The sequence below is a fragment of the Lysobacter sp. Soil_C_15 genome, from assembly GCF_057657315.1.
Genome location: NZ_JBDGIR010000006.1, coordinates 189540 through 245989, shown reverse-complemented (window position 1 = coordinate 245989; position 56450 = coordinate 189540). Strand labels below are relative to the sequence as shown.

45 protein-coding genes (1 of these 45 only partly in view) are annotated in these 56450 nt (G+C 71.3%); 22 read left to right on the top strand and 23 right to left on the bottom strand.

Annotated elements, in window-relative coordinates:
* The 3 genes from AC3A57_RS15885 to AC3A57_RS15875 form a co-directional block, all read left to right on the top strand.
* Positions 1-473, top strand: partial view of a DUF2306 domain-containing protein gene (locus AC3A57_RS15885; protein WP_487579803.1) — the 3' portion only. Its footprint begins 244 nt before the window's first position; 473 of the gene's 717 nt are visible here — the last part of the coding sequence; its start codon lies beyond the left edge, outside the window; the stop codon is at positions 471-473.
* Between the two features lie 136 nt (positions 474-609).
* Positions 610-1986 (top strand): alpha/beta hydrolase family protein, encoded by a 1377-nt coding sequence (locus tag AC3A57_RS15880; RefSeq protein WP_487579802.1) that lies wholly within the window; start codon positions 610-612, stop codon positions 1984-1986.
* Between the two features lie 490 nt (positions 1987-2476).
* A complete protein-coding gene (locus AC3A57_RS15875) occupies positions 2477-3865 on the top strand; it encodes an FAD/NAD(P)-binding protein (RefSeq protein WP_487579801.1) in 1389 nt (462 codons plus the stop codon).
* A gap of 61 nt (positions 3866-3926) precedes the next feature.
* On the opposite strand, the gene phhA is transcribed toward AC3A57_RS15875, so the two are convergent.
* Entirely contained in the window at positions 3927-4826 is a 900-nt protein-coding gene (gene phhA, locus AC3A57_RS15870; RefSeq protein ID WP_221670726.1) for a phenylalanine 4-monooxygenase, read from the bottom strand.
* A gap of 132 nt (positions 4827-4958) precedes the next feature.
* Here phhA and AC3A57_RS15865 point away from each other — a divergent pair, with 132 nt between their 5' ends.
* Positions 4959-5435, top strand: coding sequence for an Lrp/AsnC family transcriptional regulator (locus AC3A57_RS15865; protein ID WP_487579800.1), 477 nt, complete (start codon positions 4959-4961; stop codon positions 5433-5435).
* Between the two features lie 7 nt (positions 5436-5442).
* Here the strand turns inward: AC3A57_RS15865 and AC3A57_RS15860 are convergent, their stop codons facing one another.
* The 3 genes from AC3A57_RS15860 to AC3A57_RS15850 are packed head-to-tail and all read right to left on the bottom strand — an operon-like array spanning position 5443 to position 8517.
* Positions 5443-5961 carry a cytochrome c oxidase assembly factor Coa1 family protein gene (locus tag AC3A57_RS15860; RefSeq protein ID WP_487579799.1) on the bottom strand — a complete coding sequence of 173 codons (519 nt, stop codon included), beginning with the start codon at positions 5959-5961 and terminating at the stop codon, positions 5443-5445.
* Between the two features lie 55 nt (positions 5962-6016).
* Positions 6017-6748, bottom strand: coding sequence for an aspartate/glutamate racemase family protein (locus AC3A57_RS15855; protein ID WP_487579885.1), 732 nt, complete (start codon positions 6746-6748; stop codon positions 6017-6019).
* Between the two features lie 53 nt (positions 6749-6801).
* Entirely contained in the window at positions 6802-8517 is a 1716-nt protein-coding gene (locus AC3A57_RS15850) for a M28 family metallopeptidase (RefSeq protein WP_487579798.1), read from the bottom strand.
* Positions 8518-8914: 397 nt separating this feature from the next.
* Between AC3A57_RS15850 and AC3A57_RS15845 the strand changes: the two genes are divergently transcribed.
* The gene (locus tag AC3A57_RS15845) at positions 8915-9829 is read left to right on the top strand and encodes a hypothetical protein (RefSeq protein ID WP_487579797.1); all 915 of its coding nucleotides are present in this window, start codon (positions 8915-8917) and stop codon (positions 9827-9829) included.
* Here AC3A57_RS15845 and AC3A57_RS15840 read toward each other — a convergent pair.
* The 3 genes from AC3A57_RS15840 to AC3A57_RS15830 form a co-directional block, all read right to left on the bottom strand.
* A complete protein-coding gene (locus AC3A57_RS15840; protein ID WP_487579796.1) occupies positions 9791-10549 on the bottom strand; it encodes a transporter in 759 nt (252 codons plus the stop codon). The two genes, AC3A57_RS15845 and AC3A57_RS15840, sit on opposite strands and share 39 nt — an antisense overlap.
* Positions 10546-10914, bottom strand: coding sequence for a hypothetical protein (locus AC3A57_RS15835; protein ID WP_487579795.1), 369 nt, complete (start codon positions 10912-10914; stop codon positions 10546-10548). Before AC3A57_RS15835 ends, AC3A57_RS15840 begins: the two co-directional genes overlap by 4 nt.
* Before the next feature lie 227 nt (positions 10915-11141).
* A complete protein-coding gene (locus tag AC3A57_RS15830; RefSeq protein ID WP_487579794.1) occupies positions 11142-11924 on the bottom strand; it encodes a rhomboid family intramembrane serine protease in 783 nt (260 codons plus the stop codon).
* Positions 11925-12060: 136 nt separating this feature from the next.
* Here AC3A57_RS15830 and AC3A57_RS15825 point away from each other — a divergent pair, with 136 nt between their 5' ends.
* Positions 12061-13230: a class I SAM-dependent rRNA methyltransferase gene (locus AC3A57_RS15825; RefSeq protein WP_221670735.1), complete on the top strand. Its 1170-nt coding sequence runs from the start codon at positions 12061-12063 to the stop codon at positions 13228-13230.
* A gap of 38 nt (positions 13231-13268) precedes the next feature.
* Here the strand turns inward: AC3A57_RS15825 and AC3A57_RS15820 are convergent, their stop codons facing one another.
* The 3 genes from AC3A57_RS15820 to AC3A57_RS15810 form a co-directional block, all read right to left on the bottom strand.
* Entirely contained in the window at positions 13269-13670 is a 402-nt protein-coding gene (locus AC3A57_RS15820) for a hypothetical protein (RefSeq protein ID WP_487579793.1), read from the bottom strand.
* 95 nt (positions 13671-13765) lie between these two features.
* Complete coding sequence (locus AC3A57_RS15815; protein WP_487579792.1) at positions 13766-14089, bottom strand: hypothetical protein; 324 nt, start codon at positions 14087-14089, stop codon at positions 13766-13768.
* Positions 14090-14321: 232 nt separating this feature from the next.
* A complete protein-coding gene (locus AC3A57_RS15810; RefSeq protein WP_487579791.1) occupies positions 14322-15260 on the bottom strand; it encodes a DMT family transporter in 939 nt (312 codons plus the stop codon).
* Between the two features lie 93 nt (positions 15261-15353).
* Here AC3A57_RS15810 and AC3A57_RS15805 point away from each other — a divergent pair, with 93 nt between their 5' ends.
* Positions 15354-16346 carry a LysR family transcriptional regulator gene (locus tag AC3A57_RS15805; protein WP_487579790.1) on the top strand — a complete coding sequence of 331 codons (993 nt, stop codon included), beginning with the start codon at positions 15354-15356 and terminating at the stop codon, positions 16344-16346.
* Positions 16347-16539: 193 nt separating this feature from the next.
* Complete coding sequence (locus AC3A57_RS15800) at positions 16540-18135, top strand: DNA recombination protein RmuC (protein ID WP_487579789.1); 1596 nt, start codon at positions 16540-16542, stop codon at positions 18133-18135.
* A gap of 240 nt (positions 18136-18375) precedes the next feature.
* Here AC3A57_RS15800 and AC3A57_RS15795 read toward each other — a convergent pair whose 3' ends face one another.
* From AC3A57_RS15795 to AC3A57_RS15770, 6 genes are all read right to left on the bottom strand, one after another.
* The gene (locus AC3A57_RS15795; protein ID WP_487579884.1) at positions 18376-19521 is read right to left on the bottom strand and encodes an MlaA family lipoprotein; all 1146 of its coding nucleotides are present in this window, start codon (positions 19519-19521) and stop codon (positions 18376-18378) included.
* Between the two features lie 137 nt (positions 19522-19658).
* Positions 19659-19946, bottom strand: a complete 288-nt coding sequence (locus tag AC3A57_RS15790; protein ID WP_487579788.1) for an STAS domain-containing protein — start codon at positions 19944-19946, stop codon at positions 19659-19661.
* A gap of 2 nt (positions 19947-19948) precedes the next feature.
* A complete protein-coding gene (locus tag AC3A57_RS15785) occupies positions 19949-20611 on the bottom strand; it encodes an MlaC/ttg2D family ABC transporter substrate-binding protein (RefSeq protein ID WP_487579787.1) in 663 nt (220 codons plus the stop codon).
* Positions 20608-21171, bottom strand: a complete 564-nt coding sequence (gene mlaD, locus AC3A57_RS15780; RefSeq protein WP_221670745.1) for an outer membrane lipid asymmetry maintenance protein MlaD — start codon at positions 21169-21171, stop codon at positions 20608-20610. The genes AC3A57_RS15785 and mlaD overlap by 4 nt, the downstream gene beginning before the upstream one ends.
* An 11-nt stretch (positions 21172-21182) precedes the next feature.
* Complete coding sequence (locus tag AC3A57_RS15775) at positions 21183-21932, bottom strand: MlaE family lipid ABC transporter permease subunit (RefSeq protein WP_487579786.1); 750 nt, start codon at positions 21930-21932, stop codon at positions 21183-21185.
* Positions 21932-22720 (bottom strand): ABC transporter ATP-binding protein, encoded by a 789-nt coding sequence (locus AC3A57_RS15770; protein ID WP_487579785.1) that lies wholly within the window; start codon positions 22718-22720, stop codon positions 21932-21934. The genes AC3A57_RS15775 and AC3A57_RS15770 overlap by 1 nt, the downstream gene beginning before the upstream one ends.
* A 492-nt stretch (positions 22721-23212) precedes the next feature.
* Between AC3A57_RS15770 and recC the strand changes: the two genes are divergently transcribed.
* The 3 genes from recC to recD are packed head-to-tail and all read left to right on the top strand — an operon-like array spanning position 23213 to position 31994.
* The gene (gene recC / locus AC3A57_RS15765; RefSeq protein ID WP_487579784.1) at positions 23213-26593 is read left to right on the top strand and encodes an exodeoxyribonuclease V subunit gamma; all 3381 of its coding nucleotides are present in this window, start codon (positions 23213-23215) and stop codon (positions 26591-26593) included.
* Positions 26590-30165, top strand: a complete 3576-nt coding sequence (locus AC3A57_RS15760; protein WP_487579783.1) for a UvrD-helicase domain-containing protein — start codon at positions 26590-26592, stop codon at positions 30163-30165. The genes recC and AC3A57_RS15760 overlap by 4 nt, the downstream gene beginning before the upstream one ends.
* Entirely contained in the window at positions 30162-31994 is a 1833-nt protein-coding gene (gene recD, locus AC3A57_RS15755) for an exodeoxyribonuclease V subunit alpha (RefSeq protein WP_487579782.1), read from the top strand. Before AC3A57_RS15760 ends, recD begins: the two co-directional genes overlap by 4 nt.
* A gap of 214 nt (positions 31995-32208) precedes the next feature.
* Here recD and AC3A57_RS15750 read toward each other — a convergent pair whose 3' ends face one another.
* Positions 32209-33366 (bottom strand): LysR family transcriptional regulator, encoded by a 1158-nt coding sequence (locus AC3A57_RS15750; protein ID WP_487579781.1) that lies wholly within the window; start codon positions 33364-33366, stop codon positions 32209-32211.
* 198 nt (positions 33367-33564) lie between these two features.
* Here AC3A57_RS15750 and AC3A57_RS15745 point away from each other — a divergent pair, with 198 nt between their 5' ends.
* The 8 genes from AC3A57_RS15745 to folE all read left to right on the top strand — a co-directional run bounded on the left by AC3A57_RS15745 (position 33565) and on the right by folE (position 44474).
* Complete coding sequence (locus tag AC3A57_RS15745; protein WP_487579780.1) at positions 33565-34092, top strand: DUF2798 domain-containing protein; 528 nt, start codon at positions 33565-33567, stop codon at positions 34090-34092.
* The gene (locus AC3A57_RS15740) at positions 34089-35039 is read left to right on the top strand and encodes an SDR family NAD(P)-dependent oxidoreductase (protein WP_221670753.1); all 951 of its coding nucleotides are present in this window, start codon (positions 34089-34091) and stop codon (positions 35037-35039) included. Before AC3A57_RS15745 ends, AC3A57_RS15740 begins: the two co-directional genes overlap by 4 nt.
* Positions 35036-36250 (top strand): efflux RND transporter periplasmic adaptor subunit, encoded by a 1215-nt coding sequence (locus tag AC3A57_RS15735; RefSeq protein ID WP_487579779.1) that lies wholly within the window; start codon positions 35036-35038, stop codon positions 36248-36250. Before AC3A57_RS15740 ends, AC3A57_RS15735 begins: the two co-directional genes overlap by 4 nt.
* Positions 36251-36396: 146 nt before the next feature.
* Entirely contained in the window at positions 36397-39567 is a 3171-nt protein-coding gene (locus tag AC3A57_RS15730; protein WP_487579778.1) for an efflux RND transporter permease subunit, read from the top strand.
* Positions 39560-41011, top strand: a complete 1452-nt coding sequence (locus AC3A57_RS15725; RefSeq protein WP_487579777.1) for an efflux transporter outer membrane subunit — start codon at positions 39560-39562, stop codon at positions 41009-41011. Before AC3A57_RS15730 ends, AC3A57_RS15725 begins: the two co-directional genes overlap by 8 nt.
* Positions 41012-41469: 458 nt before the next feature.
* Positions 41470-43158, top strand: coding sequence for a sensor domain-containing diguanylate cyclase (locus tag AC3A57_RS15720; RefSeq protein ID WP_221670757.1), 1689 nt, complete (start codon positions 41470-41472; stop codon positions 43156-43158).
* 132 nt (positions 43159-43290) lie between these two features.
* Positions 43291-43653 (top strand): hypothetical protein, encoded by a 363-nt coding sequence (locus AC3A57_RS15715; protein WP_487579776.1) that lies wholly within the window; start codon positions 43291-43293, stop codon positions 43651-43653.
* Positions 43654-43880: 227 nt separating this feature from the next.
* The gene (folE, locus tag AC3A57_RS15710) at positions 43881-44474 is read left to right on the top strand and encodes a GTP cyclohydrolase I FolE (RefSeq protein WP_487579775.1); all 594 of its coding nucleotides are present in this window, start codon (positions 43881-43883) and stop codon (positions 44472-44474) included.
* Between the two features lie 195 nt (positions 44475-44669).
* Here the strand turns inward: folE and AC3A57_RS15705 are convergent, their stop codons facing one another.
* Both AC3A57_RS15705 and gltB read right to left on the bottom strand, forming a co-directional pair.
* Positions 44670-46202 carry an FAD-dependent oxidoreductase gene (locus AC3A57_RS15705; RefSeq protein WP_487579774.1) on the bottom strand — a complete coding sequence of 511 codons (1533 nt, stop codon included), beginning with the start codon at positions 46200-46202 and terminating at the stop codon, positions 44670-44672.
* Positions 46203-46509: 307 nt separating this feature from the next.
* Positions 46510-50979 (bottom strand): glutamate synthase large subunit, encoded by a 4470-nt coding sequence (gltB, locus tag AC3A57_RS15700; RefSeq protein WP_487579773.1) that lies wholly within the window; start codon positions 50977-50979, stop codon positions 46510-46512.
* Between the two features lie 484 nt (positions 50980-51463).
* Between gltB and AC3A57_RS15695 the strand changes: the two genes are divergently transcribed.
* The 3 genes from AC3A57_RS15695 to AC3A57_RS15685 all read left to right on the top strand — a co-directional run bounded on the left by AC3A57_RS15695 (position 51464) and on the right by AC3A57_RS15685 (position 54154).
* Positions 51464-52729: a TCR/Tet family MFS transporter gene (locus AC3A57_RS15695; protein ID WP_487579772.1), complete on the top strand. Its 1266-nt coding sequence runs from the start codon at positions 51464-51466 to the stop codon at positions 52727-52729.
* Between the two features lie 83 nt (positions 52730-52812).
* Positions 52813-53046: a hypothetical protein gene (locus AC3A57_RS15690; RefSeq protein WP_487579771.1), complete on the top strand. Its 234-nt coding sequence runs from the start codon at positions 52813-52815 to the stop codon at positions 53044-53046.
* 49 nt (positions 53047-53095) lie between these two features.
* Positions 53096-54154, top strand: a complete 1059-nt coding sequence (locus AC3A57_RS15685; protein ID WP_487579770.1) for a DNA topoisomerase IB — start codon at positions 53096-53098, stop codon at positions 54152-54154.
* A gap of 12 nt (positions 54155-54166) precedes the next feature.
* Here AC3A57_RS15685 and AC3A57_RS15680 read toward each other — a convergent pair whose 3' ends face one another.
* From AC3A57_RS15680 to AC3A57_RS15665, 4 genes are all read right to left on the bottom strand, one after another.
* Positions 54167-54604: a barstar family protein gene (locus AC3A57_RS15680; RefSeq protein WP_487579769.1), complete on the bottom strand. Its 438-nt coding sequence runs from the start codon at positions 54602-54604 to the stop codon at positions 54167-54169.
* Positions 54601-55131 (bottom strand): guanyl-specific ribonuclease, encoded by a 531-nt coding sequence (locus AC3A57_RS15675; protein ID WP_487579768.1) that lies wholly within the window; start codon positions 55129-55131, stop codon positions 54601-54603. Before AC3A57_RS15675 ends, AC3A57_RS15680 begins: the two co-directional genes overlap by 4 nt.
* Before the next feature lie 236 nt (positions 55132-55367).
* Complete coding sequence (locus AC3A57_RS15670) at positions 55368-55787, bottom strand: I78 family peptidase inhibitor (protein WP_487579767.1); 420 nt, start codon at positions 55785-55787, stop codon at positions 55368-55370.
* A gap of 115 nt (positions 55788-55902) precedes the next feature.
* The gene (locus AC3A57_RS15665) at positions 55903-56226 is read right to left on the bottom strand and encodes an I78 family peptidase inhibitor (RefSeq protein ID WP_487579766.1); all 324 of its coding nucleotides are present in this window, start codon (positions 56224-56226) and stop codon (positions 55903-55905) included.
* Between the last annotated feature and the right edge of the window lie 224 nt (positions 56227-56450).

The window sequence follows — 56450 nt, the reverse complement described above, 5'->3', positions numbered from 1 at the left end:
CCGGGGTGTGGACCGGCTGGCGCGCGATCGCCGACAAGCGCGACGTGCGCCGCTACACCGGGCCGGTGTACGTGGCCCTGGCCGGGTTGTCGCTGCTGTCGGGCGCGGCGATCCTGGCGCTGGGCCTGCGCATCGGCGCGCCGCTGCTGACCGGCTTTTCCAGCATCGGCTTGTTCATCGGCGCCGACCTGCTGCTCAAGCGCCTGCGCCGCGAGCGCCTGGCCGCGCGCCCGCGCTGGTGGCTGATCGAGCACTACACCGCGATGATCGGCAACGGCATCGCCACCCATATCGCCTTCCTCGGCATCGGCCTGCCGCGCCTGTTTCCGGCGATCGATGGGGCGGCCCTGCACTACGCGGCCTGGTTCGGCCCGCTGCTGGTCGCGATCGGCGCCAAGCTCTGGTTCGACCGCCGCTGGCGCGCGCCGCAGCCGGCGAGCGTGGGCGCGCCAGCGCCGGCACAGATCGGTTGAACTGCGACGCAGGCGCAAGGATCACAGTCGCGGCGAAAAAGAAAGTGTCGCCGGTTGAGCGTCGGCATGCCTTTCGCATTGCAACCGCGCGCCGCAAGCGCGCATCAGATCGGATAACTCTTAGCGGAATCCGATCATGCCCAACGCCCGCCCCCTGCCCCGTTCCGCCGTCTTCCGCCGCACCGCGTTGGCCCTGGCCCTGATCGCCGGCGTCGGCGCGACCCATGCCGCGGAACCGGCCCCGGCCGCCGATCCGGTGCGTTGCCATGCCGGCGCTTACCGCCTGGACGACGGCCGCGTGGTCGACATCGGCGCGGTCGCCACGCCCGGCACGCTGCGCTGGCGCCTGATGGACGGCCGCACCGGCAAGCTGACCCAGCGCGACGGCGCCTGGACCAGCACCCGCGGCTGGACCGACCAGGCCGACGGCGTCTCGGTGTCGTTCGGCGACTGCGCGCAGGGCCAGATCCGCTATGCCGGCCACGCCGGCCAGAAGCTGCGCTTCGACGTCCGCGAGACCCGTTTCCAGGGCAACGGCGTCGAGCTGCGCGGCCGCCTGGTGCTGCCGGAAGGCCGCGACAAGGTGCCGCTGGTGGTGCTGGTGCACGGCTCGGAGAACTACTCCGGCGTCGACCTGTACCACCTGCAGAACCTGTTCCCGGCCAACGGCGTCGGCGTGTTCGTTTACGACAAGCGCGGCACCGGTGGTTCGACCGGGAAGTACAACCAGAACTTCTACCAGTTGTCCGACGACGCCGCGGCGGCGCTGCGCGAGGCCAAGCGCCTGGCCGGCGCGCGCGCCGGCCGCACCGGTTTCCAGGGCGGCAGCCAGGGCGGCTGGGTCGCGCCGCTGGCGGCGAGCAAGGAGCCGCAGGCCGAGTTCGTCGTGGTCGGCTTCGGCCTGGCCGACGGCGTGCTGGCCGAAGACCGCGACCAGGTCGCGATGGACCTGCGCGCGGCCGGCTTCGGCGACGCCGACACCCTGGCCAAGGCGCGCGAAGTCTCCGACGCCACCGGGCTGATCGCCTCCAGCGACGGCCAGCGCGGCTGGGAGGAACTGGACGCGTTGCGCGCCAAGTACGGCGCGCAGCCGTGGTGGAAGGCGCTGAAGGGCGAATACACCGGCCTGGTGGTCAACAAGACCCGCGCCGAAGTGCTGGCCGAGCTGGCCAAGCAGGACGTCGACGTCAGCTGGGACTACGATCCGATGCCGGTGTTGCGCGGTCTGCGCGCGCCGCAGCTGTGGATCGTCGGCGGCTCCGACCTGGAAGCGCCGTCGGACGAAACCCAGAAGCGCCTGGTCGGCCTGGCCGGCGAGGGCCGGCCGATCACCACCGCGGTGTTTCCGGCCGCCGACCACGGCATGCTGGAGTTCGACGTCGACGCCAAGGGCGAGCGCCAGCACACCCGGGTCGCCGACGGCTACTTCCGCATGCAGTTGGACTGGATCAAGCGCGGCAAGCTGGACCATGTGCCGTACGGATCGGCCAAGCTGTTGGCGCAGCCGAAGTGAGCGCTCAGTCCGTCGCCCGCAGCGCGGCGGACCGCGCGGCGATGCCTGGATGAAGCCCTGGATCCCCGCCTTGGCGGGGATGACGGTAGCAGAGGCGCGGCGACCTTCCGGCCATATCCGAGGTGGCTGCGGGAGGTGCCGCGTAGCCTTCGATCGTCGTCCCCGCCAAAGCGGAGGTTCGCGGACCTCGGTGCGCCGGTCCGCCTTCGATGGCGATGCCAAGCCGCTGTGCCTTCGTCGTCCCCGCCAAAGCGGGGATCCAGAGACTTCAGCGCGATGTGCCGATGCCGCTGTGCGGCGATGCGTTCCCTCGCGCAGGAAAATCCCGCATTGCGACCCCGATTGCAATTCGGCGACATCGCTCATGTCGTATCGATATGACGAGGTTCCGCATCGTCCGCGCCGATTTACGAACCGGTAACCGTCGCTTTACGCAGCCGCGTCGGCGATCCACTAGAACGAAGCCTCCTCAAACACGACCGGGGGCAGCATGCGCATCACCATCGTCGGAGCGGGTTTCAGCGGCAGCGCCTTGGCGCGCGAATTGGTCGGACAGGCCGGGCCGGGCGTGGAGCTGTGCCTGGTCGGCATCGGCGAGAGCTACGGCCGCGGCGTGGCCTATGGCGAGGCGCGGCCGGAGCATCTGCTCAACGTGCGCGCCAGCGAACTGGGCGCGACGCCCGATCAACCCGGCGGCTTCGCCGATTGGCTCAACCTCACCGACCGTGCGCGCAGCAGCTACCTGCCGCGGTTGCTGTACGGCGAGTACCTGCATGCGCAGTTGCAGACCGCGCTGGCCGGCAGCGCGGCGGCGTTCAACCAGATCCGCCAGGAAGCGGTGGCGGTCGAGCGCGCGGCTTCGGGCTTCCGCATCCACCTCGCCGACGGCAGCGACTTCCTCAGCGACAAGCTCGTGCTCGCGGTCGGCGCGCTGCCGCCGCAGCCGCTGGCCGGGGTCGGGCCGCGCCTGGCGATCCATCCCAGCTATCTGGGCTGGCCCTGGCAGGACGGCGCGATCGATGCGATCGACCCGGACGCGCGGCTGTTGATCGTCGGCACCGGCCTGACCATGGCCGACGTGGTCGTCACCCTGCACCGCCGCGGCCACCGAGGCCCGATCGTCGCCCTGTCTCGCCACGGCTTGCTGCCGCGCGCTCACGGCGAGTATCCGCCGCCGCCGATCGCCTTGCCGCCGGCGGTGCTGCAGGCCTTGCAGACGCACGCACCGCGCGAACTGTCGCGCGCCTTGCGCACCCTGGCGCCGGTGGTCGAGGACTGGCGCAGCCTGGTCGACGCCCTGCGCCCGCATCTGCAGGGCTTCTGGCGCGGCATGCCCTTGGCGCAGCGGGCGAGCTTCCTGCGTCACCTGCGCTCGTACTGGGAGGCGGCGCGGCACCGCATTGCGCCGCAACTGGCCGAGGAGCTGCTGCGCCTGCGCGAACACGGCCGCCTGCGGATCCGCGCCGGCCGGCTGGTGCGCGCGCGTCGCGGCGCGGACTCGGTCGAAGTGCTGATCCGCGAGCGCGGCGACAACGCCCTGCTGCAGGAGCGTTACGACGTATTGATCCGCGCCACCGGCCTGGACACCGACATCGAACGCACCACCCACCCCTTGATCGCGCATCTGCGCGAGTCGGGCCTGATCGCGGCCGACCCGCTGGGCCTGGGCCTGCGCACCTCGGATCGTTTCGAAGCCCTGGACGCCAAGGGCAGCGCGGTGCGCGGCCTGTACGCGCTCGGGCCGCTGCTGCGCGCGCAGCGCTGGGAGATCACCGCCGTGCCCGAGCTACGCCAAGCGGCGCGCGAGCTGGCCGGCGAGTTGCTCGCGACCGCCTCGACCGCGCGCGCCGGCGCCAAGCCGCTGGCCGCGACCGGCTGACGCCATGCCGCCACGTCGCGCCGCCGTCGCCTGTAGGAGCGGCGCGGGTCGCTGGGAACCCTCAGACGTCCCCGTCCGTCAGCCAGCCCTCGCCGGTGCCGCGATTGAACACCTGGTCCTCGGCCAGCACCTCGCCGGCCGGGATCGAATCCTGCCGGGCCAGGCGTTGGTAGATCGGGGTGAAGTCCGGAGTCGTCGCCTGCATCAGCTGTTCGAAGCTGTCGATGACGAAGTAAGTCTTCTGGAAGGTGTCGATGCGGTAGCGGGTGCGCATGATCCGCTCCAGGTCGAAGCCGATCCGGTTCGGCGCGTTCGATTCCAGGCAGTGGATCGATTCGCTCTTCGACGAGACGATGCCGCTGCCGTAGATGCGCAGGCCGTCGGCCTGCTTGATCAGGCCGAATTCGACCGTGTACCAGTACAGCCGGGTCAGGTGCACCAGCGCCTCGGGGTTGATCCCGTGCGCCTTCACGCCGCCGCGGCCGTAGGCCTGCATGTAGTCGGCGAACACCGGGTTCATCAGCAGCGGCACGTGGCCGAACAGGTCGTGGAACAGGTCCGGTTCGGACAGGTAGTCGATCTGGTCGGCGCGGCGGATCCACCAGGTCACCGGGAAGCGGCGGTTGGCCAGGTGATCGAAGAAGGTCAGCTCGGGCAGCAGGCCTTCGACGCCGACCAGCTCCCAGCCGGTGTGGGCGCGCAGCACGCGGTTGAGATCGTCGAACTTCGGGATCCGGTCCGGGGTCATGTGCATGGCGCGCTGCGCGGCCAGGAACTCGTCGCTGGCGCGGCCGACCAGCACCTGCTGCTGGCGCTCGAACAACTGCGCCCACACCGCATGGTCCTGGCTCGAATACGAAGCCCACGGCTGCTCGACCACGGCGGTCGTGTAGACCGGCACGTAGCCCTTGTCGGTGAGCTGGTGTTCGACGCGCTGCGGGGTGGGCTGCTGGCTGGCCATGGAACGCTCCGTGCGTCCCGGAGAGGGACGCTACGACTGTAACCGTGGCCCGGCGCAATAGGCTTGCGTTATTGCGCGAATACGCTGGTTTGGCGCAATATCGTTGCGTCAAATCGCCAGGGGGCGCACCGAATGGCCGCGATTGAGCTGGACCGTACCGACATCGTGCTGCTCGCCGAATTGCAGCGCGAAGGCCGCCTGACCAATGCCGAGCTGGCCGAGCGGGTGCACCTGTCGGCCTCGGCCTGCCTGCGCCGGGTGCAGCGGCTGGAGCGCGAGGGGGTGATCTCCGGCTATCGCGCCGAGGTCGACCCCGAACGCCTGGGCCTGGGATTGCAGGCCTTCGTCCGGGTGCGCCTGGGCCGCCACGACCGCGAGGCGGTGGCGGCGTTCGCCGAGTTCGTCGACAGCTGGGACGAGGTGGTGGCCTGCTATGCCCTGACCGGCGACATGGACTACCTGCTGCAGATCGTGGTGCGCGACCTCGACCACCTCTCGCGCTTCCTGCTCGACCGCCTGCTCAACCAGGCCGGCGGCGCCGACATCAATTCCAGCCTGGTGCTGCGCACGGTCAAATCCTTCCGCGGCCTGCCCTTGCCGGGACGCTGAGCGCGGCTCAGGGGCCGCTCGCCGACGCGTCCGGGGCGGGCTCTTCGGTGGCGGTGTCCTGCGGCGCGGCGGCCGGCGCCTGCGGCGGGAATGCGCCCGGTGCGGGCGGCGCGAGCAGGTCGATGCGGCGGCCGTCGTCGAGTTCGACCTCGATCCGCGAATAGGTCCAGCGGCCGTCGCGACGTTCGCCGCGCAGATGCACCTGCGCCTCGCCCTTGGGCCCGCTCAGCGGGAACACCGCATCGACTTCGCCGCCGTCGTCGTTCATGTCGAAGCGGCCGCTGCGCATCCAGCCCGAATCCACCGGGCTGCCGAGCGCGGCGATCACCGCCGGATCGTGGCGCGCCAGGCCGGCGGCATGGCGGAAGGGTTCGCCGGGCTTCATCAGCCCGCCCAGCCCGCCGAGGCCGTACATCACCAGGGCGCCCAGCATCAGCCCGGCCAACAGGATCACGCTCAGGCAGCCGGTCGGGACCGCCCATTTCCAGTGCCGGCTCCACCAGCCGGGGTTGGCGCTGTCGTTCATGCGATGGCTCCTTGCGCTGTCCAGGGTTGAGTGTGGCCGCATCCGCGCGCGGCGATCAGCCGATGCCGCCTCGGTTCCGGGCGAACCCTTCGTTCTGGCCGATCGCCGCCAGCGCCGCGGCGCGCGCGTGCAGGTCGGCGGTGTCGAAGCGCGGGATCGCGACGTCGTCCGGGCCGATCAGCAGGCCGATCTCGGTGCAGCCCAGGATCACGCCTTGCGCGCCCTGCGCGACCAGCCCGGCGATGATGGCCTGGTACTCGCGCCGCGACTCGTCGCGGATCCGGCCCAGGCACAGCTCGTCGTAGATGATCCGGTGCACGCGTTCGCGCGCGGCGGCGTCGGGCACGATCACTTCCAGGCCGTGGCGCTCGATCAGGCGCTGGCGATAGAAATCCTGCTCCATGGTGAAGCGGGTGCCGAGCAGGCCGACGCGCTGCAGCCCGGCGGCGCGGATCGCCGCGCCGGTGGGGTCGGCGATATGCAGCAAGGGCAGGCCGCAGGCGGCTTCGACCGCGTCGGCGACCTTGTGCATGGTGTTGGTGCAGATCACCAGCAACTGCGCGCCGCCGTCGCGCAGGCCGCAGGCGGCGCGTCCGAGCAGGGCGCCGGCCGCGTCCCAGTCGCCGGCGTGTTGCAGGCGTTCGACCTCGGCGAAGTCGACGCTGTACAGCAGCAGCCGCGCCGAATGCAGGCCGCCGAGGCGTTCGCGCACGGTTTCGTTGATCTGGCGGTAGTACGGCAGGGTCGATTCCCAGCTCATGCCGCCGAGCAGGCCGAGGGTTTTCATCGCGGTCGCGGTCATCGCCGCAGTATGTCACGCATGGCCGGCGCGGCGTCCGCTCAGGGCGCGGCCGCGCGGGCGCCGGCGGAAGCCGGCCGGGCGAAGCGCTCGCCGAAGAAATCGCCGCGGTTCCAATGCGGCCTTCGCGGATCGTCGGCGATCAGCTGGCCGATGCGCGCGTTGAGCCGCGCCAGCCGCGCCGCGTCGGCGTACTGGATCGGCTGCGAGGCGTCGTCGCCGGGTTGGTGGTAACGCTCGCGCAGGAATTCGCCCAGCACCGCGCGGCCGTCGGCGCCGGCCTCGCGCGCCTGGATGCCGCCGGTCAGGTACACCGCCGGAATGCCGGCGCGGATGAACGCGTACTGGTCGCTGCGGATGAAGATGCTTTCTTCCGGATTCGGGTCCGGGCTCAGGCGCAGGCCGACTTCGCCGGCGGCGCGCTCGACCGTCGCCTGCAGGCTGGAATGCTCGACCCCGACCGGAATCGCGTCGCGGGTCGGGGTCAGCAGCACCGGCATGTCCATGTTGACGTTGGCGACGATCGAGCCGGCCGCCACGCTGGGATGGCGCGCATACCACTGCGCGCCGAGCAGGCCTTTTTCCTCGCCGGTCACCGCCAGGAACAGCAGCGAGCGCTGCGGCGGCGAGGGCGCGCGCGCCAGCTGCTGCGCCGCTTCGAGCAGGATCGCCACGCCCAGGGCGTTGTCGAGCGCGCCGTTGTAGATCGCGTCGCCGCGCACCGGCGCGCCGATGCCGACGTGGTCGAGATGCGCGCTGAACAGCACGTGCTCGCGCGCCAGCGCCGGATCGGCGCCGGGCCACAACGCGACCACGTTGCGCGACTGCGCCGGCGCGATCCGGGTCAGCGACGACAGCTCCAGCGTACCGGGCAAGTCGTAGCCGCGCAGGCGGCCCTCGCGCGCATCGCGGAACACCTGCTGCGCGTTGCGGCCGCCGGCATCGAGCAGCAGCGGCGCGGCCGCGGCGGACACGTTGGCGATCACCCGCAACTGCGGGAAGGTGTCGATCGCGCGGCCGTCGGCGCCGCGCAGGCGCATGCCTGGCCGCGCCCAGTTCTGCGCGCCGCGCGCCCACGGCTGGCGTTTCTCTTCGTCTTCGGTCGAGACGATCACTGCGCCGACCGCGCCGCGCGCGGCCAGGGCGGCGAACTTTTCCCGCATCGAGCTGTAGAACGCGCGCCGGTCGGTGTCGAAACGCGCCGGCGCGCCGTGCAGCAGCACTGCGATCTTGCCGCGCAGCTCGAGTCCGGCGAAGTCGTCGTAATCGAGTTCCGGCGCGTGCACCGCATGGCCGACGAACACCGCCGGCGCCGCGATCCGCGCCTGGGCGCGGTCGAAGTCGAGTTGCGGCAGGAACTGTTCGCGATAGGTCAGCGCCACCGTCGCCGCGGGTCGGCGCACCACCAGGCTGCCGCCGCCATCGACCCGCTGCGCGCGCAGCAAGGGCACGCGCTGGAAATAGCCGCCGTCGTCGCCGGCCGGGCGCAGGCCGATCGCGCGCAGGCGCTGGGCGACGTACAGCGCGGCGAGATCGTAGCCGCGGGTGCCGGTTTCGCGGCCTTCGAGCAGATCGTCGGCGAGAAAGCGCAGATCGGCCTCGATCCGGCGCGCGTCGGCGCCGGCGGCGGGATCGTAGGCGTCCGCCGGCGGTGGCGGCGCGTCGCGCTGGCAGGCGGCCAACAGGCACAAGGCGACCGCCCAGGCCCAGCGGGACGTACGGCCGGCCAGCCGGCCGGATCGGAACGGATGGCGCATCGGATCCCCCACGGTCGCGAAGCGGCGCGCGCCCGGCGGCGCGCGAATGCCGCCGACGCTAGCACCGCCGCGCGCGCGCCGCCACGGCCGCAGCGGCCACCGCGCTGCGTGCGAACCGGGAACAACCTGTGCCGCGATCGCAATCCGGCGCTGCGATCGCGGTCGCAACGGCGGGCGCGAGCATGAATGCGGCCGGGCCGACGCATTCATGGCGCGCGCCGCGGCCGTCCGCTGCGGCCGTCGCCGTCGCCACGCTCACCGAATCTATAGGCTGGGCGACCGCGCGCCCGGCACGCAGGCGCCGCGCGTCCCAGAACCGGACATCCGTTGCCGTGGCCTGTCCGGCGCGGGAAAACCGCCGCGTTCACCCCTACGCCCCCCCACCGAGGAGTCGCTCATGCCTACGATTACCGCGCCCGTCGTCGCCGCTTACTGCGAAGGCCTGTTTTCCAAGACCGGCGGCAAGAGCTACATCGAAGGACTCAAGAACTCCAAGTTCAACACCGCGATCCTGGCGCTGGCCCATCCGCACTACCAGGACAAGTCGCCGCCGGCGCCGGACGCCTTCAAGGGCGATCTGTACTACAACGAAACCGAAATATTCGCCGACGGCAAGTACGTCGGCCCGGCCGAATGGATACCGCTGGTGAATTCGCTGACCCAGGGCGAGACCGGCATCGAGCGGGTCTGGCTGTCGATCGGCGGCGGCGGCGTGGGCGACTACGGCAACATCCGCAAGCTGATCGCCGAGTACGGCACCGGCGAGAAGAACCCGCTGTACCAGAATCTGGTCGCGCTGAAGAACACCTTCCCGGCGATCGAGGCGATCGACCTGGACGACGAGGAAATGCAGGACACCAAGCTGATCGTCGAGTTCAGCCGCATGCTCGGCAAGATCGGCTTCCACGTCACCTTCTGCCCGTACTACAACCCCGACTTCTGGGTCGGCTGCCTGGCCGAGCTGGAGAAGAGCGATCCCGGCCTGGTCATCGCCTTCAACCTGCAGTGCTATTCCGGCGGCGCGGGCAACGATCCGGACGACTGGATCCAGGCGCTGCGGCAGAAGCTCGGCGCCGGTTTCCCGGCCAGTTTCGTGATTCCCGGCGTGTCGACCGATTCGACCCCGAACCAGGTCCAGCAGCAGTACGCGCAATGGGCCAGCGACGGCATCGGCGGCGGCTTCCTGTGGACCTACGAGTCGGCCGGCGCGCAGGCGCCGGATTACGCTGCGGCGATCGCCACCGGCCTGGGCACGGCCGCGACGTTGCGCGGCTCAGTCGAAGTAGAACGACGCCCCGATACCGCCCGTTAAATCGGGGCTGTCGCGGTCCAGGCCGACGTCGAAGGAGGCGTCGAGCTGCACCCGCGGGGTCGCCATCCAGGTGACCCCGCCGCCTGCGACCGAGGTGGTCGAAGCATGGTCCTGGCGCGACAGGCCGGCTTCGACATAGACCGCGGTGCGGTCGTTCAAGGCCAGGCTGAGGCTCGGCGACCAGGTCCAGGTGTTCAGGCCGTCGCTGCGGTCGAGGTTGAAGTACAGCGCGCCGGACAGATGGGGGGCGAAGTCGTAGCCGAGCGTGGTGCCCAGGGTGTACTGGGTCGCGCCGTTGCTGAACTCGCGCTCGCCGCTGGCGGCGGCGACGCCGGCCAGCAGCGCCCAGGAAAACCGCTCGTGCGCGCTCGGCAGCGCCGCCTTCAACGCCAGGCCGGTGTCGCCGGCGCCGTGACGCGAGCGGCGCCCGTCCGCATCGCGTTCGCGCAGCCGGTTGTAGGGCGAGCCCGACAGCTGCAGTTCGACCCGCTCGCTCAGGCCCAGGCGCAGATTGGTGTTGGCGCTGTACAGCGTGCGTCGCGCGCCGCCGTCGCGGTCGCGCTCGAAATCCGGCAGGCCCTGCTCCCAGGCGAAGGCGCCGCGCGGCAAGGTGTCGGTGGAAAACGAAATGCCGGGACGGTCGAACGACGGCGCCGATTCCTGCGCCAGCGCCGGCGACGACAGCGCGGCCAGGGCGAGCGCGGCGACGCCACGCCTCACGGTGCGGCCCAGCGGCCGCGCTGCATCTCGCAGGCCTGCTTGATCGCCGCGATCTGCTCGGGGCTGCGCTTGTAGTAGTGGATCCGCGCCTGCGCGCCCATCGGCGACTCGCACACGCCGTCAGCGCCGGCCGGGCAGCTTTCGACCCGGCGCGCGGTCACCTGACCGCCCATCTCCGCCAGTCCCGGCACGCTGCCGTTGCACTGCTGCTGCTGCAGTTCCTCCGCTACCGGCTGCTCGGTCTGGGTGCATTCGTTGACCGGCTGGCCCATCACCTGCCCTTCCAGCAGGCAAGCGCTGCCGGCGTGGGCCAGCGGGGCGAGGGCGAACAGGGCAACGGCGGCGAGGATACGGGACTGGCGCATGACGCAACCTTGGTCACAGGAGCGGGCGGCGCCCGCGGTGCGCAGACCTTACTGCAGAACGCCGGGCGGCGCAGCGGGACGATGCCGTCGTAGAAGCGCAGCCGCGACAGCGGCGTCGGTCGGCGCGAGATGGTTCGCAGCTTCGATCGATGACGGCGTCGTTGCAGTTGCGCGCGTCCCTGGTCGCGGCTCGCGCCGCTGCTACGGAGAGATGGGTTCGAGCGCCGCTACTCTTCCGGCTCGCGCCGCGGCGGGAACCGCAGCACGGTGCCGGTCTGCACGTCGCGCGGGTCGGGGCGGTTCCACAGCACCGGCACTTCGCGCGGCTTGGGCGGTTCCAGTTCGTCGTCCAGCGGCACCAGCTCGGCGTCTTCTTCGTCTTCCCAGCTGTAGCGCTTGCGCGGCGGCAGCGGGTCGCGCAGGCGGAAAGCGTAGGCGGCGATCACGCCGGCGACGGCGCCGCCGAGGTGGGCCTGCCAGGACACGCCGATCTCGCGCGGCAGCACGGTCAGCAGCATGCCGCCGTAGAGCAGGAAGGCGATCATCGCCGCGGCGATCGAGGCCCGGTCGCGGCGCAGCAGGCCCAGGGTCATGACCAGGAACATCAGGCCGTGAGTGAGGCCGCTGGCGCCGAGGTGATAGCTGCCCGGCTCGCCGAGCAGCCAGGCGCCCAGGCCGGAGCCGAGCCACAGCAAGGGCAGGGCGCGGGCGGTCGCCTGCGGGTAGACCGCGCCGGCCAGGCTGCCGAGCAGCAGCAGCGAGGTCGCGTTCGCCGCCAGGTGTTCGATCGAACCGTGCAGCAAGGGCGCGGTCAGCAGGCCGAGCAGGCCGGCCGCCGACCAGGGCTGGACGGTGAACGGGCGCGGGTCGAACAGGCTCTGGGCGCTGAACACCGCGACCAGGACCAGGACGAAGCCCAGGCTGAGGTTGAGCGCGCGCAGCAGCCGCGCACGGTCGGCCTTGCGCTGGGCCGGGGTGTCGGGGATCGGGGCGTCGGTGGGCAGGTGCATGGAGACCAGATTGGCACCGGTGGCGGGCAAAACAAGCCGGCCGCGGCGGGCTTCTTCGTCCCGCAGGCGGGATTGCGACGCCGATCGGCCCGCGCCCGCGCCGGGCCGGCGGCGCCGGGCCCGGTAGAATGGGCGGATGACTACCGAAATCCCCACCGTACGCCTCAAGAACGCCTGGAAATCCACCCATCCCTGGATCTTCCAGCGCCTGGTCGACAAGCCCGCCCAGCGTCCCAAGCCAGGGGCGATCGTCGACGTGGTCGGCGTCGACGGCGTCTGGATCGGCCGCGGCTTCTACAACGGCCACTCGCGCATCGCCCTGCGCATGCTGGAAAACGACCCCGACGTGGCCATCGACGCCGACTGGTTCGCGCGCAAGATCGCCGCGGCGGTGTCGCTGCGCCGCGACGTGCTCAAGCTCGACCAGGTCAGCGACGCCTGGCGCGTGGTGCACAGCGAAGGCGACGGCATCAGCGGCCTGGTCGTGGACCGTTACGGCGACCTGCTGGTGGTCGAGTACTTCAGCGCCGGCGCGTTCCGCCATCGCGAATGGATCTACGACGCGCTGCGCGCGCAGTTCCCCGGCTGCCGCTTCTACGCCTTCGCCGACGAACACGTGCAGAAGCAGGAAAGCTTCGACTTCCGCGGCACCGAAGCGGTGCCGCCGGCGATCATCACCGAGTACGGAATCAAGTTCCGCGCCGATCCGGCCGGCGCGCACAAGACCGGCTTCTTCGCCGACCAGCGCGAGAACCGCGAGTGGCTGTCGCAGCAGGTCGCCGGCAAGCGCGTGCTCGACCTGTGCTGCAACACCGGCGGCTTCGGCGTCTACGCCAAGGCGCGCGGCGCCGAGGAAGTGATCGGCGTGGACATCGACGCCGACGTGATCAACATCGCCAAGGGCAACGCCAAGCTCAACGGCGCCCACGTCAAGTTCGTCCAGGCCGATATCTTCCCCTATCTGCGCGACCTGGGTAACGCCGGCGAGCGCTTCGACGTGGTGATCCTGGACCCGGCCAAGATGACCCGCGATCGCGAGCAGGTGATCGCGGCGCTGAAGAAGTACCTGGACATGAACAAGCTGGCGCTGAGCGTGGTCAAGCCCGGCGGCCTGTTCGCGACCTTCTCCTGCACCGGCCTGGTGTCCGAGGACCAGTTCCTGGACATGCTGCGCCGCGCCGCGTTCTACGCCGGGCGCACGGTGCAGGTGCTCAAGGTCGCCGGCGCCGGCGCCGACCACCCCTGGCTGGCGCAGGTGCCGGAGTCGCGCTACCTCAAGGCGGTGTTCTGCCGCGTGCTGGACTGAGCGCGGCCGACCGGAACGAGCTGGGCGAAGACGCGACCCTAGCGCGGGCGCATCCCGCGCGTGGGCAGGCTCAGCACGCTGGGATGCTTCACCGCCTGCTCGATCTGCAGCGCGTACTGTTGGCAGATCATCCCGCGCTGCGGGGTGTCCTTGATCCCGTCGTAGAAGCGGTTGGCTTCGTCGAAACCGATCTGGAACTCGGCCTCGATGTCCACCGCCTGGCCGGCGGGCAGGGCGGCGTTGGCGGTGTTCGCTTCAGCCTGGAATTTGCTCTTGTGCCGGCGCAGCAGGTCCGCATCGAAGCCGCAGCGGGTGCCGAACTGGTAGCTCATTCCCGTCGCGCGGGCGATCGAGGCGATGGCGCCGGCGGGGCCGTCGTTCGCGGCCAGCGCAGGCGAAGCGGACAGCAGCAGCGACAACAACAGCGCGGGCGATCTCATCGGTGGTCCGTTGCGGTGGCGGTAGGGCGCGATTTTGCACCAGGGCCGAGCCCGGGCTGCGACAGAACCCGGCGCCGGTGTCGCGCCGGATCGGCTCAGTCGCGCCACCACAGCACCGCCGGCGGGTCTTCCGGACGCAACTGGTCGGCGTTCAACAGCGTCTCCAGGCGCAGCCCCGGCAGGCGCAGGCTGAGCGCGGTGGCGACTTCGCGGTAGCCGGGCCAGTCGAACGGCAGTTCCAGGCGCTGGCCGGCGGCGGTGCCCAGTTCGACGAAGGTCTGGTGTTGCCCGTCGGCGTCGATCGCGTACGCGTCGACGCCGTCGATCTCGTTCCAGCGCACGCCGTAGATCCGGCCGGCGCCGTCGTCGCGCCAGACGCCGCGCGGGTCGGCGTACAGCCTGGGGGCATGCGGATTCATCGGCGGGCCGTCCTGGTCGCGGCTACCGGGGGAGCGGCGGCCGGCCTTGCTCGAAGGGGAACTCCTGTCCGCTCCGATTTCATACCCGCGATCGGCGGCCGCGGAAGGGCGTCGGCGACCGCCGATGCGGGGATTGCTATGGACCTCACAAAAACGCCCCGGCCCGGTGCGGACTGCGCACCGGGCCGGGGGCGTGGCCTGCCGATTTTAGCGAGCGGATTCAGCGAGCGGATCAGCGAGCGGCCGTGACGGCGCCTGCGATCGGGGTAGCGGTGCGGGCCGCCGCCGGAGCCGCGACGACGCGGCGGTTGGCCAGGATCACTCCGGCGAACACCAGCGCCACCGCCGGGATGAAGCTCCAGCCCAGGCGTTCGTCGAACAGCACCGCGCCCCAGATCACCCCGGTCAGCGCGACCACGTAGCCCAGTTGGCTGTAGGCGACGCTGTCGGCGATGCGCTGCAGCGCGGCGGCGGCGACGTTGGCGGCCAGGGTCACCAGCACCATCGCCAGCAGCAGCGGCCAGGCCTCGGCGATCTTGGCCGCGCTGCCTTGCAGCTCGGCGCCGGCCAGCAGCGGCAACACCGCCAGGGCCTGGACCAGCATGGTGCCGGCGGTGGACATCGGCGCGCTCAGCCCGGCCGGCCAGCGGCGGCTGCGGTAGACGTTGCCGATCGCCAGCAGCACCGGCACGCCCAGCGCCGCGCCCAGCGCCAGAGCCTGCTCCGGCTCCACCGCCTGCGCCCGCGGCGCCAGCACCAGCAGCACCCCGACCAGGCCCAGGGCGGTGCCGGCCAGCGCGGTCGGGCTCGGCCAGCGGCGTTCGACCAGGGCGTTGAACAGCGAGGTGAACATCGGCGACAGGGTCACCACCACGGTGAAGATGCCGGCCGGGATCCGCGCCAGCACCCAGTTGCCGAGCAGGGCCGAGCCGGCGACCGCGATCGCGCCGGCGGTGGCGTAGAAGCGCAGCGTGGCCGGGTCCAGCGGCAAGCGCTGGCCGCGGCCGCGCAGCACCGCCAGGATCAGGCCGGCGGCGCCGGCGGTCTGCACGAAGGAAACGATGAACGGGTTCAGTCCCTGGCTCAGCAGCAGCTTGCTCAGCACGAAGATGGCGCCGACCAGGCTGCCGGCGGTCAGGGTCAAAACGAGGCGCAGTGCGGTGGCGTTCATGGCGGCGGGAGGCGGGGGCGGTGAGGTCGGAGGCCAGATTAGGCGTCTGCGGCGTGCGGATAATCGGCCTCCAAGTGACTAGACTGTTTCCTTATGTCAACAATCTCGCCCCATAAGCTGCCGGTCCCCGACCTCGCCGGGCTGCTCGCCTTCGTCCGCGTCGCCGAACTCGGCAGCTTCGTCCGCGCCGCCGACGCCCTGGGCCTGTCCAAGGCCGCGGTCAGCAAGCAGGTCTCGGCGCTGGAGCGCCGGCTCGGCGCCCAGTTGCTGCACCGGACCACCCGCCGGCTGAGCCTGACCGAAGCCGGGCAGGCCTATCTGCGCCATGCCCAGGGCGCCTTCGCCGAGGCGCGCGCGGCCGAGGACGCGGTCGCCGGCACCCACGCCGCGCCGCAGGGTCGGCTGCGGGTGTCGGCGCCGATGACCTTCGGCGCCCTGCACGTGGCGCCGTGGCTGGCCGGGTTCCTGGCCCGCTACCCGCAGGTCGACCTGGACCTGCAGCTCGACGACCGCGAGCACGACCTGGTCCAGGGCAGCTTCGACCTGGCGATCCGCCTGGGCCGGTTGGAAGCCTCCAGCCTGGTTGCGCGCACCATCGCCTACAGCCGGGTGCTGGTCTGCGCTGCGCCGGCCTACCTGGAGCGCGCCGGCCGGCCGCAGCGCCCGGACGAACTGGGCAGCTACGACTGCCTGCACTTCACCCTGTCCGCCAGCGGCCGCACCTGGAGCTTCGCCCGCGCCGGCGAGGTGGTACGGGTGGCCCTGGGTGCGCGCCTGGACGCCAATTCCAGCTTGGCGCTGAAGGCGGCGGCGCTGGCCGGCGCCGGGATCGTGCGCGTGCCCGAGTTCGCGGTCGCGCGCGAGTTGGCCGAGGGCGCGCTGGTGCAGGTGCTGCCGGACTGGGAGCTGCCCGGCCTGGACGTGCATGCGGTGATGCCCGAGCGGCGCTACGTGCCGGCCAAGGTGCGCGCCTTCGTCGAGCACCTGGTCGAAGCCTGGATGCACGGCGGCGGCTGGAGCGATGCGTCATCGCTGCAGCCGCGCCGGCCGGCGCAAGGGACGCAGGGGATCAAGCCTGTGGCTTGATCCCCTGCGTCCCTGAGTACCCACGCGGCGAGGGTCGCCGCCGCTGCGCTGTCGGCCGCGCATCTCAGAAGCCGAGACTCATCTCGTTAGACTAGTGGCGAACCACCGCACTTCGAATTCGCCAGTGCGGAAGGGACGGAGGGGCTTAAGCCTCTGGCTTAACCCGCTCCGTCCCTGCTAACCGAGCTTGCCTATGTCCCTCATCGCCGCCCTCGTTTCCATCGCGTTCGCACTGCTGATCGGCGCCGTCCTGGCCTGGCTGCTGGCCCGCGCCGGCGCCGCGCGCGCGCTGGAAACCGCGCGCGTCGAGCTCGGTGCGCAATTGAACGCGGCCCAGCTCGAACGCGCCCAGCTGGCCGAGCGCGCCGCGCGCATTCCCGAGCTGCAGGCGCGCGTGGACGAACTGGAAGACCAGCGCGACGCGCTGGTCCGCGAAAGCGGCGGCCTGCGCGAGAGCATCGGCCGCACCGCCGCCGAATTGGACAAGGAACAACAGAGCCTGCAGCGCCTGCGCCTGGAGTACGACGCGCTGGAGCGTTCGCGCGCCGAGATCGCGGCGCAGTCGCAGCAACGCTCGGTCGAACTGGAACGGCTGTCGACCCAGCTCGACGCCGAGCGGCGCCAGGCGCAGGAGAAGATCGCCCAACTGCGCGAAGTGCGCGAGGACTTGTCGGTCCAGTTCAAGAACCTGGCCAACGACATCCTGGAAGAGAAGAGCAAGCGCTTCACCGAGCAGAACCGCAGCCACCTGGGCCAGTTGCTCGATCCGCTGCAGCACAAGCTCACCGAGTTCCAGGCCAGGGTCGAGACCGTTTACGACCAGGAGACCCGCGATCGCACCGCGCTGGGCGAGCAGGTGCGCCAGCTGATGGCGCTGAACCAGTCGCTGAGCGAGGACGCCAAGAACCTGACCACCGCGCTCAAGGGCTCGAGCAAGACCCAGGGCGCCTGGGGCGAGCTGATCCTGGAGCGGGTGCTGGAATCGGCCGGCCTGCGCAAGGGCGAGGAATACGACGTGCAGGAAAGCCACGGCACTGAGGATGGCGAGCGCCGCCCGGACGTGACCGTGCACCTGCCCGAAGACCGCCACCTGATCGTCGACGCGAAGCTGTCGCTGGTCGCGTACGAGCAGTTCGTCAGCGCCGAGAGCGAGGACGACCGCGCGCGCGCGCTGAAGCGGCACATCGAGTCGATGCGCCAGCACATGCGCGGGCTGTCGGACAAGCGCTATCAAGAGCTGTACGGCCTGCGCTCGCTGGATTTCGTGCTGATGTTCGTGCCGATCGAGCCGGCCTTCATGCTCGCGGTCGCCAACGACCGCGGTTTGTTCATGGAGGGCTGGGAGCGCAACGTGCTGATGGTCAGTCCGTCCACGCTGCTGTTCGTGCTGCGCACGGTCAAGCACCTGTGGCGGCAGGAGGCGCAGAACCGCAATGCGCAGGAGATCGCCAAGCGCGGCGCGCAGTTGTACGACCGCCTGTGCGCCTTCGTCGCCGACCTGGAGAAGGTCGGCGAGCGCATCGAACAGGCCAAGACCAGTTTCGACGCGGCGCACGGCAAGCTGGCGTTGAACAAGGGCAACGTGATCCGCCAGGCCGAGATGCTGCGCGAGCTGGGGGTGAAGCCGAACCGGGCCCTGCCGGCGGCCCTGGTCGAGCTGTCGGCCGACGGCGATGCGTCTGCCGGCGACGCGTTCGGCGACGGCCTGCCCAGCGATAGCCCGCCCAGCGACGGCCCGCAACCGATCGAAGGCGCCGCTGGCCTGCCGCCGCCGACCGGCGAAGCCTAGCCCTTGTAGGAGCGGCGTAAGCCGCGACCACCGCAGCGGTGCGATACCACGCCGCCTTCCGAAGCGACGTCTCCCCCTAGCCAGCCCGATGGCCCGGACTTCGGCGCGCGCGCTTGCGTACACTGCTTCGGTGGTCGCGGCTCACGCCGCTCCTACAGAGGCAAGAGCGCAACGAAAAACGGCCCGGATCGCTCCGGGCCGTTTCGCTTTCGCTTTCGCTGTTCGTCGCGCCGATGCCGCTCAGCCGCCGTCGGTCGGCATCACCGGCATCGCGTCGGCGGGGACGCTGGGGTTGCTGTCGTCCTGCAGGTACTCGGGCAGCTGGCTGTCGCCGTTCTTGTCCATGCGGTCGCCGAAGATCTGGTAATCGCGGCGCTGCATCCAGGAATCGCGGACCAGGGCGTACTCGTCCTCGGCGCCGTCGCGCAGGCTGTCCAGCGGCAGCAGTTGGGCGCGCACGTCGACCAGCTGCAGGCCCTGCAGCGGAATCCGGATGCGGTCGCGCTCGACCTGGCGCAGCGGGCTCAGCGGGGCGTCGCCGAGGGCGCCGAACGAATCGCGCACGGTGCGCGGGCCGAACAGCGGCAGTTCGACGTAGCGCGAACGCTTCCAGCCCCACACGCCCAGGGTCTGGCCGAAGTCCTCGCTGCGGTTGGGCAGCTTGGCGTCGCTGGCCGGATCGAAGATGCCGCCGATGCCCAGGGTGGTGTTGAGAGCGAAGCGGCCCAGCGACTGCGCCGCCTGCTTGGGCTTGCCCTGCAGCAGCGCGTTGAGCGCCGACACCGGCTGGCCGAGGTTGTTGAAGAAGTTGCTCACGCCCAGCCGGATCGGCCGCGGCACGACCTTGCTGTAGGCGCGCGCCAGCGGCCGGGCGATGCCGCGGTCGACCGCCATGTTGAAGCGGTGCATCTTGCGGTTGTAGCGCTCCCACGGATCGTAGGCGCCCGGCACCGCGGCCGGCGCCGGCAAGGTCGGATCGGCGACCGGATCGTAGTCCTGCGGCTGCACCCCGTAGATCTCGTCGAAATCGCGTTCGGCGTCGGTGCGCTGATCGTCCGGCTTCGCGCTCGCGGTCGCGCTGGGCGCGGCCGGCGGCGGCGCGTCGGTGGGTTCGACGTCGGCCGTCGCGGCGGGCTCGGCCTGCGCTGCAGGCGCCGGTTCGGCCTGCGCGACGCTCTGGCCGGCGGCGACCGCGGCGCTGCCGGCCATCGCCAGCGCACGCGCCGAATCGGTCTGCACCGGCGCCGGTGCGGCGATCGCAGCGGCTGGTGCGTCGTGGCCGACGCCGCTGTTCGGTGCGGCCAGTTCTACGGTCGGAACTTCGGCCGCCGACGCCGCGACGGCGCTGGACTGGGCGAAGGCGGGAACGCTGGGCAGCGCGGCCAAGGCCAGGCCGAGCGCGAAAGTGAGTGCGTGGGGGCGCATGGGTTGCAGTCTAGTCTTCCAGGACAACGGGTGGGGGCAGCCAGGGCCCGATCCTCGGGCGAAGGCGACCGCAACGGATGTGGGAGGCGCCGGCCGGATCAGCGACCGAAGCCGAGCGCGTCGTCGAGGCGATAGGCGTCGCGCAACTCGGCCAGGCCGGGCGGCGTTCCGATCACCTCGACGCCGGGCGCCAGCGAGGCCAGTTCCGCCAACAGCGCCAGGCCGGCGCTGTCGACCGACGCCACCGCCGACAGGTCGAAGCGGCGCGCGCCGGGCGCCAGCGCGCGCGCCTGCGGCCACAGCGTCGCCGCCGCGGCGCGGTCGAGCGCGCCGGCGAAGCTCAGCGCATCGCCGTCCTTGCGCACGCTGGCGGAGGCGCCGGCCATGCTCAGTTGCCGCCGGCCTGGGCCTGCAGCTTGCCGGCCTTGAGTTCGGCGGCGACCTGGGCGATCGGCTTCTGGCTCAGCGGCGCGTCGAACTGATTGCGGAAGGTCTGGACGAAGCTGACCCCTTCGACCATCACGTCGAACACCTTCCACTGCTGGCCGTTCTTGCGCAGCAGGTAGTCGACCGGCACCGGCTCGCCGCCCTGGCGCAGGAACTCGCTCGACACCTTGACGATGGCGCCGCCGCGCAGCGGGGTCTCGGACTTGATCCGCACCTTGAGCTTGGTGTTGAAGTCCAGCAGGGCCGAACCGTAGCGCTGCATCAGGCTGCCGGTGAGGGCGTCGGCGAAGGCGTTGACGTCGCCGTCGGAGGCGCCGCGGCCGTGCGTGCCCAGGACCAGGCGTGCGGCGTAGTTGCGGTCGAACACCTGGTTGAACTCGGTCGAGATGAACTGGCTCAGCGCGGCGCGGTTCTTGGTGAACTCGGCGCGGCGCGCTTCCAGGGTCGACAGGATGCGGGTGCTGTTGTTCAGCACCATCGCGCTCGGCGAACCGGCCGCCGGAACGGCCTGGCCGGCCGCGGCGGTGGCCTGGGCCAAGGCGAGGCTGGGCGCGCCGGCGATCAGGGCCGAGGCGACGACGATGGAAATCAGGGAGCGCTTCATTTCTGGGTCTCGTCCGTGGTGGGGGCGGCTTCGCCCTGGAGGTAGTCGGGGACGCCGGCGTCGGCGGGCTTGGCTTCGCCGCCCGCATTGCCGCCTTGTGCGCCACCGCCGCTGAACATGTACTTGCCGACCAGCTGAATGAGGTCGATCGCCGGCTGGGTCAGGTAGATCTCGTCGCCGGGCTTGAGGTTTTCCGGGTCGCCGCCCGGGGTCAGGCCGATATAGCTCTCGCCGAGCAGGCCGCTGGTGAAGATGCCGGCGGCGGTGTCGGCCGACAGCTTGTCGTAGCGCTTGTTGATCGCCAGGGTGACGATCGAGTTGTACTTGACCGGGTCCAGCGAGATGTCGGCGACCTGGCCGACGGTGACGCCGCCGATCTTGACCGGTGCGTTCGGGCGCAGCGCGCCGATCGCGGTGAAGCGGGCCTTGATCTCGTAGCTGTCGCCGCCGAAGCCGAACTTGCCGTTGGTGGAGGCGATCGCCAGCACCAGCAGCGAGCCCAGGGCGAGCAGCAGGAAGGCGCCGACGGCGAATTCGATGCGGGGACTGCGGACGGACATGGAGGTCACCTTTACTTGAACAAGAACGCCGACATCACGAAGTTGAACATCAGCACCAGCAGCGAGGCGTTGACCACCGCGCGGGTGGTCGCCACCGAGGTGCCCTCGATGGTCGGCTCGGCGTGGTAACCCACATAGGCCGCGACCAGCGCCGCAGTGGCGCCGAACACCGCCGACTTCACGAACGCCATCAGGAAATCGTCGAAGAAGTCGACGCTGTCCTTGAGCACCTGCCAGAACGTGCCGGCCTCCAGGCCGATCACGTGCACCGACTCGAAGTAGCTGGCGCAGATCGCCAGGCTGCAGAAGAAACCGGTCAGCAGCGGCACACAGAGCACCGCGGCCCAGAAGCGCGGCGCCACCGCCTTGCCGACCGGGTCGATCGCCATCAGGCCCAGCGCGGTGATCTGGTCGGTGGCGCGCATCAGGCCCAGTTCGGCGGCGATCGAGCTGCCGGCGCGGCCGATGAACAGCAGCGCGGTCAGCACCGGGCCCAGTTCGCGGTACAGGCCCAGGCCGAGCATGGCGCTGACCTGGTTGGCGGCGCCGTAGGTGTCGAGCGCCCGGTAGCCCAGCAGCGTCACCGAAAGTCCGACGAACGCGCCGCCAACGGCGATGATCGGAAGCGAACGTGCGCCGATCTTGTAGATCTCGCGGATCAGCTCGCGGAAAAAGTCGAGGCTCGGCTTGGACGCGCGCAGCACCGACAGCGAGAACAGGCCGGCACGGCCCAGCGAGCGGGTCGCGGCGATGAAGGGCATCAGGCAACCTCCGATTGGCGCGGCGCGGCGTCGAAGCCGATCGGGCCGTCCGGCTCGCCGCGCAGGAACTGGCGCACCAGCGGGTCGTCGCTGCGCTCCAGCTCGGCCGGGGTGCCGGAGAACACGATGCCGCCGTTGGCGATGACGATCGCATGGTCGGCGATCGGCAGGGTTTCGTGGACGTGGTGGGTGACCACGATGCTGGTCAGGCCGAGGGTGTCGTTGAGCCGGCGCACCAGGCTCATGACCACGCCCGAGGCGATCGGGTCCAGGCCGGTCAGCGGCTCGTCGTAGATCATCAGCGGCGGGTCCAGCGCCAGCGCGCGGGCCAGCGCGACCCGGCGCGCCATGCCGCCGGACAGCTCGCGCGGGAACACGTCGGCGGCGGCGCCCAGGCCGACCGCATGCAGCTTCATCAGCACCAGGCGACGGATCAGCGGGTTCGGCAGGCGGGTATGGGCGCGCAGCGGCAGGGCCACGTTCTCGGCCGCGGTCAGGTCGGTCAGCAGGCCATTGCCCTGCAGCAGCACGCCGATGCCCTTGCGCAGCTCCAGCAGTTCGCGCGAGCGGCGCGGCACCTCGCGCCCGAACACCTCGACCCGGCCGGCGGCCGGGGCCAGTTCGCCGGTCAGCGCCGACAGCAGGGTCGACTTGCCGCTGCCGGAGGGGCCGAGCACGGCGACGATGGCGCCGCGCGGCACCGACAGGTTGATCCCGCTCAGCACGCTGCGCCCGCCGCGATCCAGGCGGAGGTCGGTCAGGCGGACGATGGGCGGTTCGGTCGTCATGCGCGCGGGGCGGGTCCTGCGGTGAAGGCGGTGGGATCGACGGGCGGAGCGCACTGCAAAACGGCGCAGCTTGGCCGAACCAGGCTGAACCGGGGTGGAGCGCGCCATTGTCGCAGGTTCGCCGGCCGGTCTCGCGGCGGCGGCGGAATGGAGCGTTCGACGGCCGCGACGTCAGCGTGGCCTGGGGCGATTAAGAGGGCTTTAAGTGTGCTGGGCGGGAAGCCGCCGGTGGCTGTGGTAGAGCAACAGCAAATCCCCCTGCCCCCGTTTTCAAAGGGGGGAACAGCAAAGCGGTGCGAAGGGGGAACGGCAACGTGGTGCTTCCAGATGCGGCGATGCCATCGCAACCCGGCCCCCACCCGAAGATTCCCGTCTTTGAAAAAGGGGGCAGGGGGATTTGCTTTGGGCTTCGGCCGCCGGCTCCACCCCCGCGCCCCGCAAACGCCACACCCTGCCGCAGCGCAGCGCGCGCCCTTGCGGCAAGATGTCGCGATGCCCGCGCGCGCCGATTTCCGTCTCTACCATTCCAATGCGCTGGACGTGCTCGCCGGGCTGCTGGCGCAGGAACTGCGCACCCCGGCGCCGGGGCTGGGCCTGCTCGCGCCGGACACCATCCTGATTCCGCAGGTGGCGATGCGGCGCTGGCTGCAGGCGACCCTGGCCCAGGCCTACGGCATCGCCGCCAACCTCGAATTCCTCACCCCGGGCGAATTCGTCCGCCGCGCGCTGGAGGCCAACGTGCCCGGCGACGAGGACGACCTCGACGCCGCGGCGATGCGCTGGCGCCTGTACGCGACCCTGGCCCAGCCGGCGCAGTGGCGCGAGCCGGCGCTGGCGCCGTTGCGCGCCTACCTGGACGGCGACGACCCGCTCAAGGCCTGGTCGCTGGCCGGCGAGCTGGCTTCGCTGTTCGAGAAGTACCAGGCCTGGCGCCGCGACTGGCTGCTGGCCTGGGACGCCGGCGGCGAGCGCCACGATCCGCAGGCGGCGCTGTGGCGCAAGGTCGCCGCCGGCCGCCGCTACCGCGCGCGCCGGATCGACGACTACCTGCAGCGCTTCGGCGGCGACCAGGCGCCGGCGCCGCGCGGCCTGCCGCCGCGGTTGTTCGCCTTCGCCACCCTCAACGTCTCGCCCGACGTGCTGCGGGTGATCGCGACCCAGGCCCACGCCGGCACCCTGCACTTCTACCTGCCGACCCCGACCCGCAAGTACTGGGGCGACCTGAGCAGCTACGGCGAACGCCTGCGCCGGCTCGACGCCGCCGGCGGCGCGCCGGCCGCGGACGAGGAAGAAAACCCCTTGCTGCAGGCCTGGGGCTCGGCCGGGCGCGATTTCATGGCGGTGCTGGGCGGCTACGAAGTCGTGCATCCCTCCGGCGAAATCGCCGCCTATGCCGACCCCGAGGACAGCCGCCACGACGACCCCGCGCGCGACAGCCTGCTACAGAGGCTTCAGCGCGACCTGCTGCATCGGCGCGCGCCGCCGCTGCTGCCGTGGCGCGCCGAAGTCGAACGCGACGACGCCAGCCTGCAGGTCCACGCCTGCCACACCCGCCTGCGCGAAGTGCAGGTGCTGCACGACCAACTGCAGGCCCTGCTCGATCCGGACTCGCCGCAGGGCCGGCGTTTCGATCCGCCGCTGCAGCCGCGCGAGATCGCGGTGCTGGCGCCCGATATCGACCCCTACGCGCCGCACATCGCCGCGGTGTTCGGCGGCCTGGCCGGGCGCGCCGGCTACATCCCCTATGCGCTCGCCGACGTCAGCCCGCTCGCCGCCGAGCCGTTGGCCGAGGTGTTCCTGCGCCTGCTCGCGCTGCCGGTGTCGCGTTTCGGCCTGAGCGAAATCCTCGACCTGCTGGCGACCCCGGCGATCGCCGAACAGGCCGGGCTCGACGGCGCCGGCCTCGACCGTCTGCGCACTTGGCTGCAGGACGCCGGCGCGCGCTGGGGCATCGACGCCGCGCACCGGCGCCGCCACGACGCGCCCGGCGACGACGCCTACACCTGGGCCTTCGCCCTCGACCGTTTGCTGCTCGGCCACGCGGTCGGCCACGACCACGACGGCCACGGCGAACTGGTCGCCGGCATCGCGCCTTACGCCGAACTCGAAGGCGCCTCGCTCGACGCGCTGGATGCCCTGATCCGCTTGCTGCGGGTGCTGGCGCGGCACGAGCGCGCGCTCGATGCGCAGCTGAGCCCGGGGCAGTGGGCCGAACGCCTGCTCGGCCTGCTGCGCGCGTTGCTGCCCGAGCGCCCGCGCGGCGGCGCCGACCAGCGCACCCTGGAGCGCCTGCGCAGCCTGATCGAAAGCTTCGCCCGCGACGCCGCGTTGGCCGAGGTGGAAACCACGGTGCCGGCGGAAGTGGTGCGCGCGCATTTTCGCGCCGCGCTGGCCGAGGCCGATACCCGCGCGCCGCTGCTGACCGGCGGGATCAGCTTCGGCCGGATGGTGCCGATGCGTTTGATTCCGTTCCGGGTGATCTGCCTGCTCGGCATGAACGACGGCGACTACCCGCGCCGCGATCCGGCCGGCGGCCTCAACCGGCTCGCCGCCGAACTGGGCACCGCCGCGCGCCGCCACGGCGACCGTTCGCTGCGCGACGACGACCGCTTCTTGTTCCTGCAGCTGTTCGCCGCGGCTTCGGACAGTTTCTATCTGAGCTACCTTGGCGCCGATCCGCGCGACGGCAGCCAGCGCGAGCCGTCGGCCTTGATCGCCGAACTGCTCGACGTGGCCGCGCGCTATCACGCCGACCCGGCGCAGGCGCGCAAGGCCCTGGTGGTCAGGCAACCGCTGCAGCCTTTCGCCGCGGCCGCGTTCGGCGCCGGCGAGCGCGAGGGCGAACCCGAACCGCGCCGCTTCAGCTATCGCGAGGAATGGCGCGCCGCGGTCGACGCCGGCGCGCAGCAACGCGCGCCGATCGGACCCTGGCTGGAGCAGCCGCTGGCGCCGGCCGCGAGCGAGGACGAGATCGCCTACGCCGAACTGCGCGCCTTCCTGCGCGATCCGCCGACCGCGTTCCTGCGCCAGCGCCTGGGCCTGCGCCTGCCGGATCGGATCGAGGCCGAGGACGATGTCGAGCCGCTGGTGCTGCCCGGCCCCGGCCTGTTCCGCCAGCAACTGCAGCGGGCGGTGTTCGACGAATTGCTGAGCGGCGCCGGCGCGGTCGACCGCGAGCGTCTGCAGGCGCAACTGCGCGCGCGCGCCCTGCTGCCGTCCGGGCCGCTGGGCCGGCGCCAGCTCGACGCCCTGCTCGGCCAGGTGCGCCCGTACGCGGACGCGTTCGGCCGCTGGCGCGAGGGCGAGGCGCAGACCCTGGACTTCGCCCTCGACCTGGACGGCCGGCGCTTGTCCGGACGGCTCGACGAGCTGTATCGCGGCGGCCTGGCGCGCTTGCGCTTCGACCGCGTGCACGGGCCGGCGCAGATCGCCCACGGCCTGGACTGGCTGGTGCTGTCGGCGCTCGGCGACGCGCGGCCGCTGGCCCAGTTCGCCGAGACCGACGCCGGCCCCGGCCCGCACTTGCGCCTGCCGGTGCCGCCGGCGCAGGCGCGCGCCGCCTTGCAGGCCTTGCTGCGGCTGCGCGACTACGGCCTGCGCGAGCCGCTGCCGTTCCTGCCGCGCGCCGGTTGGCTGTGGTACGAGGCGGCGCTGCAGGATCCGCAGGGCTGGAGCGACGCCGGCTGGAACAAGGCCGAGAACCAATGGCGCGGCAGCCCGCGCAGCTGGGCCGAGGCGGGCACGCCGGGCGCTTTGCTGGCGCTGCGCGGGCGCGACCCGTTCGCCGATCCCGAGCTGGGCGAGCAGTTCCGCGACATCGCCCGGCGCGTGTTCGGCGCGGTGGTGTTCGGCCGCGACGAGGACGCGGCATGAGCGCGGCGCGCGATCCCTTCCTCGACCTGCCGCTGGACGGCCTGCGCCTGATCGAGGCCAGCGCCGGCACCGGCAAGACCTACACCCTGGCGACCCTGGTCACCCGGCTGGTGATCGAGCGCGGCCTGCGCATCGGCCAGATTCTCGCGGTGACCTTCACCGACGCCGCCACCCAGGAACTGCGCGAACGCCTGCGCCGGCGCCTGCTGCTGGCCGCGCGCATCGCCGCCGACGATCCGACCCTGGCCCGCGCCGGCGACGACGCCGAGCGCGCCCTGACCCGGCAGTTGGTCGAAGCCCAGGCCGAAGCCGAAGGCGCCGCGGCGCTGCGCGAGCGCCTGCAGCGCGCCGCGCGCGAAATGGATTTGGCCGCGGTGGTCACCATCCACGGCTTCTGCGCGCGGGTGCTGGCCGAGCATGCGCTGGAAACCGGGCAGCCGTTCGCGCCACCGGAAATGATCGGCAGCGAACGCGAGCTGCTCGACGAGATCGCGGTCGACCTGTGGCGCGCGTTCGGCGACCAGGCCGCCGCGGCCGAACTGCTGTCGCGGCAGTGGCCGGGCGGGCCGGAGGCCTTGGCCGCCGACCTCGGCGCGCTGCTGCGCACGCCCTTGCTGCTGCCGCCGATGCCGGCCGAGACGGCCGATCCCTTGCCGGCGTTGGAAGCGGCGGCGCAGGCCTTGCGCGACGCGTTCCGCGCCCACGGCGAAGACGCCTGCATCGCGCTGGAGGCCGCGATCGCGGCCAAGGTGCTGAACGGCAACAGCTACCGCGCCAACCTGCCGCGCGAGACCTGGGCCCTGCTCGAGCGCTGGTGCGCCGACGGCGACGCCGCGCAGGCGCCCGACCCGCGCCTGGACAAGCTCACCCCAGCCCAGTTGGCGGCCAAGACCAACAAGGGCAAGGACGCTTCGACGCCGGCCTCGCCCTTGTTCGACGCGGTCGCCGCCTATCTCGACGCGGCGCGCGTGCGCGCGCAGTGGCTGGACGCGCAGGCGATCGCGCTGGTGCACCGCCTGCGCGAGGCCGCGGCCGCGCGCCTGGCCGAACTCAAGCGGGTGCGCCGGGTGCAGAGCTTCGACGACCTGATCGACGACGTTTACGACGCCCTGCAGGGCCCGCACGCCGAGGCCCTGGCCGAGCGCCTGCGCGAGCAGTATGCGGTGGCCCTGGTCGACGAATTCCAGGACACCGACCCGCGCCAGTGGGCGATCTTCGAGCGCGTGTTCGGTCCGCGCAGCGCCGCCCCGGCCGGGCTGTTCCTGATCGGCGATCCCAAGCAGGCGATCTACGGCTTCCGCGGCGGCGACGTGCACACCTACCTCGGCGCGGCCGCCCAGGCCGAGGCCGCGCCGCCGCTGGAGCACAACTTCCGTTCGCGGCCGTCGCTGCTGGCGGCGGTCTCGGCGCTGTACGCGCAGGCCGGCGCGACCGCGTTCGTCGACGAGCGGATCCGCTTCCGCGAGGTCGCCCCCGGCGGCGCGGTCGCCGACGCCGATCTGTCGCGCGATGGCGCGATCGCGCCGGCCTTGACCCTGCGCCGTCTGCCGGCGCCCGGGGACGGACGCAAGAAGGCCGAGTGGAACGCAGGCGAATCGCGCGAGCAGGCCGCGCGCGCCTGCGTCGCCGCGATCCACGCCTGGCTGGCGCAATCGCGCGAGGGCCGGGCGTCGATCGAAGGCCGGCCGCTGCAGCCGGCCGACATCGCCGTGCTGGTGCGCAGCCACGACGAAGCGGCGCGGATCCAGCAGGCGCTGACCGCGGCCGGCATTCCGGCGGTCGCCGCCGGCCGCCGCAGCCTGTTCGCGACCGAACAGGCGCAGGAGCTGCTGAACCTGTTCGACGCCCTGCTCCAGCCCGGCGACGGCGGCCGTCTGCGCACCGCCCTGGCCAGCGTGCTGATCGGCCTGGACGGCGCGGCGATCGCGCGCCTGGCGCAGGACGAGGCCGAGCAGGCGCAGCGGCAGGCGCAGGCCCTGTTGTGGCGCGAGCGCTGGCAGCGGCACGGGCCGCTGGCCCTGGTCGCCGACCTGTGCGCGGCGCAGGCGCCGCGCCTGCTCGCGCTCGACGACGGCGAACGGCGCCTGACCAATCTGCTCCAGCTCGGCGAAGTGCTGCAGGAGGCCGACACCCGCGCGCTCGGCTTGCACGGCCTGCGCGACTGGCTGCGCCTGCGCATCGCCGAGGCCGACGACAGCGACGAGAAACAACAGCTGCGGTTGGAGTCGGACGCGCGCCGGGTGCAGATCCTGACCCTGCACAAGAGCAAGGGCCTGGAGTTCGGCCTGGTGTTCCTGCCGTTCGTGGCGATGAGCAAGGAACCGCGCGAAGGCCGCTGGTGCGAGTACCCGGACCCCGTGCACGGCAAGGTCCTGCAGCTGAAGACCGAGCTCAGCGTCGCCGGCGCGCCCGAGTGGAAGCAGGCCTTCGACCGGTCCGCGCAGGAACAGCGCGCCGAAGACGCGCGCCTGCTTTACGTCGGCCTGACCCGCGCCCGCCACGCGCTGTGGATCGCTTGCGGCCCCTTGTACCGCAGTGCGGAGTCGCCGCTGCAGCCGATGCTGGGCGACCTCGACGCCCTGGCCGCGGCTTGGCCCCGGGCGATCGAACTCGACGATGCGGCGCTGGGCGCGCCGCCGCGGCCGTTGCCGCCGTCGCCGAGCGGACAGGTGCCGCCGGCGCGGGTCGCGCGCCGCGGCGGGCCGGCGCGCGATTGGTGGGTGTACAGCTTCACCCAGTTGACCCAGGAGGACGACCGCGCCGCCGCGGCCGAAGAACGCGGCGCCGAGGACGAGCCGGAGACGGCGCCGGTGTTGCTGGCGCCGGGCGATGCGCGTTTCTCCGGCAGCCGCTTCGGCAATGTCCTGCACGAAGCCCTGGAACGGGTCGATTTCCAGCGCTGGAGCGACTGGCGCGAGGACAGCGTGTTGGCGCCGGACCAGGCTGCGCTATTGGTGCAGGCGCTGCGCAAGGAAGGCTATGCCGAGGCCGACCTCGACGACGGCGTGGCCCTGCTCGCCGGCTTGGTCGGCCGCACCCTGACTGCGGCCCTGCCCGAAGGCGCGCGCCTGTGCGCGCTGCCGGAGGCGGCGCAGCGCGCCGAGATGGAATTCCACTTCGCCCTGGAGTCGGTGCCGGTCGATGCGCTGCTGGCGACCCTGCATGCCCACGGTTGGCTGCGCGAACGGCGCGGCTTCGGTCTGCGCCGGCGCCTGGACGGCCTGATGACCGGCAAGATCGACCTGGTCTACGCTCACGACGGCCGTTACTACGTGCTCGACTACAAGACCAATCGCCTGCCGGGCTACGAGCCGGCGCAACTGGAGCGGGCGATGGCCGACAGCGAATACACCCTGCAGTCGCTGATCTACACCGTCGCCCTGCACCGCTGGCTGCGCTTCCGCCTGGGCGAGGCCTACGACTACGCGCGCGATTTCGGCGGCGTGCGCTATCTGTTCTGCCGCGGCCTGGATCCGGCCGATCCGGCCGCCGGGGTGTGCGCGTTCGTGCCGCCGGTGGCGCTGGTCGAGGCGATCGACGGCTTGTTCGCCGGCCACGGGGTCAGCGCATGAGCCTGCTCGATGCGCTGCTGCGCGACGGCAGCCTGCGCACCGTCGACCATGCCCTGGCCCAGGCCTTGCGCCGGCTCGACCGCGACACGCCCGACCCGGTGCTGGCCGCGGCGGCGCTGGCCTCGCAGGCGATCGCGCGCGGCCACGCCGGGTTCGATCCGGCGCAGCCGCAGGCCTACAGCGAAGCGGCGCTCGACTGGCCCGAGCCGCAGGCCTGGCGCGAGGCGCTGGCGCAGTCGCGCTGGGTGGCCACGCCGGAGCCTGCGCAGCCGGCCGATGCCGAGGCGCCGCTGGTGCTGGAGCGCGGCCTGCTGTACCTGCGCCGCTATCGCGAATACGAGCGCCGTCTGGCCCAGGGCTTGCGCCGGATCGCCGCGCAGGCGCCGCCGCCGCCGGACCTGACCGCGCTGGCGCCGCTGTTCGCGGCCCTGTTCCCGCAGGCGCGCGAAGGCGACCGCCAGGCGCGCGCGGCGGCATTGGCGCTGCTGCAATCGCTGTTGATCGCCACCGGCGGCCCCGGCACCGGCAAGACCACCACCATCGCCCGATTGCTGGCGCTGTTGATCGCCCAGGCGCGGTTGGACGGGGTGGCCGCGCCGCGCATCGCCCTGGCCGCGCCGACCGGCCGCGCCGCCGAGCGCATGGCCGAAAGCCTGCGCCTGGCGGCGAGCGGCCTGCAGGCGCTGGAGCCGGGCCTGGCTGCGGCGCTGCCCGCCTCGGCCAGCACCCTGCACCGCCTGCTCGGCAGCGTGCCCGACAGCGCGCGCTTCAAGCACGACGCGCGCAACCCGCTGGCCTGCGACGCGATCGTGGTCGACGAGGCCTCGATGGTCGACCTGCCGTTGATGTGCAAGCTGGTCGAGGCGGTGCCCGACGGCGCGCGCCTGATCCTGCTCGGCGATCGCGATCAGTTGCCTTCGGTGGAAGCCGGCGACGTGCTCGCGGCGATCGTCGACGCCGCCGGCGACGACGAGGGCCTGCCGGGGCCGCTCGCCGAGCGCTTGCGGCCCCTGCTCGGCGAGCTGCCCGTGCGCGCCGACCCCGGCCTGCTGGGCGCCTGCCGGGTGCATCTGCGCCGCGGTTATCGCCAGGCCGAGAGCCTGGACCTGGCGCCGCTGGCGGCGGCGGTGCGCGACGGCGACGCCGACACCGCGTTGGCTCTGCTGCGCGGCGGCGAGTTGGCCGGGGTGCATTTCCACGAAGACCTGCACGACCCGCTGGCCGGCGCCGGCCGCGAGGCCTTGCTGCCGGCCTGGCGCGCGCTGAACGAAGCGCGCGATCCGCTGCAGGCCCTGGCCCTGGCGTCGCGGCTGCGCCTGCTGACCGCGCTGCGCGACGGCGGCCAGGGCGCTGCGCCGCTCAATGCGCGGATCGAAGAGGCGTTGGCCGGCTCGCACCGGCCGAGCTATTTCCACGGGCGCCTGCTGCTGATCACCGAGAACAGCTACCGCCACGGCCTGTTCAACGGCGACATCGGCGTGTGCCTGCGCGCGCGCGACGACCAGGGCCGCGACCTGCCCGGCGCGCCGGTCCTGGCCTGGTTCGCCGGCGGCAGCGAAGGCGCGCGGCCGTTCCATCCCTCCGCCCTGCCCGCCCACGGCGGCGCGTTCGCGATGACCGTGCACAAATCGCAGGGCTCGGAATTCGACTCGGTGTGGCTGCAGCTGCCGCGCCAGGACGCGCGCCATCTGTCGCGCGAGTTGATCTACACCGGCCTGACCCGGGCGCGGCGCGAACTGCATCTGGCCGCAAGCGAGGCGGTGCTGCGCCAGGCGCTGTCGCGGCACGCGGCGCGGGTGTCGGGGCTGGCGTGGCGGTTGGGCGGGTGAGACCGCGGCAACAGCAGCAACAGCAGCAACAGCAACAGCAAATCCCCCCTGGCCCCCCTTTTTCAAAGGGGGGAAACAGCAGGGGCGGTGGAGACGCGATGATAGCGACCGCCGCTTCGTTCTCACCCAACGAATTCCCCCCTTTGAAAAAGGGGGACTAGGGGGGATTTGCTCTTAGTCCGAGCGCGCTGCGCAAACCAGCCCCCATCGCGCCTCAAACCAGCGCCGCGTCCTCGTCGCTGGGCGTATCGTCGCGGCGCGCATCGGCCGGCGTCGCCTTGGCCGCGCGCGCCGGGACCTTGCCGCCGCGCGCGTCCACCGCTTCGGCGATGGCTTCGATCGCCTCCACCACCGGCACCGCGATCGTGCGCGACTCGCCGGCTTCCTTGGCCAGCCCGTGCGCCAGCGCCGCTTCGGCTTCCTCGGAGGCCTTGCGGAAGCGTTTGGCGTCCGGGCACAGCACCTGCATGTAGTCGGCGTCGAAGTTGAGCCGCTCGACCAGGAAGTCGATGAAGGCGCGGACCTTGGGCGACTGCACCTGGCCGCGCGGGAACACCGCGTTGAACTCGTATTCCGGCCCGGTCCAGCCGGCCAGCACGCGCTGCACGTAGCCCTGCTCGGCGAAGGCCTTGACCGTGACGTCGGCGGCCAGCATCAGCGCCTCGCCGCACAGCAGCGCGCCGCGCAGCGGGCCCGGATCGTTGGCGACCATCACCGGGTCGATCACGTAGTCGACGCTGCGCTCGCCGTCGCTGAGCGTCCACACGTACTCGTTGTTGCGGCGCGACTTGGGCATCGCCAGGGTGCGGTGGTGGCGCAGGTCGTCCGGGTGCAGCGGCTCGCCGTGGCGCGCCAGGTAGTTCGGGCTGGCGTAGATCTGGGTGCGGAAGATCGCCAGCCGGCGCTTGATCAGGTTGGAATCGGGCAGGTCGCCGACCCGCAGCGCGACGTCGATGCCCTTGTCGATCAGGTCGACGGTGTCGTTGCTGAGGTTCATCTCCACCCGCACCTCCGGATGGCGCGCATGGAACTCGCCCAGCAGCGGCGCGATCCAGGTGATGCCGACCGAGTACGGCGCGGTGATCCGCAGCCAGCCGCGCGGGCCGCCCTGCAACTGGCCGACCGCGCTCTCGGCCTCGGCCAGTTCGCGGGCGATGCGCTGGCAGTGTTCGAAGTACAGGTTGCCGGCCTCGGTCAGGCCGAGCTTGCGGGTCGTGCGATGCAGCAGCTGCGCGCCGAGACGGGTTTCCAGTTCCTGCACCTTGCGGCTGACCGTGGTCTTGGGCAGGCGCAGCGCGCGCGCGGCGGCGATGAAGCTGCCGCTTTCGACCACTTTGACGAAGATCAGGGTGTCGTTGAGATCGTGAGCCATGGGGGATGGCCTCCTTTGCGAATGTTGGCGATGCCGCACTTGCGGTGTCGTGCGATGCGGCCTGGCCGTGGCCGCCGGTGCTGGAACGAAAGCGCGAAAGCGGATGATCGAGTAACCACGCGACAGCGTCTGTGCATGAACGGGCCGGCGGCGATGACGTCTGTCACCGCGGCCGACTGATCCCGTCCACTGCCGTGGATGGCGCGCGGCGGCGACAGTAGCGGATGTCGTCGTCCCGGCCGTGCGGCGCCTCCTGCGCCGGCGACAGCCTCCCCTTGCCTGCGCTCCAGGCTTGGGGGCCGGACGCGGTGCGATCAAGAGGGTACCCGGGGTATTGGCCCGATGTCGGGACAATTATTCCCTGAATCAGTGGCTAATCAAGTGCCATTGGCCTGTCTACTCTGTGCCGCAGATCGACACGAGGCCCCCGCCATGTTGACCCCCCGTCAAGCCCGATTCGCTTTTCTACCTTTGATGCTGGTGGCCATGTCCGCCCTGATCGGGCTGGCCGTGGTCGTGTTCCGCCAGGGCCTGGCCCAAGGCCCGGAAGAGGCCTGGATGCTGGCCTGGGTGCTCGCGTTCACCATCGCCCTGCCCGCCGCGATGCTGCTGATGCCGGCCGTCGGCGCCCTGCTGGCGTATTACACCCGAGGTCATTCCGAGGGTGACACGCGTCATGGGATCATCCCGGTTGTGGGATCGAAAGTCCCGGGAGCGGGACAATGAAAGCCCCATTGGTTGTACTCGGTGCCACCGGCGGCGTCGGCCGCGGGGTCGTCCAGGCCGCGATCGACAGCGGCCGGCCGGTCGTCGCGGTCGCGCGCCAGGCCTCCGAACTGAAGGCGCTCAAGGCCGGCTACCCCCACGCCGACCTGACCACGATCGCCGGTTCGGTCGCCAACGACGCCGCCGGCGCCAAGCTCGCGCGCGCGCTGCGCAAGCTCGGCCGCCCGCTCGCCGGCGTGGTCGCCGCAGTCTGCGGCAACGCCGAACGCGGCCGCCTGCTCGACAACCCGGCCGAGTTTCTGCGCCGCAAGCTCGACGAGGACCTCCTCCCCCACCTCGCCGCGGCGCGTCACTTGCTGCCTCTGCTGGCCGAATACGATCGCGGCGGCACCTACGTGCTGATCGGCGGTCCCGGCAGCGAGCATCCCTGGGCCGGCTACGGGCACCGCTCGATCGGCGCCGCCGCGCTGCGCATGCTCGCGCGCGTGCTGCACGACGAAGCGCGCCAGTTGTCGGTGCGGGTGCAGTTGCTCGCCGTCGACACGCCGGTGTGCACCGAGTTCAACCAACGCCATTCCTGCCCCGAATGGCCGAGCGCGCTGTCGGTCGGTCAGCGCGCCCTGGCCCTGGTCGAGCACGACGTCAGCGGCGAACTGCCGCGCCCGATCGTGCCCTACGCGCTGCGTCTGTCGCCGCCGGAACTGCCGCCGCGCGGCGGCGCGCGCGTTCCGCTTCCGCCCGCCCGCGACGAGCCCGCGCGCTCGCAGCCCGCCAGCGACTCCGATCCCACCGCCCGCTCCATCCTCCCCAAGTCGACGCCTTCGACGGATGCGCAAGATCCGGACTGCGCATCGGACGAAAAGGCGCAACGCTGTCTGCAGGACGCGCGTGCGCTGTTGAAGTCGTTGACCACCAAGAATCCCAAACAGGAACCCACCCCCCGATGAGCACTCGCAAATCTCTCGTCCGCTCCGCCCGCACCGGCGTCGGACCCTCCGTGCTCGCGCTGGCCGCGAGCATCGTCATCGCCCTGGTCGGCGTGGGTTGCGGCAGCCAGGCCGCCACGCCGGAAGGCATGCCTCCGCCGCCGGAAGTCAGCGTCGCCCAGGTGCTGAACAAGCAGGTCCGGCAGTGGGACGAATTCACCGGCCGGGTCAGCGCGATCGAAACGGTCGAGCTGCGTCCGCGGGTGAGCGGCTATGTCGAGCGCGTCGCCTACAAGGAAGGCCAGGAGGTCAAGAAGGGCGACCTGCTGTTCGTGATCGACCAGCGCCGCTACCGCGCCGAACTCGCCCGCGCCCAGGCCGAGCTCGAGCGCGCGCGCGCCGAGGCGCGCCTGGCCCAGACCCAGGACAAGCGCGCCCAGACCCTGGTCGAGGCCAAGGCGATCTCGCGCGAAGAGTTCGAGACCCGCCGCGCCGCCAGCACCCAGGGCGACGCCGCGGTACGCGCGGCCGAAGCCGCGGTCGCCTCGGCCCAGCTCGACCTGACCTTCACCGAAGTGCGCTCGCCGATCAGCGGCCGCGCCGGCCGCGCCCTGGTCACCGTCGGCAACCTGGCCTCGGCCGACCAGACCCTGCTGACCACCCTGGTCTCGCAGGATCCGATGTACGTCTATTTCGAAAGCGACGAGCAGACCTACCTGCGCTACCAGGAACTGGCCCGCAAGGGCGAGCGCGCCGACAGCAAGAACCCGGTGCGCGTCGGCCTGGCCAGCGAAACCGGCTACCCGCACGCGGGCACGGTCGACTTCACCGACAACCAGGTCGACCCCAGCACCGGCACCATCCGCGCCCGCGCGGTGCTGCCGAACCCGGACCGCCTGCTGACCCCGGGCCTGTTCGCCCGCGTCCAGCTCGAAGGCAGCGGCGACTTCAAGGCCCTGTTGGTCGACGACAAGGCCGTGCTCACCGATCAGGACCGCAAGTACGTCTACGTGCTCGGGCCGAAGAACGAGGCGCTGCGCAAGGACATCGTGCCGGGCCGGATGATCGACGGCCTGCGCGTGGTCACCTCCGGCCTGTCGCCGCAGGACAAGGTCATCGTCCACGGCGTGCAGAAGGTGTTCATGCCGGGCATGCCGGTGTCGCCCAAGACCATCGCGATGGGCGCGCCGGCACCGGGTCCGCAGCTGGCGCAGGCGGCCGGGTCGAAGTGACCCGCGACTAGCCGATCTTCCGAACCGGACAGCGTTTCCGCTCGGGCCTGACGCTCGAGCCCCGGTTCAAAAGCAATCGAAGGCCGCGCCCGCGAAGGGCGCGGCCGGGGACTCATGCGGCCGCAAACCGCACCAAGGAATCCTTCATGGACTTTTCCAAATTCTTCATCGACCGGCCGATCTTCGCCGCGGTGTTGTCGATCGTGATCTTCGCCGCCGGCCTGATCGCGATACCGATCCTGCCGATCAGCGAATATCCCGAAGTGGTGCCGCCCTCGGTGATGGTGCGCACGGTGTATCCGGGCGCCAATCCCAAGGTCATCGCCGAAACCGTCGCCACGCCGTTGGAAGAGGCGATCAACGGCGTCGAAGACATGATGTACATCAAGTCGGTCGCCGGCTCCGACGGCGTGCTGGCGATCACCGTCACCTTCCGTCCCGGCACCAACCCCGACGATGCCGCCGTGCGCGTGCAGAACCGGGTCAGCCAGGCGCTGGCGCGACTGCCCGAGGACGTGCGCCGGCAAGGCGTGACGACCCAGAAGCAGGCGCCGGTGTTCCTGATGGTGGTGCACCTGACCTCGCCCAACGGCAAGTACGACACCCTGTACCTGCGCAACTACGCCCGCCTGCACGTCAAGGACCAGTTGGCCCGGCTGCAGGGCGTGGGCGACGCGCAGATCTTCGGCGGCGGCGACTACGCCATGCGCGTATGGCTGGATCCGGACAAGGTCGCCTCGCGCGGCCTGACCGCCGGCGACGTGCTGCGCGCGATGCGCGAGCAGAACGTGCAGGTCTCGGCCGGCCAGCTCGGCGCCGAGCCGATGCCCAATAGCGAGTTCCTGACCCTGATCAACGCCAAGGGCCGCCTGCAAAGCGAGGAAGAGTTCCGCAACATCGTGGTCAAGAGCGGCGCCGACGGCGAAATCGTCCGCCTCGGCGACGTCGCCCGCCTGGAACTGGGCGCCGGCGACTACAGCCTGCGCTCCCAGCTCGACGGCAAGAACGCGGTCGGCATCGGCATCTTCCAGTCGCCGGGCGCGAACGCGCTGGAGATCCAGGAGCAGGTGATCGCCAACATGGATCGCCTGTCCAAGAGCTTCCCCGAGGGCATCAAGTACGAAGCGGTGTACGACACCACCATTTTCGTGCGCGACTCGATCAAGGCGGTGGTCACCACCCTGCTCGAAGCGATCGCGCTGGTGGTGCTGGTGGTGATCCTGTTCCTGCAGACCTGGCGCGCCTCGATCATTCCGCTGCTGGCCGTGCCGGTGTCGGTAGTCGGCACCTTCGCCGCGCTGTACCTGCTCGGCTTCTCGATCAACACCTTGAGCCTGTTCGGCCTGGTGCTGGCGATCGGCATCGTGGTCGACGACGCGATCGTGGTGGTGGAGAACGTCGAGCGCAATATCGAAGAAGGCCTGAGCCCGCTGGAAGCGGCGCACCAGGCGATGAAGGAAGTGTCCGGACCGATCGTCGCCATCGCCCTGGTGCTGTGCGCGGTGTTCGTGCCGATGGCCTTCCTGTCCGGCGTCACCGGCCAGTTCTACAAGCAGTTCGCGGTCACCATCGCCATCTCCACGGTGATCTCGGCGATCAACTCGCTGACCCTGTCGCCGGCCCTGGCCGCGCGCCTGCTCAAGCCGCACGGCGCGGCCAAGGACGCGCCGACCCGCCTGATCGATCGCCTGTTCGGCTGGCTGTTCCGCCCGTTCAACCGCTTCTTCAACTCCAGTTCGGAGAAGTACCAGGGCGCGGTATCGCGCACCCTGGGCAAGCGCGGCGCGGTTTTCGTGGTGTATGCGGCGTTGCTGGTCGCGACCGGCCTGATGTTCAAGGTGGTGCCGGCCGGCTTCATCCCGCTGCAGGACAAGCTGTATCTGATCGCCGCGGTCAAGCTGCCGGAAGGCGCCTCGATCGCGCGCACCGATGCGCTGCTGAAGAAGGTCACCGACGTCGCCGGCAAGATCGACGGCGTGCAGAACACGATGGCCTTCCCCGGCCTGAACGCGGTGCAGTTCACCAACACGCCCAACACCGGCGTGGCGTTCCTGCCGCTGAAGCCGTTCAACGAACGCAGCCGCACCGCGGTGGAGATCACCGCCGAGCTGAACCAGAAGATCGCCGGCTTCCAGGAGGGCTTCAGCTTCGCCCTGATGCCGCCGCCGATCCTCGGCCTGGGCAACGGCGCGGGCTACCAGATGTTCATCCAGGACCGCAACAACCTCGGCTACGGCGCTTTGCAGAACGCGGTCAGCGCGTTCCAGGGCACGGTCATGCAGACCCCGGGCATGGGCTACGCCAACAGCACCTACCAGGCCAACGTGCCGCAGCTCGACGCCGAAGTCGATCGGGTCAAGGCCAAGGCCCAGGGCGTACCGCTGACCGAGTTGTTCGACACCCTGCAGACCTACCTGGGTTCGGCCTACGTCAACGACTTCAACCAGTTCGGCCGCACCTGGCAGGTCATCGCCCAGGCCGACGCTTCCTATCGCGACAGCGTCGAGGACATCGCCAACCTGCGTACCCGCAACGACCGCGGCGAGATGGTGCCGATCGGTTCGATGGTCACGGTCAAGCAGACCTTCGGCCCCGACCCGGTGCTGCGCTACAACGGCTACCCGGCCGCCGACATCGCCGGCGACGTGGATCCGCGGGTGATGTCCTCGGCCCAGGCGATGGACGTGGTCAAGGACGTGGCCGGCAAGGTCCTGCCCAAGGGCATGGAAATCGAGTGGACCGACCTGAGCTACCAGCAGGCCAGCCAGGGCAACGCCGCGCTGATCGTGTTCCCGCTCGCCATCCTGCTCGCCTTCCTGGTGCTGGCGGCGCTGTACGAAAGCTGGACCCTGCCGCTGGCGGTGATCCTGATCGTGCCGATGTGCATGCTCTCGGCCCTGCTCGGCGTGTGGCTGACCGGCGGCGACAACAACGTGTTCGTGCAGGTCGGCCTGGTGGTGCTGATGGGCCTGGCGTGCAAGAACGCGATCCTGATCGTCGAGTTCGCCCGCGAGCTGGAACTGCAGGGCAAGGGGATAGTGGAAGCCGCCCTGGAATCCTGCCGCCTGCGCCTGCGCCCGATCGTGATGACCTCGATCGCGTTCATCGCCGGCACCGTGCCGCTGGTGCTCTCGCACGGCGCCGGCGCGGAAGTCCGCTCGGTCACCGGCATCACCGTGTTCGCCGGCATGTTGGGCGTGACCCTGTTCGGTCTGTTCCTGACCCCGGTGTTCTATGTCGCGCTGCGCAAGCTGGTCGGGACCAAGCTGGTCTCGCACGGCGACCACCACAGCGCTCTGGAGAAGGTTCATGCGTAATCTGAAACTCCCCGCCGTCGCGGCGTTGAGCCTGGCCCTGGCGGCCTGCGCGGTCGGTCCGGACTATGTCCGGCCGACCCTGGCCACGCCGGATTCGTTCGCCCGCGGCGACGCCGCCGCGGCCACCGACGGCAGCGTCGCGCCGGAACCGGACAACGAGTTCTGGCAGAACTTCAACGATCCGCTGCTGACCCGGCTGATCGAGGAGTCGCTGTCGGCCAACCACGACCTGCGCATCGCCCTGGCCAATTACGACCGCGCCAACGCCTTGTTGCGCGGGGCCAAGTTCGACCGCTTCCCGACCATCACCGGCAGCGCCAGCGGCAGCGAGTCGCGCTCCAGCTCGGACCAGATGCCGAACGTGTCCAACGACGGCCGCGACAACGAGAGCTACGCCGTCCAGGCCAACGCCAGCTGGGAGCTCGACCTGTTCGGCCGGGTCCGGCGCGGCATCGAGTCCTCGCGCGCCGAGACCTGGGCCAGCGCGGCCGACCTGCAGGCGATGCAGGTTTCGATCGTCGGCGAAGTCGCGCGCAGCTACGTCGAACTGCGCGGCCTGCAGGAACGCCTGCGGGTCGCCCGGGTCAACGCCGACAACCAGAAGGAAACCCTGCGTCTGGTGCAGGCGCGCTTCGACGCCGGTCGCGGCACCGAGTTCGACACCTCGCGCGCGCGCGCCCAGCTCGAAGCGACCTTGGCCCGGGTGCCGAACCTGGAAGCCCAGGTCGCGGTCACCCAGCACCGTCTGGCGGTGCTGAGCGGACAGACCCCGGATGCGCTGATCGCCACGCTCGACGGCGAGGCGCAGCTGCCGGCGTTGCCGGCCCGGCTCGACGCCGGCACCCCGGGCGAGCTGTTGCGCCGTCGGCCCGACGTGGCCGCGGCCGAGCACCGCCTGCACGCCGCCACCGCGCGCATCGGCGTCGCCACCGCCGACCTGTTCCCGCGCTTCACCCTCAGCGGCCTGATCGGCTCGCAGGCGATCGACACCAGCGCGCTGTTCGAACGCGCCAGCGAGACCCGCCTGGTCGCGCTCGGCATCGACTGGTCGTTCCTCGACATCGGCCGCGTCCGCGCCCGGATCAAGGCCGCCGACGCCCAGGCCGAAGGCGAGCTGGCGCGCTATCAGCAGAGCGTGCTGCTGGCGCTGGAGGACACCGAGAACGCGCTGGTGCGCTACGCCCGGGCGCGGGTCGAGGACCAGCACCTGGAGCGCGCCGCGCAGGACAGCGCCAAGGCGGCGCAATTGGCGCGGGTGCGTTACGAGGCCGGCGCCGCCGACCTGTTCGAGGTGCTCGACGCCGAACGCACCCAGTTGCAGGCCCAGGACGCGTTCGCCGATGGCCGCACCCGCAGCGTCACCGGCGCGATCGCCCTGTACAAGGCGATGGCCGGCGGCTGGCCGGGCCGCGAACCGGTGCGCGAGAGCGTGGCCGGGCGCTGAGCGTCGCGGCGGGGAGGCTCGTCGGCCGCGGGCCGATGAGCGCTCCCGGCCGATAGTCCGGCCGCGGCGAGTGCTGCATAGGTTTCTTGACCGGCGCGATTCCCGGGGCGCGGCGCGGCCCTTCCCCTCTCGATCGCCGCGCACCGGCGCCGGTCTTTTTGTCGTCCCGCGGCGGATCGGCCTGGCCGGTCCGCCGTCCGAGGCCCAGCGGCCCTCCGGGCGGCCGCTTTCCTCGACCTGTTTCCTCGACCCGACGGTCCGGTCGCGACGTCCCGCGGCGCGGCCCGCCCGCCGCCGGAACGGCGGACGCGACCTGGTAGCGCGTCCGCCGTGCTATGGCGCAGCGGCCGGATCGTCGGTTTTTTGTTCGCGCCAAGCGGCGTCGGCCCCGCCCCCGCACGGCCCCGCACCGTCTCGGCTAGACTGCGGTGCTTCGGACGTGGGAGCGGACTGACGGTATGCGCATCGGCCTGTGGGCGCTGTTGATCGCGTTGGCCTGCGCCTGCCTGCCGGCCGCCGCGCAATCGCTGAAGGTCGAGGTCTTGCTGACCGATACCGACCTGCAGGCGCCGCCGGCCGGTGCGCCGGTGATCATGCGCCTGGTCGCCGAACGCCCCGACGAGGTGATCCGTTTCAGCCTGCCGCGCCGCGACGCCGGCTATTGGCTGCGGCTGACCAGCCAGCGCGCGGTCGCCGCGCACGAGGGCCAGCTGCTGGTGCTGCGTGGCCCGCGGGCGATGGGGCCGTTGCTGTATTACCCGCCCGGTGCCGGCGCGCGCGAGGTCGAGGATGCCGAGCACGGCGGCGTGCCGCTGATGCGGCGTGGCTGGGTGCTGGCCCTGCCCAACGGCTGGCCGCCCTCGTCGGTGGCCTACCTGCGGATCAAGGGCCGCGCGGCGATGAGCGAGATCCGCCTGTCCTTCGCCAGCATTCCCGAACTGGCCCGGCAGGAGCGCGGCGACGCCCGCTTCATGGCCGCCGCGTTCACCGCGATGATGCTGATGGCGGTGGCGATGGTCGGCGTCTGGGTCGCGTTCCGCGACTTCGTCTACCTCGGTTACGGCGCCTACCTGGCTTGCATCGCCACCTACCTGCTGTTCCTGTCCGGCGACGCCTCGGAAATGTGGGGCCTGGCCGGGCTGGCCAGCGAGCCGGCGATCGGCTGGGCCCTGGCGACCCTGGCGACGATCTTCCAGCTCGGCTTCAGCCTGCGCTTCCTCGACCTGCCGCGCCTGATGCCGCGGGTGACCTGGGTGCTGCGCTTGATCCAGTGGGCCAACATGTTCTGGCTGCTGGTGCTGGTGGTGCTGCGCGAGCAGTCCTACGGCTGGTGGTACATCGGCGGCAACGCCCTGCTGCTGCTCGGCGTGCCGCTGATGCTGGTGATCGCGGTGATCGCCTGGCGCCGCGGCGCGCCCTACGCCGGCTATTACCTGCTGGGCTGGACGCCGATGCTGGTGTTCGCCGCCGCCCTGGCCGCCAACACCCTGGGCCTGCAGGATGCCGAATGGGCCGAGCGCGGCCTGGCCCTGACCGCGGTGCTGGAGTCGGCGGTGCTGGCGCTGGCGCTGAGCCAGCACGCCGCCAACCGTCACCGCATCCTGTTGCTGGCGCGGCAGTCGGTCGAACGCGATCCCTTGACCGGCGCGCTCAACGCCCAGGTGCTGGAACAGATGCTCGAGGCCTGGTCCTCGCCGGGCAGCCTCAACGTCAACACCTACGGCCTGTTGCTGGTCGACCTGGACGGTTTCGGCGAGATCAACGCCCGCTACGGCCGCGCGGTCGGCGACGCCCTGCTGCAGCAGGCGCTGTCGCGCATGCGCGGCGTGCTGCGTCCCGACGACACCATCGCGCGCATGGAAGGCGACTGCTTCGGCATCGTCAGCGAATGCGAGCGGGTCGAATGCGAACTGCTGGCGCGGCGCATCGCCGACACCTTCGCCCGCCGCCCGTTCCGCATCGACAGCCACGAGATCCCGATGAGCGTCAGCATCGGCCTGGCCATGTCGCAGCGCGGCGAGTCGGTGCCGCAGCTGTTCGACCGGGTCGGCCAGGCCCTGCGCAACGCCATCTCGGCCGGCCGCAACGCGGTCAGCGTGGCCCAGAACAGCGGCCGCGACGTGGCCACCGCGCTGCTGCCGGACTGAGCGCCGTCACGCGGCGCTAACGAGGCTGAGCGCGCTGAACGAGACCGCGCCGGTCTTCACCTGCATTGCATCGGCTCCGGCCTAGCTTAAGGCCCAGGCAAGCGCGGACCGCCCGCGCTCGGTTCAGGGGCCATGAGACAGCACGACGAAAAGGAAGTCGGCGCCGCAATGGCCGAGGTCATCGCCCCGGGCGAGTACCGCGAGCATTTCCATCGCGAGTACCGGTTCGCCCCGTATTACAGCGCCGGCCGCGAATGGCTCGATTACGAGCCGGCGTACCGCTACGGCTACGAGCGTTTCCTGAATTGCTGCGGCCGCCGCTTCGAAGAGGTCGAAGCCGACCTGGCCCGCGACTGGAGCGGCCACCGCGCCAGTTCGCGCCTGCACTGGTCCGAAGCGCGCGAGGCGGTGCGCGACGGCTGGCACCACATCGAGCGCAGCCTTCCGCATGCGCTCGACCGACCGCCGCGCCGTGCGCCGCGGTCAGCTCCCTAGGTCTCTCTCCCCCGGGGAGTCTTGAGGTCGTCTTCGGGCGGCCTCTTTTGTTTTTGGGGACTCGGGACTCGGGACTCGGGACTCGAAAAGCGAAAGCGGTCGGCCTGCTCTTGCGAGTCCCGAGTCCCGGCCGAAGGGCCACAAGCCCAAGATCCCGGCCGAACCGGCATGCCGGCCCGGGCCCGCCTGCGGTAGCATTTCGGTCCCCCTTTGCCAGAGGCCGTCTCATGGCCGATACCCCCGACAAGCCGTCCCGCGAACAGGCCGAGGCTGCGGTCCGCACCCTGCTCGCCTGGGCCGGCGAAGATCCCCGCCGCGAGGGCCTGCTGGACACGCCCAAGCGCGTGGTCGAGGCCTATGGCGACTGGTTCAGCGGCTACACCGACGATCCGCGCGAGTACCTGGCGCGCACCTTCGAGGAAGTCGCCGGCTACGACGAGATGATCGTGCTGCGCGACATCGAGTTCGAAAGCCATTGCGAGCACCACATGGCGCCGATCATCGGCAAGGCGCACGTCGGCTATCTGCCCAACGGCAAGGTCGTCGGCATCAGCAAGCTCGCGCGTGTGGTCGAGACCTATGCGCGCCGCTTCCAGGTGCAGGAGAAGATGACCGCGCAGATCGCCCAGTCGATCCAGGACGTGCTGCAGCCGCTCGGCGTCGGCGTGGTGGTCGAAGCCACGCACGAGTGCATGACCACCCGCGGCGTGCACAAGCGCGGGGTCAGCATGATCACCTCGAAGATGCTCGGCATGTTCCGCGACGACGCGCGCACCCGCGCCGAGTTCCTGCGCTTCATCGACGTCGGTCCGGGGCGCTGAGCGTCCGCTATCGCGCGGCCCTGATCCGCCCCCTGCGGGGCGCCTGCTCCCGCCAGCGGCAGAAGGGACGGCGCTGCGCCTGGCGCCGATCGACCTGCGGTTAGGTCGTTTGCCGGCGCTGCAGAGGCCGACAGAACGCATGCTCTGCTTCCAAGCCCCTCTCCCGCGTGCGGGAGAGGGGTTGGGGGGCCGCCCTCAGCCCGCCCGCGCCAGCGGCGTATCGCCCGTCGCCGCCAGCGGCGCCCGCTCGCTGAGCAGGCGCACGATCCCCGCCGCCGCCTCGCGGCCTTCGAACGCCGCGGTCACCACCAGGTCGGCGCCGCGCACCGCGTCGCCGCCGGCGAACACGCGCGGATGGGTGGTCTGGTAGGGCAGGCCGGCACCGGCGGCGCTGCGCCGCGAGGCGCAGCCTTCGCTGTTGGCCAGGATCTTGATCCGGCCGTTGGGCGCCAGCTCGATGCCTTGTTCGGCCAGCCATCGCGGCGCATCGGGCTGGAAGCCGAAGGCGATGATGACCACGTCGGCCTCGAGTTCGGATTCGCTGCCGGCGACGACTTCGGCGTTGCGGCGGCCGCGCGCGTCGGGTTCGCCGAGCCGGGTCTCGGCCACCCGCACGCCGCGCACCGTCTCCTCGCCGAGCAGCGCCAGCGGCTGGCGGTTGAACAGGAATTCGACGCCTTCCTCGCGCGCATTGGCGACTTCGCGCGCCGAACCCGGCATGTTGGCTTCGTCGCGGCGGTAGACGCAGCGCACCTGCGCCGCGCCCAGCCGCACCGCGCTGCGCACGCAGTCCATGCCGGTGTCGCCGCCGCCGAGCACGACCACGCGCTTGCCGCGCAGGTCGGGCAGTTCGATCTGGTCTTCCCAGCCGGCGATCGGCTGCGAACGCACCGAGTCGCCGTCGGAATGCACCACGCGCCCGTTCTGGACCAGGAAGGGCAGGGCCGGCAGTACCTGGCGCAGGTCCTGCCCGGGCAGGCCGCCGTCGGTGTAGCGATAGGCGCCCAGGCCGAGGAACACCGCATCGTATTCGGCCAGCAGCGCGTCGAAACTCAGGTCGCGGCCGATCTCGACGCCGAGGCGGAACTCCACGCCCATGCCTTCCAGCACCTCGCGGCGCTGGCGCATCACCGACTTCTCCAGCTTGAAGCTGGGGATGCCGAAATGGAGCAGGCCGCCGACGTCTTCGTAGCGATCGAACACCACCGCCTGGATGCCGGCGCGGGCCAGGCGGTCGGCGCAGGACAACCCGGCCGGGCCGGCGCCGACCACCGCCACGCGGTGGCCGCTGGCCTGCACCGTCGACAGGTCCGGGCGCCAGCCGCTGGCCAGGGCGTTGTCGACGATGTACTTCTCGACCGCGCCGATGGTGACCGCGCCGAAGCCGTCGTTGAGCGTGCAGCTGCCTTCGCACAGGCGGTCCTGCGGGCAGACCCGGCCGCAGATCTCCGGCAGGGGATTGGTTTCGTGGCACAGCGCCGCGGCTTCGTGCAGGCGGCCTTCGCGCGCCAGTTCCAGCCAGTTCGGAATGTAGTTGTGCAGCGGGCAGGCCCAGCTGCAGTAGGGGTTGCCGCAGTCCAGGCAGCGGCCGGCCTGCTTCTTGGCTTCGACTTCGGCGAAGCGGCCGTACAGCTCGCCCCAGTCGCCGTCCAGGCGCAGTTGCAGCGGAATCCGCGCCGGCATCTCGCGCGGCGCATCGCGGAATTGGAAGACGGGCTTCTTGCTCATGCTTGCGTGACCGGCTGGCGTTGTCGACAGGAGGTGTTGGAGATCGCGTTAGGAGCAACGGCAAGGGCAAATCCCCCCTGGCCCCCCTTTTTCAAAGGGGGGAATCCGATCGGTTCTACCGGCCGGGACTGAAGGTCTGCGCTCGGGTGCTGAAAACGCGAAATTCCAATCATCGTCGTCGCTTCCGTCTTTGCCTGGGCCAGAAATCCGGCCTTTGCCTTTGCCGTTCCCCCCTTTGAAAAAGGGGGGCAGGGGGGATTTGCTTGCGCCGTTGCCTGTGCCGTCGCCTGCGAGCGTCCCATCGCCGTCACGCCGCGCTCTTCAAGGCTTCCGCCAGCGATTCCAGGCTCGCCGCCTTCGGCTTGACCAGCCAGAACTTGCCGAGGAAGTCGCGCATCTCGTCGAGGATCTTGCGCGCCCACGCGCTGCCGGTGAGGGCGGCGTGGGTCTCGAGCAGATCGTGCAGATGCGAGCGGTGGTGCTCGAAGCCGTCGGCGGAGATGCGCAGAATGTCGATCAGCTCGTGGTTGTAGCGGTCGACGAAATCGCGGTCGACGTCGAGCACGTAGGCCATGCCGCCGGTGAAGCCGGCGCCGAAGTTCAGGCCGGTGCGGCCGAGCACCGCGACCACGCCGCCGGTCATGTACTCGCAACAGTGATCGCCGGCGCCCTCGACCACCGCGGTGGCGCCGGAGTTGCGCACCGCGAAGCGCTCGCCGGCGCGGCCGGCGGCGTACAGCTCGCCGCCGGTGGCGCCGTACAGGCAGGTGTTGCCGAGGATCGGCGTCTCATGCGCGACATAGCGCGCGCCGTGCGGCGGGCGCAGCACGATGCGGCCGCCGGCCATGCCCTTGCCGACGTAGTCGTTGGCTTCGCCGGACAGCTCGAACTGCAGGCCGCCGGCCTGGAACGCGCCGAAGCTCTGCCCGGCGGTGCCCTGGAAGCGCAGGGTCAGCGGCGCGTCGTTCATGCCGCGGTCGCCGTGCAGGCGGGCGATGCGGCCGGACAGGCGCGCGCCGATGCTGCGGTCGGTATTGCGGATCTTGTAGCTGTATTCGCCGCCGGCCTTGCCGGCGATGACCTCGGCCAACTCGCTTTCCAACTGCGCCGACAGCCCGTCGGGCGCGTCCGGCGGCGCCGGCATGCCGCAATGGCCGCCGTGGGCCAGGCCGTCGCCGGCCAGCAAAGGGGCCAGGTCCAGGCGTTGTTGGCGGCGGCTGTCGCCGTCGCGCTGGCGCAGCAGGTCGGTGCGGCCGACGATCTCGCCCAGGCTGCGCACGCCCAACGCGGCCAGCCAGTGCCGCACTTCCTCGGCAAGCAGGCGGAAGAAGTTCTCGACCCGTTCCGGCAGGCCGGTGAAATGGTCGCGGCGCAGGCCGGCGTCCTGGGTCGCCACGCCGGTGGCGCAGTTGTTGAGGTGGCAGATGCGCAGGTACTTGCAGCCCAGCGCGATCATCGGCGCGGTGCCGAAGCCGAAGCTCTCGGCGCCGAGCAAGGCCGCCTTGACCACGTCCAGGCCGCTCTTGAGGCCGCCGTCGGTCTGCAGGATCACCCGCTCGCGCAGGTCGTTGGCGACCAGCGCCTGGCGCGCTTCGGCCAGGCCCAGTTCCCACGGCGTGCCGGCGTAGCGGATCGACGACAGCGGGCTGGCGCCGGTGCCGCCGTCGTGGCCGGACACGGTGATCAGGTCGGCGCCGGCCTTGGCCACGCCGGTGGCGATGGTGCCGACGCCGGCGTGCGAGACCAGCTTGACCGAGATCAGCGCCTGCGGATTGACCTGGCGCAGGTCGTGGATCAGCTGGGCGAGGTCTTCGATCGAATAGATGTCGTGGTGCGGCGGCGGCGAGATCAGGCCGATCCCGGGCATGGCGTAGCGCAGCCGCGCGATCAGTTCGTTGACCTTGTGCCCGGGCAACTGGCCGCCTTCGCCGGGCTTGGCGCCCTGGGCGACCTTGATCTGCAGCACCTCGGCGTTGACCAGGTATTCCGGGGTCACGCCGAAGCGGCCGGAGGCGATCTGCTTGATCTTCGACACCTTGTCGGTGCCGTAGCGGGCCGGGTCTTCGCCGCCTTCGCCGGAATTGGAACGGCCGCCGAGCCGGTTCATCGCGATCGCCAGCGCTTCGTGCGCTTCCGGCGACAGCGCGCCCAGGCTCATCGCCGCCGAGTCGAAGCGGCGCACGATGGCCTCGACCGGTTCGACCTGGTCGAGCGGGATCGCCCGCGACGGATCGGCCTGCAGATCGAGCAGGTCGCGCAAAGCCGCGGTCGGGCGCTCGTTGACCGCTTCGGCGTAATGCTGCCAATCGCTCCACTGGCCGCTGCCGACCGCGCGCTGCAGGCGGGTGACCACGTCGGGATTGAACAGATGGTACTCGCCGCCCGGGGTGTACTTGAGCAGGCCGCCGATCTCCGGCAGGCGGTTGGCGTCCCAGGCGATCTGGGCCAGCAGTTCGTTGTCCTGCTGCAGCTGTTCGAAGCCGGCGCCGCGGATGCGCGAGGGCGTGCCGGCGAAGCACAGCTCGACCACCTCCGGGTCCAGGCCGATGATCTCGAACAGCTGCGCGCCGCGGTAGCTGCCGATGGTGGCGATGCCCATCTTGGAGATGATCTTGAGCAGGCCCTTCTTGATCGCGCGCCGGTAGCTGCGGCCGATCTGGGCGACTTCGCCGTGCTTGGTGCGCAGGATCCCGCGCGCGCCCAGGTCGTGCAGGGTCTGGTAGGCCAGGTAGGGATACACCGCGGTCGCGCCGAAGCCGATCAGGCAGGCGAAATGATGCGGGTCGCGCGCGGTGCCGGTCTCGATGATCAGGTTGGCGTCGCAGCGCAGGCCGACCCGGACCAGGTGCTGGTGGATCGCGCCGGTGGCGAGCAGGGCGTGCATCATCAGCGCGTCGCGGCGCGGGCGCCGGTCGGTGACGATCAACAGCACGTTGCCGTCGCGGGTGGCTTGCTCGGCCTCGCCGCAGATCCGCTCGATCGCCGCCTTGAGGCCTTCCTCGGCGGTGTAGTTGAGGTCGATGTAATGGTGCGACTGGTCGTACGGCGCCATCGACAGCAGCTGGCGCAGCTTGCGCTGGGCCAGCACCGGCGAGTTCAGGTGGATGTGGCCGACATTGCCCGGCACGTCGACGAAGATGTTGCCCTCGCGCCCGATCTGGGTCGCCAGCGACATCACGCAGTCCTCGCGCAGCGGGTCCATCGGCGGGTTGGTGACCTGGGCGAAGGCTTGGCGGAAGTAGTCGTACAGCGGCCGCACCTGCTGCGACAGCACCGCCATCGGCACGTCGTCGCCCATCGAGCCGGTGGCTTCCTGTTCGATCTCGGCCAGCGGGCGCAGCACCTGTTCGCGTTCTTCGCGGGTCAGCTGGAACAGCTTCTGGAAGCCCGACAGGGTCTCGTGGTCGAAGGGCTCGGCGGCCAGGTTGGGGTCGATCAGCTCGCTGTGCAGGTAGGTCATGCCCTGCTTGAGCCAGCGCTTGTACGGCGCGCGCGCGCGGTTGATGCGGTCGATCGCTTCGGAGTCGAGCAGCTCGCCCTGGTACAGGTCGGCGGCGATCATCTCGCCCGGGCCGAGCTTGCCCTTGGCTTCGATCTCCTCGGCCGGCAGCTCCCACACCCCGGCTTCGGAGGCGATCAGGAAATGGCGGTCGCGCGAGCGCAGCCAGCGCGCCGGGCGCAGGCCGTTGCGGTCCAGGGTGCAGGCGGCGTAGCGGCCGTCGCAGGTGACGATGCCGGCCGGGCCGTCCCAGGGTTCGGAGTTGAGCGCGTAGTACTCGTAGAACGCGGCCAGGTCGGCGTCCTTGTACTCCAGCGACTGGGTCGCCGGCGGAATCAGGATCCGCATCGCCTTGAGCAGGTCCATGCCGCCGGCCTGCAGCACCTCGAGCATATTGTCCAGGCTCTGCGAGTCGGAGCCGTCGAGACTGACGATCGGGTCGAACTCGCGCAGGTCCAGGGTCGGGGTGCGCCAGGCATGGGCGCGGGCCTGGGCCCAGGCGCGGTTGCCGGCGACGGTGTTGATCTCGCCGTTGTGGGCGAGCAGGCGGAACGGCTGCGCCAGCGGCCAGCGCGGGGTGGTGTTGGTGGAGAAGCGCTGGTGGAACACCACCGCGCTGGCGGCCAGTTCCGGCCGCTGCAGATCGGGGTACAGCTGCATCAGCCGATCCGGCAGCACCATGCCCTTGTAGCCGATGCTGGCCGCCGACAGGCTGACCACATAGAAATCGCGGAACGCCTCGGCGTCGGTGCGGCGCAGGCGCTGCTCGGCGCGGCGCCGGGCCAGGAACAGCGAACGCTGGAACGCGGCCGGGTCGAACGGGGTGGCGGCGTCGACGAAGATCTGCTCGATCCGCGGCACGGTGCTGCGCGCCAGGCGGCCGCAGGCGCCGAGGTCGACCGGGACGATGCGCCAGCCGGTGACCCGCATGCCTTCGGCGCGCACGGTCTCGTTGAGGGTGTCGCGGGCCTGCGCGGCCAGCGCCGGATCGTGCGGCAGGAACACCAGGCCGGCGGCGAAATGCGCGCCCGGGCGGATGTTGGCCTCGCGCGCGATCAGGCGCAGGAACGCGTCGGGGTGACGGATCAGCAGGCCGCAGCCGTCGCCGCTGAGACCGTCGGCGGCGACCGCGCCGCGGTGGGTCATGCGCGACAGCGCCTCCAGAGCGCGATCGACCAAAGCGCGGCTGGGACGATCGTCGAGTTGCGCGATCAGCCCGAATCCACAGCTGTCCCGTTCGTCGCGGGGGTCGTACAGACGTTGTTGCTTGGCTTGCATCGCATCTCCGGACCGTGGGTGCTCCGTGATCGCTAGCTCGCTACCGCTGCGCGTTGTGGTGTCGCCGTTTCCCTTAGTGGTGCATCCCTAAGTGCTGTCCCCAACGCGAGCGCGCTCGCGCGATGTCGTCGCTGTTTTCGCCGTAGGTGTTGCCGTCACGCAGGGCGCATCGGCCAATGGCGCGGGAGTTGCCTCCGCACCGCGGCGTCCGAACCGAGCGTGTTTCGACTAAACCACAATTTGTGCGATGCGGCAATTCGCTCCGGGCGCAGTCGCGGCGTGCAAGTCGGCAGGCCCCGTCTTGTGAGCGCGCGTGCTAACAAGCGCCTTTGTAAGTCTATGAAGACGTTGGAAAAATTCCCGATTCCGCAGACAATTGGTAACGTAAGAAACCATCGTGCGGCGACTATCGCCAGCGGCGCCGGCCCACCCGCGCGCTAGACTGCGCCGCAAGGACGCCCCCACCGCCTCTTTCGCCCCTCTCATGACCATTGCTTCCGCTCCCGTCCCGGGCGCGCGGCGCGCTGCGCTGCTCTTCATCTTCATCACCGTGCTGATCGACGTGCTGTCGTTCGGCCTGATCATTCCGGTGCTGCCGCACCTGATCGAGAACTTCGTCGGCGGCGACACCGCCAAGGCGGCGTACTGGGTCGGCGTGTTCGGCACCGTGTTCGCGGCGATCCAGTTCGTGTTCTCGCCGATCCAGGGCGCGCTGTCGGACCGCTACGGCCGCCGGCCGGTGATCCTGCTGTCCTGCCTGGGCCTGGGCCTGGACTTCATCCTGATGGCGGTGGTCGACACCCTGCCGTTGCTGCTGGTCGGACGGATCATCGCCGGCATCACCGCGGCCAGCTTCACCACCGCCAACGCCTACATCGCCGACATCACTCCGCCGGAACAGCGCGCCAAGAGCTTCGGCATGATCGGCGCGGCGTTCGGCGTCGGCTTCGTGATCGGGCCGGTGATCGGCGCCTATCTGGGCGAGATCGACCTGCGCCTGCCGTTCTGGTTTTCCGCCGGCCTGGCGTTGCTGAACTTCCTGTACGGCTGGTTCGTGCTGCCCGAGTCGCTGCCGCCGGAGAAGCGCACGCCGCGCTTCGACTGGAGCCACGCCAACCCGTTCGGGGCGCTGGTCCTGCTCAAGCGCTACCCGCAGGTGTTCGGCCTGGCGGCGGTGGTGTTCATCGCCAACATGGCGCACTACGTCTACCCGAGCATCTTCGTCCTGTTCGCCGACTACCAGTACCACTGGGGCCTGCGCGAGGTCGGCTGGGTGCTGCTGGCGGTCGGTGTGTTCAACATCATCGTCAACGTCGGCCTGGTCGGCCGGGTGGTGGCGCGGCTGGGCGAACGCCGCGCGCTGCTGCTGGGCTTGAGCTGCGGCGTGACCGGCTTCGTGATCTACGGCCTGGCCGAAACCGGCTGGCTGTTCCTGCTCGGCCTGCCGATCAGCGCGCTGTGGGCGATGGCGGCGCCGGCGACCCAGGCGCTGATCACCCGCCAGGTCGGCGCCGATGCCCAGGGCCGCATCCAGGGCGCGCTGATGAGCCTGGTCTCGCTGGCCGGCGTGCTCGGTCCGGCCTTGTTCGCCGGCAGCTTCGGCTATTTCATCGGCAAGCACACGCCGCTGCACCTGCCCGGCGCGCCGTGGTTCATCGCCGCCGCCTTGCTGGCGATCGGCGTGGCCATCGCCTGGCGCTTCGCGCGCGCGCCGGCGGCCGCGGCGCCGACCGCGGACGCGGCGGCCTAACCGATGGCACAGGCGCGGTAGCGGGGCGGCGGCGACACTGGCCGCCTGTTCCGCACCCCGTGTTCCCACGCCGGAGTCCGTCCATGCGCCTGCTCGCGCTTCCCGCGTTCGCGCTCGTCGCCGCCCTCAGCGGCTGCGGCAGCGTCGAATACCGCGACACCAACGCCGCCGTCGATGCGCGTCCCGAATGCACCAGCGGTCCGCAGCGCCCGGGCGAATCGCCGCCGGCCTGGTGCGAGCGCAAGCTCGAGGCCAAGTGGGGCTCCAGCGACAGCAGCGAACCGGTCGATTTCAAGCAGCGCGACGAGCGGCGCTGAACCTGCGGCCTTGTCGCGGTCTTGACGCCGCCCCCCGTATGGCTGGGGCATGAGCGAGGCCAACCCCAACCGCCGCGCCGCGCGCGCGGCCGGTCTGCGTTACGTCAACGACGGCGAGCCCGGCATCGGCCGCCGCCGCGCCGGCCGCGGTTTCAGTTACGTCGACCCACGCGGGCGCAAGCTGCGCGCGGCGCGCGAATTGGCGCGGATCCGCGCCTTGGCGATTCCGCCGGCCTACACCGACGTGTGGATCTGCCGCGACGCGCGCGGCCACCTCCAGGCCACCGGCCGCGATGCGCGCGGGCGCAAGCAGTACCGCTATCACCCGCAATGGCGGCAGGTGCGCGACGAGGGCAAGTTCGAGCGCGCGCTGGAGTTCGCCCGCGCTTTGCCGGCCTTGCGCCGCAGGGTCCGGCGCGACCTGGCCGCGGCGGGCTTTCCGCGCGACAAGGTGCTGGCGATGGTGGTCGCGGTGATGGCCGAAACCCTGTTGCGCATCGGCAATCACGAATACGCGCGCGACAACCGCTCGTTCGGCCTGACCACGCTGCGCAACCGCCACGTCGAGTTCCTGCGCGGCGGCCGGGCGCGGTTCCGCTTCCGCGGCAAGAGCGGCCTGGCGCAGCGGGTCGAGTTGGACAACGCGCGTCTGACCGAGTTGGTGCGGCGTTGCCAGCAACTGCCGGGACAGGCGCTGTTCCAGTACCGCGACGACGACGGGCGGCTGCAGCCGGTGGATTCCGGCGCGGTCAACGATTATCTGCGCGAGACGATGGGAGAGGCGTTCACGGCCAAGGACTTCCGCACCTGGGGCGGCACCGTGGCGGCGTTCCGGCGCCTGGCGCAACTGCCGCTGCCGCCGCCCGCGCGCGGCGGCGCGCCCAGCGAGCGCGCCTTGAGCGCGGCGCAGAACGCGGTGATCGGCGAAGTCGCCCAGGCGCTGCGCAACACGCCGGCGGTTTGCCGCAAGGCCTATATCGATCCGGCGCTGTTCGTCGGCTGGCGCGAGGGCCGGTTGCCGCGCTATGCGCAGGGCGCGCGCAGCGAACGGCAGTGGGAACAGGCGGCGCTGCGCTTCCTGCGCGCGTCGCGGCGCCGGCGCGGATGAGCGCCGCGCGGATCAGGGCGCCATCTGCGCCAGCTCGGCCTGCGGCAAGGGCAGCAGGGTCCAGAACGCAATACGCTGCTTGGCCCAGTCCTGGGCGGCATCGTTGAGGATCTCGACCAAGGTCGCCGCGTCTTCGCCGTGCTGCGCTTGCCAGGCGCCGGCGTGTTCGATCAGCAACAGGTAGCCAGGCGCCGGCCACCACGACAGGTCGTTGACGCTGTCGTCGAGCGCGTCCCAGTTGCCGCCGAACCAGTCGGGGAAGCGCAGGCCGCGGGCGATGCGCGCCAGCGCGTCGTCCTTGCCGGTGCAGTCGGCGAAGTTCACCCGCGCTACCGCGAACTCGAGTTCGGTCGCGGCATCGGCGAGGGCGCGCGCATCGCGCGCATCGACGAAATAAGCGCCGGCCTGGGCCGGGTCGGCGAGCAGTTCGCGCGGATCGACCGAACTCATCGCGCGTCTCCGTCGGGTTCGAAGCGGGTGAAGCTGCGGTAATGGTCGTCGGTGTAGTAGTACTCGCTCGGCGGATCGCCGCCGGTGACGATGCGGCGCGCGCCGCGGTCGTTCTCGCCGGGCGTGTCGACCGTGTACTCGCGGTAATAGCCGCGCGGCTGCCGCGGCAGGCGGCGTTCGCGGTTCTGGAAGGTGCCGCCATCCTGGCGGTGCTCGAACGGACCGCCGGCGGCGATCCGGCGCAGCACCTCGGCCGCCTCCGGCGGCAGCGCGACCGGCCGGATCGGGGGTACTTCGTCGTGGCCGCTGCGGTTGGGGACGCTGCGGTTGGGGACGCTGCGGTTGGGGACGCTGCGGTTGGGGACGCCGATCGGCGTCGGCGTCGGCGTCGGCGTCGGCATCGGCGTCGCGATCGTGCTCGGCGCCGATGCGGGTGTAGCGGGCGCGGGAGCGCGTTCCCCGCGCTGGCTCCAGGCCCACAGGCCGATCAACAACACGGCGGCGATCAGCCACAGATGGCGGCGCATGACGGGCTCCTGGCGAACCGCGGCAGTGTAGGCCAAACGCGTGGCGCCGGCGCTGCGCCGCGCCCGATCGTCGCCGGCTACCGCGGCCTCCGCGCCGTGAGCGCGGCGACGGGATCGCGGCATCGCAGTGCGGCCGACGCCTGGCCGGGCGAGCGGTGCCGCGTCGCTGCGACGGATCGGGCCGGCCGGTCCATCGCAGCGCAACGCCGTCGCGTGGTGGCGCCGGCGGCGCAGGCTCAGCCGCAGCTGACGCTGGTCACCACGTTGTTCTCGTCGACGTAAACATTGACCCGGCCCTCGCGGTATTCCTTGGTCACGAACTGGCCGGGCTTGAGCACCCGCACCAGGTCGCCGCCGGCATCGACGCGGGCGCGCTCGACCGTGGCGGTGTCGGCGACCTTGCCGGCCGCATTGGCCTGGGCGAGCTCGGCATTGCAGCGCGGGCGCGGCGGCGGCGGCGCCGGTTCGCCCGGAGCGATCGCGGCGCTGTCGGCGGGCGGCGGAGCCTGTTCGGCCGAACTGGGCATTTCATCGGCCTTGGGCGCGCCGGCGCAGGCGCTCACGGCCAGCGACAGCGAACCGGCGAGGGCGACGCCGGCGAGCAGGCGTCGCAGGGACGAGGGGGCGTAAGACGGGCGCGGAGTCCGGTTCGGCATGGCGGTGTCCTGGGCGAATGCGCGCGCGGCGCGGTCCGGCCGAGCCTGCCGTCCGGCGGCTGTGCCCAGGGTTAACGCCGGCCGCGGATCGTCCGATCCGCGACCGCAGTCGCGCTCAGCCGCAGCGCAGGCCGGTGATGGCGCCGCGTTCGTTGACGTCGATGTTCAGCCGGTCTTCGCGGTAGTCCATGGTCGCCGCGGTGCCCGGTTCCAGCACCCGCACCGAACGGCTGCCGCTTTCGACCCGGGCGCGTTCGACCACGTCGGCCGAGGGCGAGCGGCCGACCGCCCAGCGCGCGGCTTCGGGATTGCAGACGCCGGGGCGGGAGCCCGGGCCGCCGCCGACGTCGGTCGGCGGAATCGGCGTGGCGCAGGCGGCCAGCAGCAGCGGCACCGCGGCGGCGGGGAACAGGACGCGCAATCGGGCGAAGGAGGACATGGCGGGGCTCCTGATCGTTGTGTCGCGAGCCTGCGGCCGGCGACGTGTGCGGCGCATGAAGGCCGCGGGCCGCGCAGTGTAGCCGGCGCCGATGACGCCCGAACGCGCCCGACTGTGCGGTTTCCGGCGGCTGCGGCCCGCAGGCCGGCAGCGCCGGTTTCACGGGGTAGGAGCGACGCAAGTCGCGACCGCGCTCTTGCCCGTCGCGTCGACCCGATCCGCAA

What these genes read in the sequence shown, in the direction of transcription:
- AC3A57_RS15880 (WP_487579802.1), top strand. Translation starts at nt 610, where the DNA reads ATGCCCAACGCCCGCCCCCTGCCCCGTTCCGCCGTCTTCCGCCGCACC.
- AC3A57_RS15875 (WP_487579801.1), top strand. Translation starts at nt 2,477, where the DNA reads ATGCGCATCACCATCGTCGGAGCGGGTTTCAGCGGCAGCGCCTTGGCG.
- phhA (WP_221670726.1), bottom strand. Translation starts at nt 4,826, where the DNA reads ATGGCCAGCCAGCAGCCCACCCCGCAGCGCGTCGAACACCAGCTCACC.
- AC3A57_RS15865 (WP_487579800.1), top strand. Translation starts at nt 4,959, where the DNA reads ATGGCCGCGATTGAGCTGGACCGTACCGACATCGTGCTGCTCGCCGAA.
- AC3A57_RS15860 (WP_487579799.1), bottom strand. Translation starts at nt 5,961, where the DNA reads ATGAACGACAGCGCCAACCCCGGCTGGTGGAGCCGGCACTGGAAATGG.
- AC3A57_RS15855 (WP_487579885.1), bottom strand. Translation starts at nt 6,748, where the DNA reads ATGAAAACCCTCGGCCTGCTCGGCGGCATGAGCTGGGAATCGACCCTG.
- AC3A57_RS15850 (WP_487579798.1), bottom strand. Translation starts at nt 8,517, where the DNA reads ATGCGCCATCCGTTCCGATCCGGCCGGCTGGCCGGCCGTACGTCCCGC.
- AC3A57_RS15845 (WP_487579797.1), top strand. Translation starts at nt 8,915, where the DNA reads ATGCCTACGATTACCGCGCCCGTCGTCGCCGCTTACTGCGAAGGCCTG.
- AC3A57_RS15835 (WP_487579795.1), bottom strand. Translation starts at nt 10,914, where the DNA reads ATGCGCCAGTCCCGTATCCTCGCCGCCGTTGCCCTGTTCGCCCTCGCC.
- AC3A57_RS15830 (WP_487579794.1), bottom strand. Translation starts at nt 11,924, where the DNA reads ATGCACCTGCCCACCGACGCCCCGATCCCCGACACCCCGGCCCAGCGC.
- AC3A57_RS15825 (WP_221670735.1), top strand. Translation starts at nt 12,061, where the DNA reads ATGACTACCGAAATCCCCACCGTACGCCTCAAGAACGCCTGGAAATCC.
- AC3A57_RS15820 (WP_487579793.1), bottom strand. Translation starts at nt 13,670, where the DNA reads ATGAGATCGCCCGCGCTGTTGTTGTCGCTGCTGCTGTCCGCTTCGCCT.
- AC3A57_RS15815 (WP_487579792.1), bottom strand. Translation starts at nt 14,089, where the DNA reads ATGAATCCGCATGCCCCCAGGCTGTACGCCGACCCGCGCGGCGTCTGG.
- AC3A57_RS15810 (WP_487579791.1), bottom strand. Translation starts at nt 15,260, where the DNA reads ATGAACGCCACCGCACTGCGCCTCGTTTTGACCCTGACCGCCGGCAGC.
- AC3A57_RS15805 (WP_487579790.1), top strand. Translation starts at nt 15,354, where the DNA reads ATGTCAACAATCTCGCCCCATAAGCTGCCGGTCCCCGACCTCGCCGGG.
- AC3A57_RS15800 (WP_487579789.1), top strand. Translation starts at nt 16,540, where the DNA reads ATGTCCCTCATCGCCGCCCTCGTTTCCATCGCGTTCGCACTGCTGATC.
- AC3A57_RS15790 (WP_487579788.1), bottom strand. Translation starts at nt 19,946, where the DNA reads ATGGCCGGCGCCTCCGCCAGCGTGCGCAAGGACGGCGATGCGCTGAGC.
- AC3A57_RS15785 (WP_487579787.1), bottom strand. Translation starts at nt 20,611, where the DNA reads ATGAAGCGCTCCCTGATTTCCATCGTCGTCGCCTCGGCCCTGATCGCC.
- mlaD (WP_221670745.1), bottom strand. Translation starts at nt 21,171, where the DNA reads ATGTCCGTCCGCAGTCCCCGCATCGAATTCGCCGTCGGCGCCTTCCTG.
- AC3A57_RS15775 (WP_487579786.1), bottom strand. Translation starts at nt 21,932, where the DNA reads ATGCCCTTCATCGCCGCGACCCGCTCGCTGGGCCGTGCCGGCCTGTTC.
- AC3A57_RS15770 (WP_487579785.1), bottom strand. Translation starts at nt 22,720, where the DNA reads ATGACGACCGAACCGCCCATCGTCCGCCTGACCGACCTCCGCCTGGAT.
- recC (WP_487579784.1), top strand. Translation starts at nt 23,213, where the DNA reads ATGCCCGCGCGCGCCGATTTCCGTCTCTACCATTCCAATGCGCTGGAC.
- AC3A57_RS15760 (WP_487579783.1), top strand. Translation starts at nt 26,590, where the DNA reads ATGAGCGCGGCGCGCGATCCCTTCCTCGACCTGCCGCTGGACGGCCTG.
- recD (WP_487579782.1), top strand. Translation starts at nt 30,162, where the DNA reads ATGAGCCTGCTCGATGCGCTGCTGCGCGACGGCAGCCTGCGCACCGTC.
- AC3A57_RS15750 (WP_487579781.1), bottom strand. Translation starts at nt 33,366, where the DNA reads ATGGCTCACGATCTCAACGACACCCTGATCTTCGTCAAAGTGGTCGAA.
- AC3A57_RS15745 (WP_487579780.1), top strand. Translation starts at nt 33,565, where the DNA reads ATGGCGCGCGGCGGCGACAGTAGCGGATGTCGTCGTCCCGGCCGTGCG.
- AC3A57_RS15740 (WP_221670753.1), top strand. Translation starts at nt 34,089, where the DNA reads ATGAAAGCCCCATTGGTTGTACTCGGTGCCACCGGCGGCGTCGGCCGC.
- AC3A57_RS15735 (WP_487579779.1), top strand. Translation starts at nt 35,036, where the DNA reads ATGAGCACTCGCAAATCTCTCGTCCGCTCCGCCCGCACCGGCGTCGGA.
- AC3A57_RS15730 (WP_487579778.1), top strand. Translation starts at nt 36,397, where the DNA reads ATGGACTTTTCCAAATTCTTCATCGACCGGCCGATCTTCGCCGCGGTG.
- AC3A57_RS15725 (WP_487579777.1), top strand. Translation starts at nt 39,560, where the DNA reads ATGCGTAATCTGAAACTCCCCGCCGTCGCGGCGTTGAGCCTGGCCCTG.
- AC3A57_RS15720 (WP_221670757.1), top strand. Translation starts at nt 41,470, where the DNA reads ATGCGCATCGGCCTGTGGGCGCTGTTGATCGCGTTGGCCTGCGCCTGC.
- AC3A57_RS15715 (WP_487579776.1), top strand. Translation starts at nt 43,291, where the DNA reads ATGAGACAGCACGACGAAAAGGAAGTCGGCGCCGCAATGGCCGAGGTC.
- folE (WP_487579775.1), top strand. Translation starts at nt 43,881, where the DNA reads ATGGCCGATACCCCCGACAAGCCGTCCCGCGAACAGGCCGAGGCTGCG.
- AC3A57_RS15705 (WP_487579774.1), bottom strand. Translation starts at nt 46,202, where the DNA reads ATGAGCAAGAAGCCCGTCTTCCAATTCCGCGATGCGCCGCGCGAGATG.
- gltB (WP_487579773.1), bottom strand. Translation starts at nt 50,979, where the DNA reads ATGCAAGCCAAGCAACAACGTCTGTACGACCCCCGCGACGAACGGGAC.
- AC3A57_RS15695 (WP_487579772.1), top strand. Translation starts at nt 51,464, where the DNA reads ATGACCATTGCTTCCGCTCCCGTCCCGGGCGCGCGGCGCGCTGCGCTG.
- AC3A57_RS15690 (WP_487579771.1), top strand. Translation starts at nt 52,813, where the DNA reads ATGCGCCTGCTCGCGCTTCCCGCGTTCGCGCTCGTCGCCGCCCTCAGC.
- AC3A57_RS15685 (WP_487579770.1), top strand. Translation starts at nt 53,096, where the DNA reads ATGAGCGAGGCCAACCCCAACCGCCGCGCCGCGCGCGCGGCCGGTCTG.
- AC3A57_RS15680 (WP_487579769.1), bottom strand. Translation starts at nt 54,604, where the DNA reads ATGAGTTCGGTCGATCCGCGCGAACTGCTCGCCGACCCGGCCCAGGCC.
- AC3A57_RS15675 (WP_487579768.1), bottom strand. Translation starts at nt 55,131, where the DNA reads ATGCGCCGCCATCTGTGGCTGATCGCCGCCGTGTTGTTGATCGGCCTG.
- AC3A57_RS15670 (WP_487579767.1), bottom strand. Translation starts at nt 55,787, where the DNA reads ATGCCGAACCGGACTCCGCGCCCGTCTTACGCCCCCTCGTCCCTGCGA.
- AC3A57_RS15665 (WP_487579766.1), bottom strand. Translation starts at nt 56,226, where the DNA reads ATGTCCTCCTTCGCCCGATTGCGCGTCCTGTTCCCCGCCGCCGCGGTG.